Annotated in this window: 43 protein-coding genes (1 of these 43 running past the window's edge); 38 read left to right on the top strand and 5 right to left on the bottom strand. The window is 27.4% G+C overall.

Going from position 1 to position 40,558, the window contains the following annotated elements; genetic code table 11:
* Window positions 1–330 precede the first annotated feature (330 nt).
* Together ABDZ60_RS07495 and ABDZ60_RS07490 are read left to right on the top strand one after the other, a co-directional pair.
* Window positions 331–1,383, top strand: a complete 1,053-nt coding sequence (locus tag ABDZ60_RS07495) for an inorganic phosphate transporter (protein WP_047002238.1) — start codon at window positions 331–333, stop codon at window positions 1,381–1,383.
* Between the two features lie 113 nt (window positions 1,384–1,496).
* Window positions 1,497–2,120 carry a DUF47 domain-containing protein gene (locus ABDZ60_RS07490; RefSeq protein ID WP_016208944.1) on the top strand — a complete coding sequence of 208 codons (624 nt, stop codon included), beginning with the start codon at window positions 1,497–1,499 and terminating at the stop codon, window positions 2,118–2,120.
* A 138-nt stretch (window positions 2,121–2,258) separates the two neighbouring features.
* On the opposite strand, the gene ABDZ60_RS07485 is transcribed toward ABDZ60_RS07490, so the two are convergent.
* Window positions 2,259–3,203 carry a hypothetical protein gene (locus ABDZ60_RS07485; protein ID WP_343777253.1) on the bottom strand — a complete coding sequence of 315 codons (945 nt, stop codon included), beginning with the start codon at window positions 3,201–3,203 and terminating at the stop codon, window positions 2,259–2,261.
* 234 nt (window positions 3,204–3,437) lie between these two features.
* On the opposite strand from ABDZ60_RS07485, the gene ABDZ60_RS07480 reads away from it, so the two are divergent.
* Window positions 3,438–3,641 (top strand): heavy-metal-associated domain-containing protein, encoded by a 204-nt coding sequence (locus ABDZ60_RS07480; RefSeq protein ID WP_016208943.1) that lies wholly within the window; start codon window positions 3,438–3,440, stop codon window positions 3,639–3,641.
* A 75-nt stretch (window positions 3,642–3,716) separates the two neighbouring features.
* On the opposite strand, the gene ABDZ60_RS07475 is transcribed toward ABDZ60_RS07480, so the two are convergent.
* On the bottom strand, window positions 3,717–4,592 hold the full coding sequence (locus ABDZ60_RS07475) for a LysR family transcriptional regulator (protein WP_343777251.1): 876 nt from the start codon (window positions 4,590–4,592) through the stop codon (window positions 3,717–3,719).
* A gap of 217 nt (window positions 4,593–4,809) precedes the next feature.
* Between ABDZ60_RS07475 and ABDZ60_RS07470 the strand changes: the two genes are divergently transcribed.
* From ABDZ60_RS07470 to rpsD, 4 genes are all read left to right on the top strand, one after another.
* Window positions 4,810–5,631, top strand: coding sequence for a nitroreductase family protein (locus ABDZ60_RS07470; RefSeq protein ID WP_016208941.1), 822 nt, complete (start codon window positions 4,810–4,812; stop codon window positions 5,629–5,631).
* 56 nt (window positions 5,632–5,687) lie between these two features.
* Window positions 5,688–6,374: a DsbA family oxidoreductase gene (locus ABDZ60_RS07465; protein WP_343777248.1), complete on the top strand. Its 687-nt coding sequence runs from the start codon at window positions 5,688–5,690 to the stop codon at window positions 6,372–6,374.
* Window positions 6,375–6,495: 121 nt separating this feature from the next.
* Window positions 6,496–7,479 carry a hypothetical protein gene (locus ABDZ60_RS07460; RefSeq protein ID WP_343777246.1) on the top strand — a complete coding sequence of 328 codons (984 nt, stop codon included), beginning with the start codon at window positions 6,496–6,498 and terminating at the stop codon, window positions 7,477–7,479.
* A 220-nt stretch (window positions 7,480–7,699) separates the two neighbouring features.
* Window positions 7,700–8,293, top strand: coding sequence for a 30S ribosomal protein S4 (rpsD, locus tag ABDZ60_RS07455; RefSeq protein WP_343777244.1), 594 nt, complete (start codon window positions 7,700–7,702; stop codon window positions 8,291–8,293).
* A 124-nt stretch (window positions 8,294–8,417) separates the two neighbouring features.
* On the opposite strand, the gene ABDZ60_RS07450 is transcribed toward rpsD, so the two are convergent.
* Window positions 8,418–8,966 carry a 50S ribosomal protein L25 gene (locus ABDZ60_RS07450; RefSeq protein ID WP_016208937.1) on the bottom strand — a complete coding sequence of 183 codons (549 nt, stop codon included), beginning with the start codon at window positions 8,964–8,966 and terminating at the stop codon, window positions 8,418–8,420.
* 517 nt (window positions 8,967–9,483) lie between these two features.
* On the opposite strand from ABDZ60_RS07450, the gene ABDZ60_RS07445 reads away from it, so the two are divergent.
* The 3 genes from ABDZ60_RS07445 to ABDZ60_RS07435 all read left to right on the top strand — a co-directional run bounded on the left by ABDZ60_RS07445 (window position 9,484) and on the right by ABDZ60_RS07435 (window position 11,398).
* Window positions 9,484–10,335: a DegV family protein gene (locus ABDZ60_RS07445; protein ID WP_016208936.1), complete on the top strand. Its 852-nt coding sequence runs from the start codon at window positions 9,484–9,486 to the stop codon at window positions 10,333–10,335.
* Window positions 10,336–10,356: 21 nt separating this feature from the next.
* On the top strand, window positions 10,357–10,893 hold the full coding sequence (locus ABDZ60_RS07440) for a DUF1836 domain-containing protein (protein ID WP_016208935.1): 537 nt from the start codon (window positions 10,357–10,359) through the stop codon (window positions 10,891–10,893).
* 124 nt (window positions 10,894–11,017) lie between these two features.
* Entirely contained in the window at window positions 11,018–11,398 is a 381-nt protein-coding gene (locus ABDZ60_RS07435; RefSeq protein ID WP_016208934.1) for an SHOCT domain-containing protein, read from the top strand.
* A gap of 233 nt (window positions 11,399–11,631) precedes the next feature.
* Here the strand turns inward: ABDZ60_RS07435 and ABDZ60_RS07430 are convergent, their stop codons facing one another.
* Window positions 11,632–12,144: a ferritin gene (locus ABDZ60_RS07430; protein ID WP_343777240.1), complete on the bottom strand. Its 513-nt coding sequence runs from the start codon at window positions 12,142–12,144 to the stop codon at window positions 11,632–11,634.
* Window positions 12,145–12,362: 218 nt separating this feature from the next.
* On the opposite strand from ABDZ60_RS07430, the gene ABDZ60_RS07425 reads away from it, so the two are divergent.
* From ABDZ60_RS07425 to ABDZ60_RS07395, 7 genes are all read left to right on the top strand, one after another.
* The gene (locus tag ABDZ60_RS07425) at window positions 12,363–12,857 is read left to right on the top strand and encodes a DUF6323 family protein (RefSeq protein ID WP_343777238.1); all 495 of its coding nucleotides are present in this window, start codon (window positions 12,363–12,365) and stop codon (window positions 12,855–12,857) included.
* The gene (locus ABDZ60_RS07420) at window positions 12,857–14,203 is read left to right on the top strand and encodes a DUF6179 domain-containing protein (RefSeq protein WP_343777236.1); all 1,347 of its coding nucleotides are present in this window, start codon (window positions 12,857–12,859) and stop codon (window positions 14,201–14,203) included. The genes ABDZ60_RS07425 and ABDZ60_RS07420 overlap by 1 nt, the downstream gene beginning before the upstream one ends.
* A gap of 162 nt (window positions 14,204–14,365) precedes the next feature.
* Window positions 14,366–15,076: a gamma-glutamyl-gamma-aminobutyrate hydrolase family protein gene (locus ABDZ60_RS07415; RefSeq protein WP_047002234.1), complete on the top strand. Its 711-nt coding sequence runs from the start codon at window positions 14,366–14,368 to the stop codon at window positions 15,074–15,076.
* 253 nt (window positions 15,077–15,329) lie between these two features.
* Complete coding sequence (locus ABDZ60_RS07410) at window positions 15,330–15,836, top strand: GNAT family N-acetyltransferase (RefSeq protein ID WP_016208928.1); 507 nt, start codon at window positions 15,330–15,332, stop codon at window positions 15,834–15,836.
* 200 nt (window positions 15,837–16,036) lie between these two features.
* Entirely contained in the window at window positions 16,037–16,576 is a 540-nt protein-coding gene (locus tag ABDZ60_RS07405) for a bifunctional transcriptional activator/DNA repair enzyme AdaA (RefSeq protein WP_016208927.1), read from the top strand.
* Between the two features lie 39 nt (window positions 16,577–16,615).
* Window positions 16,616–17,089 (top strand): methylated-DNA--[protein]-cysteine S-methyltransferase, encoded by a 474-nt coding sequence (locus ABDZ60_RS07400; protein ID WP_016208926.1) that lies wholly within the window; start codon window positions 16,616–16,618, stop codon window positions 17,087–17,089.
* 53 nt (window positions 17,090–17,142) lie between these two features.
* Entirely contained in the window at window positions 17,143–17,829 is a 687-nt protein-coding gene (locus ABDZ60_RS07395; RefSeq protein WP_047002285.1) for a DNA alkylation repair protein, read from the top strand.
* A gap of 34 nt (window positions 17,830–17,863) precedes the next feature.
* Here the strand turns inward: ABDZ60_RS07395 and ABDZ60_RS07390 are convergent, their stop codons facing one another.
* Entirely contained in the window at window positions 17,864–18,664 is an 801-nt protein-coding gene (locus tag ABDZ60_RS07390) for a phosphotransferase (RefSeq protein ID WP_343777232.1), read from the bottom strand.
* A gap of 427 nt (window positions 18,665–19,091) precedes the next feature.
* On the opposite strand from ABDZ60_RS07390, the gene ABDZ60_RS07385 reads away from it, so the two are divergent.
* The 21 genes from ABDZ60_RS07385 to ABDZ60_RS07285 form a co-directional block, all read left to right on the top strand.
* Window positions 19,092–19,829 carry a GntR family transcriptional regulator gene (locus ABDZ60_RS07385; protein WP_016208389.1) on the top strand — a complete coding sequence of 246 codons (738 nt, stop codon included), beginning with the start codon at window positions 19,092–19,094 and terminating at the stop codon, window positions 19,827–19,829.
* Window positions 19,830–19,861: 32 nt separating this feature from the next.
* A complete protein-coding gene (locus ABDZ60_RS07380) occupies window positions 19,862–21,049 on the top strand; it encodes a glycoside hydrolase family 88 protein (protein ID WP_343777229.1) in 1,188 nt (395 codons plus the stop codon).
* A gap of 27 nt (window positions 21,050–21,076) precedes the next feature.
* Window positions 21,077–21,580 (top strand): PTS sugar transporter subunit IIB, encoded by a 504-nt coding sequence (locus ABDZ60_RS07375; protein WP_047002231.1) that lies wholly within the window; start codon window positions 21,077–21,079, stop codon window positions 21,578–21,580.
* A 19-nt stretch (window positions 21,581–21,599) separates the two neighbouring features.
* Window positions 21,600–22,406 (top strand): PTS mannose/fructose/sorbose/N-acetylgalactosamine transporter subunit IIC, encoded by an 807-nt coding sequence (locus ABDZ60_RS07370; RefSeq protein WP_343777226.1) that lies wholly within the window; start codon window positions 21,600–21,602, stop codon window positions 22,404–22,406.
* Window positions 22,396–23,220 (top strand): PTS system mannose/fructose/sorbose family transporter subunit IID, encoded by an 825-nt coding sequence (locus ABDZ60_RS07365; RefSeq protein ID WP_047002229.1) that lies wholly within the window; start codon window positions 22,396–22,398, stop codon window positions 23,218–23,220. Before ABDZ60_RS07370 ends, ABDZ60_RS07365 begins: the two co-directional genes overlap by 11 nt.
* 11 nt (window positions 23,221–23,231) lie before the next feature.
* Entirely contained in the window at window positions 23,232–23,645 is a 414-nt protein-coding gene (locus ABDZ60_RS07360; RefSeq protein ID WP_016208386.1) for a PTS sugar transporter subunit IIA, read from the top strand.
* Window positions 23,645–23,920, top strand: a complete 276-nt coding sequence (locus tag ABDZ60_RS07355; protein WP_016208385.1) for a preprotein translocase subunit YajC — start codon at window positions 23,645–23,647, stop codon at window positions 23,918–23,920. The genes ABDZ60_RS07360 and ABDZ60_RS07355 overlap by 1 nt, the downstream gene beginning before the upstream one ends.
* A gap of 12 nt (window positions 23,921–23,932) precedes the next feature.
* On the top strand, window positions 23,933–25,921 hold the full coding sequence (locus ABDZ60_RS07350; protein ID WP_343777222.1) for a heparinase II/III family protein: 1,989 nt from the start codon (window positions 23,933–23,935) through the stop codon (window positions 25,919–25,921).
* A 112-nt stretch (window positions 25,922–26,033) separates the two neighbouring features.
* Complete coding sequence (locus tag ABDZ60_RS07345; RefSeq protein WP_016208383.1) at window positions 26,034–26,672, top strand: bifunctional 4-hydroxy-2-oxoglutarate aldolase/2-dehydro-3-deoxy-phosphogluconate aldolase; 639 nt, start codon at window positions 26,034–26,036, stop codon at window positions 26,670–26,672.
* A 53-nt stretch (window positions 26,673–26,725) separates the two neighbouring features.
* Complete coding sequence (locus ABDZ60_RS07340; protein ID WP_047002225.1) at window positions 26,726–27,667, top strand: sugar kinase; 942 nt, start codon at window positions 26,726–26,728, stop codon at window positions 27,665–27,667.
* 226 nt (window positions 27,668–27,893) lie between these two features.
* Window positions 27,894–28,355, top strand: coding sequence for a YdeI/OmpD-associated family protein (locus tag ABDZ60_RS07335; protein ID WP_016208381.1), 462 nt, complete (start codon window positions 27,894–27,896; stop codon window positions 28,353–28,355).
* 66 nt (window positions 28,356–28,421) lie between these two features.
* Window positions 28,422–29,183 carry a MurR/RpiR family transcriptional regulator gene (locus ABDZ60_RS07330; protein ID WP_016208380.1) on the top strand — a complete coding sequence of 254 codons (762 nt, stop codon included), beginning with the start codon at window positions 28,422–28,424 and terminating at the stop codon, window positions 29,181–29,183.
* A 120-nt stretch (window positions 29,184–29,303) separates the two neighbouring features.
* The gene (locus ABDZ60_RS07325) at window positions 29,304–30,902 is read left to right on the top strand and encodes a PTS transporter subunit EIIC (protein ID WP_343777217.1); all 1,599 of its coding nucleotides are present in this window, start codon (window positions 29,304–29,306) and stop codon (window positions 30,900–30,902) included.
* 88 nt (window positions 30,903–30,990) lie between these two features.
* Entirely contained in the window at window positions 30,991–31,611 is a 621-nt protein-coding gene (locus tag ABDZ60_RS07320) for an orotidine 5'-phosphate decarboxylase / HUMPS family protein (RefSeq protein ID WP_016208378.1), read from the top strand.
* Window positions 31,608–32,150 carry a 6-phospho-3-hexuloisomerase gene (gene hxlB / locus ABDZ60_RS07315; RefSeq protein ID WP_016208377.1) on the top strand — a complete coding sequence of 181 codons (543 nt, stop codon included), beginning with the start codon at window positions 31,608–31,610 and terminating at the stop codon, window positions 32,148–32,150. Before ABDZ60_RS07320 ends, hxlB begins: the two co-directional genes overlap by 4 nt.
* Before the next feature lie 192 nt (window positions 32,151–32,342).
* Window positions 32,343–33,677 (top strand): 6-phospho-alpha-glucosidase, encoded by a 1,335-nt coding sequence (locus ABDZ60_RS07310; protein ID WP_047002223.1) that lies wholly within the window; start codon window positions 32,343–32,345, stop codon window positions 33,675–33,677.
* Between the two features lie 93 nt (window positions 33,678–33,770).
* Window positions 33,771–35,486 (top strand): dihydroxy-acid dehydratase, encoded by a 1,716-nt coding sequence (gene ilvD / locus ABDZ60_RS07305; RefSeq protein ID WP_047002222.1) that lies wholly within the window; start codon window positions 33,771–33,773, stop codon window positions 35,484–35,486.
* Window positions 35,487–35,580: 94 nt separating this feature from the next.
* Window positions 35,581–36,228, top strand: a complete 648-nt coding sequence (locus tag ABDZ60_RS07300) for a bifunctional 2-keto-4-hydroxyglutarate aldolase/2-keto-3-deoxy-6-phosphogluconate aldolase (protein WP_016208374.1) — start codon at window positions 35,581–35,583, stop codon at window positions 36,226–36,228.
* Window position 36,229: 1 nt separating this feature from the next.
* Window positions 36,230–37,234, top strand: coding sequence for a sugar kinase (locus ABDZ60_RS07295; RefSeq protein WP_343777211.1), 1,005 nt, complete (start codon window positions 36,230–36,232; stop codon window positions 37,232–37,234).
* 227 nt (window positions 37,235–37,461) lie between these two features.
* Entirely contained in the window at window positions 37,462–37,965 is a 504-nt protein-coding gene (locus ABDZ60_RS07290; RefSeq protein ID WP_047002220.1) for a GNAT family N-acetyltransferase, read from the top strand.
* Between the two features lie 224 nt (window positions 37,966–38,189).
* A protein-coding gene (locus ABDZ60_RS07285; RefSeq protein WP_343777208.1) for a sigma 54-interacting transcriptional regulator crosses the window boundary here: on the top strand, window positions 38,190–40,558 show its 5' portion. Its footprint extends 547 nt past the window's final position; the window shows 2,369 of its 2,916 coding nt (coding positions 1–2,369); it begins with the start codon at window positions 38,190–38,192; its stop codon lies off the right edge, out of view.

The following is a 40,558-nucleotide window of genomic DNA, read 5'->3' as shown; positions in this document are numbered from 1 at the left end:
TAACATAAAAAGTGCATAAATTCCTACATTTTGATGTTGGAACTTTTATGCACTTTCATATTAACATTTACAAAAAATAAGCATAATAAATATAGTATTTCAATTTGGTTAAAATAAATTTAACTTGTATTTAACAATAATTTAACAGAGGATTTTGGGAATAAAATGGAAATTCAACTTGTATTTTTAATATAGAATATTATATAATCACATTGTTAATTTGAGAAGATTTTATTACAATTCATATAATATAATTACATATTTATTATATTATAAATAAAAGTTTTCTATATTATAAATAATGGTTAATGTATTGGAAGGAGATATTTAATGACTATTTCTTTTTTTGAATTTTTAAGACAAGTAGTAGAAAATCCGGCATTATTAATAACTGTAATTTTAACTTTAGGAGTTATTTTAGTAAATGGATGGACAGATGCGCCAAATGCTATAGCTACATGTGTATCGACTCGTGCAATAGGACCTCGTTCTGCAATTTTAATGGCAGCTATTTTTAATTTCCTTGGGGTTTTTGTAATGACTATGATAAATGCTAATGTAGCAATGACAATATATAATATGGTAGACTTCGGAGGTGATTCTGGAAACGCCTTAGTTGCTTTATGTGCTTCATTGTTTGCAATTGTAGTATGGGCAACAGCAGCATGGTATTTTGGAATTCCAACAAGTGAAAGTCATGCTTTAATAGCTGGTATATCAGGAGCTGCAATTGCCCTTCAAGGTGGATTTAGCGGTATCAATGGAGGGGAATGGATAAAGGTAGTTTATGGATTAGTACTTTCTACTGGATTAGGATTTGCTATGGGATGGCTTACTGTGAAATTAATAGAAATTATATTCCGTGGAGTTGATCGTAAAAAAACTAGTAGCTTCTTTAAAGGTTCACAAATTGCTGGAGGTGCAGCAATGGCATTTATGCATGGTGCACAGGATGGACAAAAGTTTATGGGAGTATTTATGCTTGGAATATTTTTAGCTAATGGTCAAGGTAGCGTTGAAAATTTTGTTATTCCAATTTGGCTAATGATACTTTGTTCTTTGGTTATGGGATTAGGAACATCTATTGGTGGATATAAGATAATAAAAGCAGTAGGTATGGATATGGTTAAATTAGAGCAATACCAGGGATTTTCAGCTGATTTAGCAGCTGCTGGATGTCTTTTGGTTTCATCAGTAACAGGAATACCTGTAAGTACTACTCATACTAAAACCACTTCTATAATGGGAGTTGGAGCAGCGAAAAGATTAAGCTCAGTAAATTGGGGAGTAGTTAAGGAAATGCTTTGGACGTGGATTCTTACCTTCCCAGGTTGTGGTCTTATTGGATTTTTAATGGCAAAATTATTTATTGGAATTTTTTAGTGTATAAGTTTTAATGGCAATTAATATTATATTATGTTAATTGTTTAAAAGATTGATTAAAACATACATATAAATATAAAAAAATTTTTACACCTAAAGGAGTAGAGTTAAAAATGGCAAATAAAAAGGGAAATAATTATTTCGAAATGTTAGCAGAATTAGTTGATTATTCTTGTAGCGCAGCTAGTCTGCTTAATGAAACTTTGTCTAATTTTGATATAAATATAATAAAGAACAAAATAGATGAAATGCATGAAATTGAACATACAGCAGATATAAAAAAACATGAAATGATGAATAAATTAGCTAAAGAATTTATTACTCCAATTGAAAGAGGAGATATAATAGAATTAGCTCATGAAATTGATAATGTAACAGATGCTATAGAAGATATATTAGCTAGAATTTATATGTTTAATATAATTAGTTTAAGAGAAGAAGCTTTAGAATTTTCTAATGTAATCATAAAAAATTGTGATGCATTAAAAGGATTAATGAAAGAATTTTATAATTATAAAAAGTCTACGTCAATAAATAAGTTAATAATAAATATTAATGATTTAGAAGAAGAAGGAGATAAATTATATACTAGTTGTATAAGAAATTTATATACTAGTTCAAAGGATCCTATTGAATTAATGACTTGGACTGATACATTTAAGTACTTTGAAAGATGTTGTGATGCTTGTGAAAGTGCGGCGAATCTAGTTGAAAGCGTAATAATGAAAAATTCATAATAAATACATAAGAATATAATATAAGGCTGTTGATTTTCAACAGCCTTATTTATTCCTTCAGTTGGTAAATGCTAATATGTAAGTTTACGTTAACTTTGAGTGAAACCAGAGAATAACAAAACTTACATATAAAATTTTTTACAACTCTAATTCTTCAGCTTCTATTTTATAGTTAAATTCTTTATAAGACTTTTTAATATATGATGCTGAACCTATAAATGTTAAAAGATAACCAATAAATAAGTTTTTCATAAACTCACTTCTAATTGAAGGTTCTGATAGAAAATCTGGGACAGATCTTAATGCATCAAAGAATGTTATTTCGTAAAAACTTTTAAATTCAGAGTATATGTCTATGGCTAGTGAAATATGATTTGCTACATAAACCATTATAATAGTGATTATAGAAGTAATAATAACACCTGTTATATTTAGCTTTCCACCAAGTAATTGATAGCCCTTAATGCAACATATGGCAATAGCTAGTCCAGCAATTGCGGCTATATAATTCATTTGATATATTAATATCCAAACTATTGAACCAAGTAGAGCACCTATAAATCCACCAACGATTCCACCGATAATATTGTTACCCTTATTTCGAACGCTATTTTGATTTTCACTAATAGTATTTTTAATTTCAAATTGACAGTTCTTACAACAAGGAATGATATTAGCACCTAGTAAAAATGGTGAAACTTCTATGTTTTCTCCACAAGAGCTACAAGAAGTAACTAAGTTGTTCATAACAGAAAAATCTATGAGTTTATTTAATATAGATAATATTATTTCTGGATTTCTATATTTTTTATAGCCTGGATTATATTGAAGTTGAATGCTGTAAGGTTTATAAGAAGCATAATTAAGCTTTTTAAATTCCTTTTTTAAACCATTAAGAAAAGAATTAATATTATCTACTTCAGATTCATTAGTAAGCTTTATAGGAAAATCAATATAATATATATAATTAATTGAGTTAATTGAAACATTATAATCTCTATATAATCCAAATAAGGCTTCTTTCTTATTGATAGGAGTTAACTGTGTTAATTCAGCAAGTCCTAAAAGTAGTTTATCTTTCATATTAAATCCCCCTTTCATATAAAATCTTAAAACAATGATGATTATACCAGGAATTGGATTAATTATCAATTAATAAATGTAATATTATAATAAATTTCATTAAAATCATAAAAATATTATACAATTTGAATAATACTAAGTAAGAATAAAAGATTAATTGTTAAGAGCTATAGAATATATATGAATGTATTTTGAACATACTATATTTGTATCAATTTTGAAAGGAGATATAGAATGGAAAGATTACATTGTAAGGTAAATGGAATAGCTAATGAAAATATGAAAACACAGTTAAAAAACTCATTAGAAAAGGTTGAAGGTGTTAATCAAGTTTGTGTTGATATGTCAAGAGGCTCTGTAGAAGTTATTTATAATAAACCAGCTACACAGCAAAGTATAAAAAGCTGTATAGAGAATACAGGTCATACAATTGAATAATTATTAGAAGAAAAAGTAGTATATAATAATGTTATATACTACTTTAGTTATATCTAAAGCCACATATATACTATTTTAAAGAGTTGAAATTACGAATTCCTTAAATATTTTTGCTATAGGTGACATATAAGCATTTTTAAGCCATCCCATATAAATCGTTTTATCTTTAATCTTCTCTTCTATTTTTAATATAGAAACAACGTTTGTGTTTATAATAGGTGTATTAGGAACTATAGATATTCCCGCACCTGCCGCTACTAATCCCTCCAACATACTTGCTTCACTAGGTCTTATTGATATTTTAGGAATATAACCTAAGAACTCAGAGTATGAAATCATCTTATCTTTATTATCTATGCAAAAGGCAACAAAAGATTCATTGGCTAATTCTTTTAAGGATATTTTAGATTTATTTGAAAGATGATGATTTTTGGGAACTATTAATACATATTCTTCTTTTCTTATGGGGATTGATTCAATTTCAGAAGGTATAATGATATTTTCTATACATTCATAAAATCCTAAGTCTATTTTTCTAGATTTTAAATCGCATATTATATTTTGTACTGATTCATGATTAAATTGAAATTTAGTATTAGGATTTTTATTCAAGAAATCACTTATTATAAAAGGCATAAAATATGTTCCTATGCTAGAGGTAGATGAAATAGAAATACTGCCTGTATTAGGATTTGTTATTTCCTTTAATTCTTTTATACCTTTATTTATTTCAAGTAAAGCTGCATTTGTATGAAGTAAAAACATTTTTCCGAATCGTGTAAGCTTAATGTTACGACCATTCTTTTCAAATAAAGGAACTTCTAATTCTTCTTCAAGTTTTGAAATTGCTTTACTTAAGGCAGGTTGACTTACTGATAACAAATTAGATGCAGTTGTAAAGTTTTCGGTTTGTGCTATTGTTTTAAAGTACTCTAATTGTTGTAGATTCATTTTATTCTCCTTAATTAAATAACATAGGCATTTTTCAAGTTATATTGATAGTATAATAACTATAACTATTAGTTATGATTTTATGAAAAATATCAATTAGACATATGTAACTTTTGGATGATATAATCACAATATAAGCTTTTGAATTAAACTAATAATATAAAATAATTATAAAATTAATTTATAGTTATGTCAAAATAAAGTGGGGGAATATATTATGATGAAAGTAGATAAAGAAAAATGTATTGGATGTAGTTTATGTGTTAATGATTGTATTGTAAGAGATATAAATCTAGTTAATGGAAAAGCAAATATAAATAATATAACGTGCATTAAATGCGGACACTGTATAGCGGTTTGTCCTAGGAATGCAGTTTCAACAAATGAATATAAAATGGAAGATGTGAAAGAATACAATAAAGAAGAGTTTGAAGTTAATGAAGAAAATTTACTTAATTTCATTAAGTTTAGACGAAGTATAAGAAATTTTAAAGATAAAGATGTAGAAAATGAAAAACTTCAAAAAATAATAGAAGCTGGTAGATTTACTCAAACAGGAAGTAATAGTCAAGATGTTTCTTATGTGGTTATAAAAAATGGAATTGATAAACTAAGAGAAATGATCTTGGAAAGTTTAAGTCAAATGGGACAAGAATTACTAAATAACTTAAATGAAGAAACTATAAAATTTAAAACTTATGCAGAAATGTGGGTAAAAATGTATGAAGATTATAAAGTAAATCCTAAAAAGGGAGACAGAGTATTCTTTAATGCACCAGCAGTAGTACTTGTGATATCTAACTCTCAAGTAAATGGTGCACTTGCATCTTCAAATATGGAACTTATGACTAATGCTTTGGGACTTGGAACGTTCTTTAGTGGATTCTTTATAAGGGCAGCACAAGGGAATAAAAAGATAATGGATTATTTAGGATTAGATGAAAGTAAACAAATCGTAACTTGTATGGTTATTGGATATCCTAATATAAAATATTTAAGAACAACACCAAGAAAAATTGCGGAAATAAGTTGGATGTAATTAATAATAAATTTATTAAAGTAGTAAATTATTTTGCATAGTAAGGAGGAATAAAAATGAAAGTTGAAATTTGGTCAGATATATTTTGTCCATTTTGTTATATAGGAAAACGTAAATTTGAAGCAGCTTTGGAAAGCTTTGATAAAAAGGAAGAGGTAGAAGTTATATATCGTAGTTTTGAACTAAACCCTAATGCATCAAAACATAATGATAAAAATATACATGAACTTATTTCTAGTAAGTATGGAATTACCTATGAAGAAGCTAAGTTAAATAATGATAATATAGTAAGTCAAGCAAAAGAGCTGGGATTAGAATATAATTTTGATACCTTAATACCAACAAATTCTTTTGATGCTCATAGAATGATCCATTTTGCTAAAGAGCATGGAAAAATGGAAGAAATGACAGAAGCTTTATTCAAAGCATATTTTACAGACTCTAGAAATGTAAGTGATTTTAATACTTTAGCTGAAATAGCAAAAAGTATTGGCTTAAATAAAGAAGAAGCTATAAGTATATTAAATACTAATAAATATAGTGATTGCGTAAGAAGTGACGAAAAGTTAGCAGGACGTTATGGAATAAATGCAGTACCATTCTTTATACTTAATGAAAAATTTACAGTATCAGGAGCTCAACCTACTGAATTATTTATAAGAGCTTTAAATAAAGTGATGGAAGATGAGAAAGCTTTTATTGATTTGAACAAGAAAAGTAATGTTGAAAATAAAAGTAATTAGATTAAAAAGCTATGATTACAGTGGTAGTCATAGTTTTTTTCATAGATTAAGTAATTTTAATATATTAATAGAATAAACATAATAATATATTTAGTAAGTATATTAAATGGAGAGTATGTTAATGATAATTTATATTAAGAAGAGAAAAAGTTATTTTTTATTATTTTTATTAGTTTTATTATGTTTTGGGCTTATATTTTATAAATACGTAATACTAAATAATAAAAGGGATTTTATTGTTGGAGCATTTCTCATAAATGAAAAGCTAGAAGAACAACATGAAAAGGAAGTAGTGAATGTATTGGATAATGAAAAATACTTTAGACCATCAAAACTTCCTGTATTAAATAACAACGAAGAAATTAATGAACTTATTAATAATTATTATGATAATAAATTCAATGATATATCAATACCAATGAAATTCATAAATAGTCCAGAGAATACAATTTTAAATTACTTTTCTTTATTAAGAGAAGCAGCTAATCCTGTGAATGGTAAATATATAGGCTGCGGTTCATTAGGGGATGGGGATAAGCCTTATAAAATAGCTTATAACCTTTTTGATGATGAATATAAAGCGAAGGTAAGTTTCAAAAAATACAAAGATTCATTTTCTAATATATTTCATATAAGCTTAATAAAATTTAGAGAAGTACCAAGTGATAATGATGATATTAAATACTTTTATGAAATAGAAGCAATACAAGCTTTAGAAAATAATGTTGCCAGTTTTACTTATTATTATGGATTTATAGAGTTGAGTAAAATAAAAAATGAATATAAGATATCTAATATAAACATAACACCCGAAAATTATCTTTGTGCGCCATATCACGGATGGGTATATGATGCAGAATCAAAAGTTCAAATAGAATACGGAGATTGGTGCAAGTTTATTAAAGAGATTAACAAAACAGAAGTGAATGGATATATCAAGAATTTATATTTCCTTGGAAATGATAATAAAAACTATAAAATACAATTTTATACTTTAACTAATGACTATGATGTAGAAGTAGCTCAATATATTCAAGATAGTAATGGAAAATGGAAAAGAGTAAAGTTAAATCCTGAAGATTGTTTAAAAAATAAAAATGATTAAATATAATAAGTTATTAACATGATAGTAGTGATAAAATAAAGATTTAAGGATTACTAAATTAAATGAAATAATTGATAAATATTATCAATTAGCGAGTAAATACAAGAAAAATAAAAATAAATTAATATAATCGTCTTAGAATCAAATGATAATTATTTTCAATTATTAAAGAAGTGTGATATTATTATCCCATAATTTAATTTTAAAGAGGAGGAAAACCATGGCTAGAGAAAGAGGCCCAAGATTTAAACAGTGTAGAAGACTTGGCTTAAATGTTTCAGGACATCCAAAAGCTATGAATAGATCTGTTAAGGGAACAAGTAGAGCAGATAAAAAATTATCTGAATATGGAGTTAGACTATTAGAAAAGCAAAGATTAAGAGCTTACTATGGGGTTTTAGAAAAACAATTTAGAAAATATGTTGAAGATGCTTTTAAAACTAAAGAAGGCACAACAGGAGAAGCTTTATTAATAAGATTGGAATCAAGACTAGATAATCTTGTATACAGAATGGGTTTTGCTAATTCTATTAGGGCAGCAAGACAAATGGTCAATCATGGACATATCTTAGTTAATGGAAACAAAGTTGATATTCCATCATATAAGGTAGAACCAGGAACAAATATCTCATTAACAGAAAAAGCACGAAAATCTCCAAACTATATTGAAACCATAAAAGCTCATGTAAATACTTTACCTTATATTGAATCTAACTTAGATGAATTTAAGGCTGTTTATACTAGATATCCACAAAGAAATGAATTACCAATAATGATCAATGAAAATCTAATAGTTGAGTTTTATTCTAGATAGTCATTTTGTTAATTATTCTAGCAATATTGTACGGTTCATACTTCTTAAAATTAAAGTATATTTTGCCATGGAAAAAGCTATACAGTGCAGTGTATAGCTTTTTTTTTATAAATAAACTATAGAATTAAACAATTTGGCTACTTACAACAGCCAATAAAGTTTTAGAATCAGTTAAAATTGTTATTTCCTGTGGAATAACAATATCTTCAATAAATACTTTATCATCAGCTTTCATATCAGCAACATTAATTTCGATTGATTCAGGAATTTTTTCAACATTTCCTTGTAAATCTATAAACAAATTATGAGTTTCCAATGTCAATCTCTTAGATTCTAAATTTTCTTGTCCAATAATTTTAATAGGAATTCTCATTTTTATAACTTCATTTGGTTTAATATATTGAAAATCTACATGTAATATTTCATGTAGATTATTTTTCTGAACATCTTTAACCACGCAATTAAATTTTTTATTATCTAATTCAATTTCTATAATAGATCCACTATTGTTTTTTCTAAGCATTCTTCTAAGTTCTGCATTACACATTTTTATAGGAATAGTATTATCAAGGAACTCTCCATATATTATCCCTGGAATTTGACCAGTTTTTCTTAATTTACTTTGATTTGTCTTTACATTTCTTTCATATACTTTAAATGCTAAATTTGACATAATAAATACCTCTTTCATTAACTTTATATTTGATAATAATCATTAAGCTCTATAAAGTTAAGGTGATTGTACTTATAAATATGAGATATTTATGCAACCACACCTAGAGCTTAATTTCAAAGCCCCACATATGCATCATCCTCCTTTGGTTTATTACAATGAGTTTACTTAATAAGCAAAATAAAATCAAAATGTGAAAAGTAATGATTTGGTAATAAAATATAGATTTAATATCGAAGTATTAAAGAAAAATATAGAATATTATGACAAATTGATAAAAGTTAGTATTTATTATTAAACTGGGAAAGTTGATACAATTTCTATATTAGACTAAATAAGTTTTTAATAATTGATTTTATTTTCATCAATTAAATTAAGATAAATAGTATAGTTTAGAAGGAATTATTAAAATGTTTACATAATTATCATTGACATCAATAACTTAGTATGTTAATCTGAAACATATAGTTTTAAAAACTATATATATTAGATTAATATACGAAATTGGAGATAAAATATGATTAAAATTGTATCAGATTCATCAACTCTTTATTCTATCAAAGAAGGACAAGCTAATAAAATCGATATTGCACCACTTACAGTTAGCATTAATAATAAAACATATAGAGAATATGAAGACATTAATACAGAAGACTTTATTGATATAATAAACCAAGGACATATTCCTAAGTCATCTCAACCATCTATTGGAGAAGTTCTAGATATATATAGTAAATATCCAGATGATGAAATAATAAATATTTCTATGGCAGATGGTCTGTCAGGTACATATAATTCAGCATGCATGGCAAAAAATATGGATAACAATCCAGACCGTATAGAGGTTATAAATTCTAAAACTTTATGTGGACCACATAGATATTTGGTAGATTTAGCAGTAAAGCTTTCAGAAGCTAGTTATACAAAAGATGAAATAGTAAAAGAATTAAAAGAAATTATCGAAACATCAAAATCATTTTTAATTCCGCACGATTTTGACTTTTTAGTAAGAGGGGGCAGGATATCATCTATAGTTGGTAAAATTGGTAGTGCAATAAAATTAGTACCGGTTATGACTTTAGCAGAAGATTGTAAATCTCTTATAAAATTTGCTACTAAACGTACATATAAAAAAGCTATGAAAAAGATAAGTGAAGCTTTTTTAGAATGGAATATTGATTCTAGTTATAAAATCTATATTTCTCATGCCTGCAAAGAAGATTTAGCACATGAAGCTAAGGAAATTATATTAGAAGCAATTAAAAATATAGAAATAGAAATTAAGTTGCTAAGTCCTGTATTTACAACACAAGGAGGTCCAGGTTGTGTTGCTATACAAGTAATAAAAAAGCATGATTTATTAAAATAATTGATTCATAGGAGAAGAAATATGAATAAAGGGAAAAGTGAGAATCTAATGAGGAATATTTTAGAATTCCATTGTCCAAGATACAATGAACTCCCTAAAGTTCCACTATATAAGGAGCAAGTTATTGAATATATAGAAAATGTATTAAAAGGAATTAATGTAAGACATAGTGAAAGGCTAATTACTCCGACAATGCTTAATAATTATGTTAAGCAAAAGGTAGTTTCTCCTCCAAAAGATAAAAAATATAATGAAAAGCATCTAGCATATTTAATTATAGTTTGTATATTAAAGCAGGTTTTTACTATACAAGAAATATGTAATTTAATAAGAGGGCAAATAAATACTTGCCCTATAGAAGAAGCGTATGACTTTTTTTGTGTAGAACTAGAAAAGTCTCTAAAGGCTGTTTTTGATACAAGAAATTTTTCTGAACCTAGTTCTGCAAGAAGAGTTACTAGAGAATCAGAAGTTGTTAGATCTACAGTAATGTCTTTTTCTCATAAGATATATATATACGAATATATTTTTGATGAAGTAATAAAAAAAGGTTTCTAATATTAGGGTATTTAATAAATACTTAATATATATGGATAGAGTAGATTTTATATTAAAAGCTTATGATAAAATCCTTTTAAAATGCTATAATGTAATAGAATAATATAAGGGTAAGGTATAAGTTATGAGAAAAAATATTAAAATTAAGCCTAGTAGGCAAGCTTCTATTCCAGGGTTTATAGGTGGAATAATATTTGTTTTAATAGGTATATTTATAGTAATACCTCAATTTGGACTATTCGGATTTTTTTGGACATCCATGGCAGTTGGAATAACTATAACTAATGGTATAAATGTATTTAGTGAAAAAGGAATACCAAGTGAAGAAATTTATATAGAATCAGATGGATACCATGATAGAAATTTTGAAAATAATATAAATCAAGAAAAAGAATTAGACTTTGAAGAGAAATTAAGAAAATTAAAATCGCTAAGAGATGATGGAATTATAAGCGAGATTGAATATGAAGCTAAAAGAATTGAAATATTAAATAAAATAAAGTAGGCTAAGAGAGTAAGTTTATTCATGGTCTGCTTTCACTTCAAGTCAATATAAACTTAATATTGCCACTTGAAAAGTGAAGGTAGGAAAGTATAAAGTGAAACTGTTTTTATACATTGAAATGATAAAGTCGTGGTATAAAGAAATTACCTAAATTTCAAAAACCTTTATACTTTCTTATATTTAAATAGGAGCGTCCTAAAAGGAGCGCTCCTATTTTTTTTATAGATATTTTATTAAATAGTAGTTGTTGGTTGTGTGTAGACTCTTTTAGAAAGCTCTTCATCAATCATATATATAGCAGCAGGATTATCTTCAGCTCTTCTTAGCTTTTTTAATAAAGTATTAAAATTATTTTCTTCTTCGACTTGCTCATCAATAAACCATTTAAGTAGACTAATAGTTGCGTGTTCCTTTTCTTCAAAAGCCATATCAGCTAATTCATAAATTTTGCTAGTTACTAATTGCTCATGTTTATATCCTCTTTCAAATAAATCAATTAAACTATTAAAATCTGATTGAGGTTTAATAATTTCTTTTAATTTAACAACACCATTTTTTTGAAATATGTAATCATAAATTTTCATTGCATGATCTAATTCTTCTTTTGCTTGAATTCTAAAGAAATTTGCAAATCCACTTAGATCTATAGATTCAGCATAAGATGCCATAGCTAAATAAGTATAAGATGAATAAAATTCAAAATTAACTTGTTCATTAAGATTGTTTAAAATCGTATTACTTAACATTTGTACCCTCCTTTATATAAAAGTAAAAAACATACATATAAATGATATAAGATTAGAAAAGTTAACTATAGAAATTAAAAAAAAGTATATAAAAAATATCATTGACTATTTTGAAAGACAATGATAAAATTAGGTATTATAAAAATGTGTATTAATTTAATCATACCACATTTAAAGAAATAAGTCAAGGGGAAAATAAAATTTTTGGAGGTTAATTTATGGAAAATAATATTGTGTCTATTTCAGATTTATTTGTAAGTAAAGAAACTTTTTTAGAAGTTCAAAAATGTAATGAAAAAACTTTAGAATATGGTTTGAAGCTTTCAGCAGAAGATATAAATATAATTTTACAGACAAGAAAAGAATCACTTATAAAAACAGGCCGAATAGAATTAGGCGGAGAGCTAATTCAAAAGATTATATTAACCTTTTGTGATTCACCTTATATTTCTCAATATAACTATATTGAGACTATAGATGATATAATAGAAACTTTTTATTATTATAAAAACGAAACAATGGATGAAATAGGTGATGAGGATTTAATAAATTTAATGAAAAATTATTTTGATAATGAGTGCCAAGGTTCCTTAGATCTTCTTAAGTATAAATATCTAGATAATATTGCACACAATATAAAGTATGGAGTTACAGACTATTTAAATATGAATGAAGACAAAGATGAATATGAAGATGGGGATGATAATAAATAATGAACAAAGTTATTATAAATAATCCAGATAGAATAGAAGAATTATTAAATCAAGAGTATTATTTTCAGTCTTTACTACAATATGCTTATTCAAATAATTTATTAAATAAAGAGCAATTTGAAAATATACAAATTCAAATTATAGGCATTTTAAAAGAATTAGTTGGTTATTATACAATGGGAGAAAGCACTTCAGTTAGAGTAGAAGTAGCAGAAAGTTTACTTTTATCTATATATTATACAATAAGTTTATTCTTGAAAAACAACTTTAAAGCTATTGAGAGTATAGATTTAATTAAAAAGAATAATATCAAAGAGATATTTAATAAAGGGCAAAAGCTTTTAAAAGTTAAACTTAATGAATGCACTACTTTGCTAGAATATATAACAAAGACTAAAATACTAATAAAAAATTATGCTTATATAGATACTATGGAATACGGAATTCCCTTGTTTTTTAAGGAATATAATTTTAGATATGAAAGTCATGAAGTTCCCGGATCTATAGATTATCCGTTAGCTAATTATGAAATAAATTTAGCTGGAGTAGAATATATTGAGAGATATTTGAAAAATTTATATCTAGAAAATTTATTCTGTTCTAATTTTAATTTCAAAGATATAGATGAATTACTAAATGGATATGATAAAAAATCGTATCACCTATTAATAAATGTTTTTAAAATTGTATTAACAAACTCTATAGGATCTATTTTATTAAATAGAAGTGCTAAGAACTTATTAATAACCTCTTCTGATAAAATATATATTGAGTATAAACTTAAAGATTTATCAGAAGCTCAACTTAAAGATAATATATTAATGGCTATAGAAAAAATTTGTAGCGAGTTTTCTATAGATAATCAAGAATTAATAAATTATTTAAATAATATTTCTGTAGAAATTAGTCATGAAATTAATATAAATAAAATAGACAAAATATTTATTACTCCAAATAATGAAAAAGAAAATATTATAAAATATAAAGACAGAAAAAGTATTAAAAATAATTTATTTAGATATGTAACTGAAGAAATTAGAACTTGTAATACTGTAGAAGATAAAATAAAAATAATTAAAGAAGATATTCATAGCTTAAGGGATTTAGTAGATGTATTAGGAGCAGATTGTATTTTTGAACATGAATTTTATAAAGTTTTTAATTCATTAGAGGATATTGAAATAGCGTTATTAATAAAATATTTACCAAGTAATAAGGATTTAGATAGCGATTATGGGACTGAAAGTGAAAAAGAATGGCATGAAAAGCTAAAAGAATATTTAGATTACATTGATGATTATAGAAAAAAGAATATTATGTCATTATCAAATAAAATTGAGATATAAAAAGTATCTAGATGAATTGAATACTTATGGAATTTAGTGTAAAGATAACTGAATTTAGTGAAGAAGCTAATGCAAGGAATTTATTGGCAGTGTTTCATTTATCAATTGAAAGACATATAATATAAACAATAAAGTAACGTATGATAGAAAGGAGAGGATACTATGACTAAACCTATTATTGGAGTTACAGCACTTTTTGATGATGATAGAGACAGTATTTGGATGTTACCCTCTTATTTAAATGTGATTACAGATTTAGGTGGAATTCCTGTTATATTGCCAATTATAGATAATGAAAATGACATTAGAAGAATAGTTAGTAAATTTGATGGATTTGTAATAACTGGAGGACAAGATGTAAATCCTGCTATATATAATGAAAAAAGAGCAGAGTATTGTGGAAATATAAATAATGGCAGAGACACTACTGAGCAGATATTAATAGATGAAGTCCTAAACCTTGATAAACCATTACTTGCCATATGTAGGGGCTTCCAACTTTTAAATGTATATTTAGGGGGAACGTTATATCAAGATATAAAAATAGAAAAAAATAATAATATTGAAAGTGTTCATAAACAAGATAAACCTTATTATGTACCAAGCCATAAAGTAAAAATAAAGGAAAACTCATTATTATTTAATATTACAGGTAAAGAAGAAATATTAGTAAACAGTATGCATCATCAAGCTATAAAGAATTTATCAACACATTTAAAAGTAGCAGCAATAAGTGAAGATGAAATAATAGAAAGTGCTTATATGGATAATAAAAAATTTGTTCTAGGTGTACAATGGCATCCAGAATTATTATATAAAAATTATGAAGAACAAAAAAATATTTTTAAAAAATTTATGCAAAACACTTTATAAAGCATAATTATATTACCAAAAAAATACTTTTAATAACTTTAAATGGAATTTAAATACTATTTATGGAAAAAATAAACATTGTGGCAAAGTGATAGAAAAGTGAGAAAAGAATAAGAAAGCCAAGTTAAACTTGAGCAACAGAGAATACTGCTTTTTACTTATATTAATAATAATAGTAAGATATGATTGTTACTAGTAATTATTAATTCATAAAGTTTGCAAACTATATAATAGAGCTAAGGAGTTGTACTTTGTGGAAGTAAACAGTATTAATCTTAGTCAAGAAGTGTATAGATCTGATGCAGAGAAAATATGCAATTGGCTTAGTGATGAGGAAATAATAAGTTATTTAAATGAAGATACTAATGTAAAAAGAAATTTAATCAACGTTATAAATAGGGTAAACATGCCGATATTAACTCATCTTTTTAATAATAATTGTAGATTTTTTACTATAAAAAATATATATGGAACAATAGGCTTCTTAAGATTAGTTCCTAAAAGTGAATTCGTAGAAGTCGTTATCGCAGTAGGTGAAAAAGATCTATGGGGTAAAGGGATAGGACATAATGCAGTGCTAGAAGCTTTAAAAGTAGCTTTTTTTGATATGAGAGCTGAGTATGTCGTAGCCAAAATTAAAAAGAGTAATAAAAGATCTCAGAATCTTTTTAAAGGGGTAGGTTTTAAACAAGCTAAAGAACTTGAAAAAGAGATTGAATACCATATAAATATGAAATCTTTTATTAAAGTAGCTGCATAGATTTATTTGACTTAACTAATATAAAATAGTAATTATCGTTAAAGTTAAATATTGAGTATAGACACTTAAAATATATTGAATAATTCTGCTTAAAGTATTGATTTTTGTTAATCAATACTTTTTTTATGTTAAAATTAGAAGATAAAAATCCGTAAGAAGTTTTTAAAACAATATGTTAAATTATTGTTGGAGGTAGATATATGAAAAAGGAGGAAAAATGGAAGGCTGTTATAGAGTATGATTCAACATATGATGGAAAGTTTTTTTATGGAGTAAAGACTACGAAAATATTTTGCCGACCATCTTGTAAATCAAAGAATCCAGTTAAGGAAAATGTAATATTCTTCTCTACAGCACAAGGAGCAATTGAAGGTGGATTTAGACCTTGTAAGAGGTGCCGACCTGATTTAATAGAATATAATCCTAGTATTAATATTGCTAATAATATTAAGGATATTTATGATAAATATTACTATGATGAAGAATTAATTAATTCTAAGATAGAAGAATTACATATAGCAAAAAGTCATTTACTAAGAATTTTTAATAAAGTTTTTAATTTAACACCTAGAGTATATATCTCAAAACTTAGGGTAAAAAAAGCAAAAGAACTTTTAAAAACTACTAATAAATCAATTATTGAAATTTCTTATGAATGTGGTTTTAAAAGTTTATCAACATTTTATGACAATTTTAAGAAAGTTGAAGGTATAAATCCTAGAAGTTATCGTATAAAATGATTAATAGTTTATTTGTGAAATAAACTTGAAAGGAGTTATATGAAAAGTATTTTTTACTATAAAACTATAATTGGAGAAATTGGGATTGCTGAAAATGGAAGGGGTATTACAAATATTTATACAAAAGAAAAGCTAAAACTTGAAGATGATGTAGAGATAAGAGAAACTAAACTAATCAAAGAGGCATTAAATCAACTTAATGAGTATTTATCTGGAAGTAGAATGAATTTTAGTATTCCATTAGAGTTAGAAGGAACAGAATTTCAAAGTAAGGTGTGGAATGAACTTATTAATATACCTTATGGGCAAAAGGTAACTTATAAAGAAATAGCAGAAAAAATAGGAAATCCAAAGGCAGCTCGAGCTGTAGGGATGGCTAATAATAAAAATCCAATATTAATAATAATACCATGCCATAGAGTTATAGGGAAAAGTGGGAAATTAGTTGGATATGCAGGAGGTTTAAAAATGAAAGAAAAATTGTTAGAGATAGAAGGTAAAAATCATTTATAGAATTAATATATGTCATAGGAGGGGATAGTTTGGAGGTTAATCTTAGTGAAGATATTAATTTAAAGATTAGGCAAGAGCTAGTAAATTTATCTGAAGAGAATTATAGAGAGTTTTCTTCGAAGCTTTTACCAGGAGTTAAAAATATTCTTGGAGTTAGACTGCCAAATTTAAGAAGGATGGCAAAAGAAATAGCAAAGGATGATTGGAGAAGCTACTTAAATAGTCCAAGAGATTATTACTTTGAAGAGATTATGCTACAAGGTATGGTAGTTGGATACATTAAGGATGTGGATATAGACGAAATTTTAGAAGTTATAAGAAAATATGTAGCAAAGATTAATAACTGGTCTGTTTGCGATAGTTTTTGTAATGGATTAAAATTCACTAATAATAACAAAGAAAAAGTGTGGGAATTTATACAAAAATATATTTTGTCTAAAAATGAATTTGAAGTAAGATTTGCAATCGTTATGTTACTTAATTATTACATAGAAGAAGATTATATTAAATTAGTTTTAAGTAAATTAGATAAGATTAAACATGAGGGATATTATGTTAAAATGGCTGTTGCTTGGGCAATATCAGTTTGCTATGTGAAATATGATGAATTAACAATAAAATATTTAAGGAAAAATAGTTTAGATAATTTTACATATAATAAAACATTACAAAAGATTTGTGAGTCATTAAAGGTCTCTAAAGAAAATAAGGTTATTATCAAAAGTATGAAAAGAAAATAAATAATTATATATAGATAAAGATAGTTAGACGATTTTATAAGGATATTATTAAATCGTCTAATATCATATTACCCCCAAGTTTATAGTCATAGTGAGAATTATTATTCATGGATTTTATAAAACTCCATGTTGCATTCCAAAACTTAACTACAAAAAGGTAGTTTTCTAATTTTTCTTTTAGATATGAAGAGTAGTTTCCAAAATAATTTTTAATCAATTCATTTCTCATTTCATCATTTAAAAACCAAGATAAAGTAGCTAAGTCAAAAAAAATATCTCCCATTCCAGAAAATTCAAAGTCAATAAGATATACAGAATCCTTACTATATAAAATATTAGATATATTTAAATCATTATGACATAATCCGTAATGGATGTTTTGTGTTAAAGTATATTCTAATAAGTTTAGCTTTTTCATTAATATATTTATGTCATGATTAAAGTTAAAATTTGAATTAAGTAAAAAATTAATATTTTCATTAATTATCTTAAAAGGATTAAAGTAATTAGTACATTTTAAGCCATGTAGTTTTTTTAATATAGAAATCAAGTCATTAATGAAAATAGGTGAATTATAAAATTCTAGATTGATTTTAATAGACTTCTTAAATTCACTTAATAAGACTCCAGTATCTTTATTGTGGTAAAGAATATCAGGAGAAATGTTAAGTGGATTAACTATATTTAAAATATCATGTTCATCTGAAAAATTATTAGTATTATTTTTACTTGGAATTCTTAAGACATATTTTGAATTTTGTATTTCCAATAGATAATTTGAATTATTTAGACCACCCAGTTTTTTTAGTAAAATATTTTTAGTTAATGTATTCATAAAATCTCCTAAAAGGCTAGTTTATAGATATATTTTAACATATATTTTTTAGTATTTTAATGAATTTATAAAAATTTGAAAGCATTATCCATAGGGATAATGCTTTTATATTTAAAAAAATTTCAACAAAAATTTTTTTAATATCTTGACAACGGTTTCTAGCTATAATATTATTACATTAACAGGTTAACATGTTAAGTTGTAATTAGGTTAAGTACTAAACCAAAAAAATGACTTTTAAATTTATATAATTAATTATAAAATTCTAAGATTCATAATTACTAAAATGAATTAAAAATCTACTTAGTAGATAATTTAAGAATTTGATATTAATTATTAAATGGAAACTATAACTTGAAGGCCTTAATGATATAACATATAATAAACTTAACATATTAACATGTCATATTATTAAGGAGGAATAGAAATGGTTTCTAAATATCAAATTATAAAACAAGACATTATTCAAATGATTGAAGATAAAAAATTCAAACCCGGAGATAAGATATATTCAGAAGGAGAATTGAAAAAAATTTATAATGTTAGTAGTACAACAGTTGTAAAAGCTCTTCAAGATTTAGTTTTAAGTGGATACCTTATTCGAAAACAAGGTGAAGGTACATTTGTAAGAAAAAACTTTAAGCATAGACGTGCATTTATAGATGAAGGTAGTCCAATAACTCAGGAGTTTAAAGAGCAATATAAAATTGTTGAAAGTAAAAAATTAATTTATGTAAAAGAAATAGAAAATCCAGAAATAGCAAAGAAACTGAATGTTAGATCAAACGATATTTTAGTAGAGTTCTGTCGTGTTGGTTATGTAAATGATAGACCTTGGCATGTACAAAATAGTTATATTCCTAAAAAATATTTAAAAAACTTTCCATATAATGAGCTGAAAGAAAGTAATAGGCTTTCAGATGAATTAAGGAAAATGTTTGGAATAAATTTAATGACATTGCCAATGAAGAAAAAAATAGAAATAGAGTTTCCAATTGTAGAGGATAAGGTATGTGAGATTTTGAAAATAGATAGAAATATACCTGTTTATAAATCAGAAGGAATAACATACTATCCAGAAAAGCAGCCTTTTGAATTTGTTAGAAACTACATACATTATAAATTTTACTCAATTGAAATTCAAACTGAAGATAATGTCGAGTGATGAATAGAAAAAGACATTAAGGAGTTAAAAAAATGCGAGTAATTAAAAAAGAATCATTAGTTGGTAGTGAGCGTTACTTAAATGGAGGATTTTTAACCAAAAAAGAAATTAAAGATGCTTTAGATGATTGTATTAGGAAAATCGATAGAAATATTGAAGTTTTTGGAGAAAAATTTCCAACTCCAGCAACTAAGAATAATACTTATGAAGTGATGGATAATACTGAGTGGACTAATGGTTTTTGGACTGGTATATTGTGGCTAGCATATGAGTACACAAAAGATGAGAAATATAGAAGAATAGCTGAAAAGCATGTAGAATCCTTCCATAATAGAATTATAAATAATATTGAAGTTGAGCATCATGATTTAGGATTTTTATATACCCCATCTTGTGTCAGTTCATATAAATTAACAGAAAATAAATTAGCATATGATGCTGCAGTTATGGCAGCAGATAAATTAATTGGTCGCTATCAAGAAGTTGGTGGATTTATACAAGCATGGGGAGAGCTTGGTGCTCGTGATAACTATAGACTAATTGTAGATTGTCTTTTAAATATCCCATTATTGTATTGGGCTAGTAGCGTAACTGGAGATAGTAAGTATAAGGAAATTGCAGATAGACATTTTGGTACTACTATTTCAAATGCTATTAGAGAAAATGCATCTGCATACCACACTTTTTACTTTGATCCTGAAACAGGAGATCCGATAGGGGGAAAAACAAGGCAAGGTTATTCAGATGACTCTAGCTGGGCTCGTGGACAAGCGTGGTTAATTTACGGAATAGCATTAAATTATTATTATAACCCTCAAAAGGAAAGTTTAGAAAACTTTGAGGCAGTAGCAAATTATTTTATAAATCGTTTACCAGAAGACTTTGTATGCTATTGGGATTTGATTTTTAATGATAATTCAGGACAATCTAGAGATTCATCTTCAGCAGCGATTGCTGTTTGTGGCTTCAATTTAATGGATAAGTTCTTGCCAGAAAGTAATGAAATGAAAAATGTCTACAGACATATAGAGCACATAATTTTAAGAAGTTTGATTAACAATTATACAAAAGAATTAACTGAAGGAGCAACCGCATTATTGAACCATGGAGTTTATTCATGGCATTCAGGCAAAGGCGTTGATGAAGGAAATATATGGGGTGACTATTATTATATGGAGGCATTAATTCGCTTTTATAGTAATTGGAATATGTACTGGTAATTCTATTAATGTAATGGAGGAATAGTTATGGAAAATAAGCCAAATATAAAAAAAATACGTATAGATGAGCGTTTAATTCATGGGCAAGGTACATTATGGGTTAAAAGTTTAGGCGTTAATTTAGTTATAGTAGCAAATGATAAGGTATCGACAGATCCAATTCAACAAACGCTAATGAAAACAGTTATTCCAAAAGAAGTTAATATGCGTTTTTGGACAATTGATAGAACCAATGAGGTTATTTGGAAAGCTGCACCAAACCAAACTATTTTTGTTGTTGTAAAAGATTGTAAGGACGCATTAAGATTAGCTGAAGGCGGATTTCCTATGATGGAAGAATTAAATGTAGGTAATGTGCATGCAGCTGAAGGTAAAGAAAAGGTTTCTCAATTTATTTATTTAGGTGAAGAAGATAAGGAAGCTTTACGTAAATTAAGAGATAAATATAATATTAAATTTGATACTAAAACATCACCAGTATCAAATGATGGTGTTCAAACAATAGAAGCTTTAAATAAGGCGATATTATAGAATAGAGGAGGATTACATTATGGAAATTACATTAGTTCAAGCACTTTTAATTGGACTAGTAACTGCATTTTGTTATGCAGGACAATTATTAGGTATTTATACTAACCGTTCAATTGTTATGGCATTCTTTGTTGGATTAATCTTAGGGGATATCCCAACGGCTCTAACATTTGGGGCATTAGCAGAATTAGCATTCATGGGATTTGGTGTTGGTGCAGGTGGTACAGTTCCTCCAAACCAATTAGGACCTGGAATCGTTGGAACAATAATGGCTATAACTTTAAAAAATCAAGGAGTTACTCCTGAATCAGCCTTATCACTATCATTCCCGTTTGCGGTATTATTCCAATTGCTTACTACTAGTTTATATACTGCTTTCTCTGGAACAACAAGTAATGCTAAAAATTTAATAAAAGAAGGTAAGTATAGTAAATTCAATGTGGTTGCTAATCTTACATTTATAGGCTTCTTAGTTGTTGGATTTATAGTAGGTCTAGCATCAGCAGTAAGTTTACCTGCTTTACAAGCATTTGTTGATGTTCTACCACAATGGTTAGTTAAAGGATTCTCAGTTGCTGGTGGACTTGTACCTGCAATAGGATTTGCAATGATTATGTCAGTTATGTTAAAGAAAGAATACATTCCATATGTGTTATTAGGATATATATGTGTTTCATATTTAGGATTACCAACTATGGCTACTGCACTAGTCGGAGCAGTATTTGCAATAATTATGTATAACTTAAATACAGAAAAAGCACAAGTTGTAGTAGCTAGCACTTCAAATGTTGCTGTAGAAGAGGAGGATTTTTCAAATGGCATCTAGAAAACCGGTATTAACATCAAAAGATTATTTAAATACTTCTTTAAGAGCTTATTATCTACAAAATGGATTTAACTATAATTCATATCAAGGAACAGGATATTTATTTGCAATATTACCAGCGTTAAAGAAAATTTTTAAAAATGAACCAGATAAGCTAAAAGAAATAGCTGGTGGAAATATTGAATTTTATAACACAAGCCCTCATATGGTACCTTTTATAACAAGCTTACAATTAGCAATGCTTGATCATGGTGAAGATGTAGAAGATGCTCGTAGCATTAAAATGGCTTTGATGGGCCCTTTAGCAGGTATTGGTGATTCTCTTGCACAATTTGGTGTAGCTCCATTATTTTCAACAATTTTTGCTGGATTAGCAATGGATGGATTAAGCTTTGCACCTATGGCTTTCTTTATAACTATAAATGTTACATTGTTTATTGTTAAATTGTTAATGGGACATTTAGGATATAAACTTGGAACTAGTGTAATTGCTACTTTAAGTGAAAAAATTGGACAAATATCTCATGCAGCAAATATTGTTGGTGTTACTGTAATTTCTGCATTAGCAGTTTCGTTTGTAAAGGCGAAGATAGGTATTCAATACGCTACTACCCTTGCAGCAGGAGCTGATACAAAAGAACAAGTAGTTTCTCTTCAAGGAATTTTAGATAAGATACTTCCAAATATGTTACCTGCTGTTATTACTATAATAGTATTTGTATTAGTAAAAAAATATAAATGGTCAACATATAAGTTACTAGCTTTATTATTTGCATTAGGTATAGTACTTTCATACTTTGGTATCCTGGTTTAGGAGGTATTGAAATGCAAAAGATAATTATAGTAGGACATGGAAATTTTCCAAGTGGAATTTTATCAGCAGTATCTCTACTAGTAGGAGAAAATGAAAATATTATAGGTCTAAATTTAAATGGTGAATTAACACATGAGCAATTTGAAGAACAATTAAAATCTATTTTAGATCAGAACGATCATGCTATAGTACTAGCAGATTTAACTGGAGGAGCTCCTCATCAAATCTCAGCTCGTTTAGTATTAGAATCTGGTAATAAAAATCAATATGTTATTTCCGGGGTTAATCTGGCATTAATTGTTGATATAGTAATGAAAAGTCTTTTTGGTGAAGTTTCAGATGATGAACTGCAAGATACATTACTTAAGTCTATTGATGAATGTAAAGAAACAACTACTCTATTAAGTGCTAGGATGATGGGATAATGAGTAAAAATAATATAACTTTTATAATAATAATTATTATAACATCTTTAGCATTTTTTATACTATCGTCAATTATTCAATATAAAAGAGTAAAGAAGAATAGTGAAGAACATTCAAGTTTTCTTGAAGGGCTTAAAATTGGTGAAAAAATTGTATTGAGTTCAGGAGTTTTGGGCGTGATATTGCATAAGAATAAAGATAGTTATTCTATAGAAATAGCTAAAGATGTTATAATAGAAGTTTTACCATCTAGTATTATAGGAAGAAGAAAATGAGGATATTAAATTATGATAACTTTTGATTTAGTGAACAGGTATAGTAGTGAATTTTTAAAAGGAACTTGGGAAGAAAAAGTTAAAAGTAATTGTAGTAAGGAAATAAAAAGAGCAAGATTTCAAGGTAATTTATTATGTGAAAATATAATTATTTATAATGATCCTATGGATATGGAATCAACCTCTATCCCATATATATTTGATGGAGTTAATTGGAATAAATCTCTTAATGGAGATCCAGAATGGATTTTTATGTTAAGCAGACATGGATTTATGATTGACTTAGCTGTAGCCTATAGGCTTACTAAAGATAGAAGATATTTATTAAAATGGAAAGATTATTTGTTTAGTTTTATAACTCATAATGGAATTCCATCAGAAAACAACAAAGATTCTTGGCGTAATATTGATACTGGAATAAGATTATCAAATTGGATGAGAAGCCTTATATATTTAGGTCGTGATCTAGTTTTATCAACAGAAGAGTTAAAACTTTTTGAGGAGTCTTTAAAAGTACACTTAAACTATCTTTATGAAGAGTATAAACCAAAGCAGCTCTTAAGTAACTGGGGGGTACTATTAGTAACGGGAATATTATCGGTATCGATATTATTTCCTGAACTAGTAGATGAAGATCATAAAAATTGGGCGTGGAATTTATTGAGTGATCAAATTGAAATACAATTTTATAAGGATGGAATTCAATGGGAACAAAGCCCTCTTTATCATCATGAAGTTGTTTTGAGTATTGCTTATGTAATAATGCATGCAGAATATACAAAGCAAGAAATGAAGGTAAATATTCGTGAGAAGTTAAAACCGTTAATTTATGCATCACAATATTATGTTAAACATAATAATAAATTATTATCACTACATGATAGTGACGGTGTCGATTTTTCTTACGTATATAGTATATATAGATGTTTAGGGTTAACGTCTGAAAAAGTATATAATAATGAAAAAGGAATTTTATTTGTTGGTAAGAAATATGATAAAATGTCTAATTTCAATTATGAAGAAAATGAAAATATTAATGGGTGTTTTAAGCAAAAAGATAGTGGTTTTTTAGCATATAAAGATAAAAAACATTTGATAACAATGTTTAATGGACGTCATGGTAGTGGACATGGTCATGCATCACTTGGAAGTGTAACAATAAGTTTGAATAAAGAAGATTTAATAGGAGATCCAGGTAGATTTACATATCAACAGGATTCTGTTATTAGAAGCAGTTTAAAAAGGCAATGGATGCATAACACAGTGGATGTTGATAATAAAGAGGGATTTATTATTAATGGAGCTTGGTCTTATGACGAAATACAAGATCCTATATCTAATAATTATGTTCAAGATGGTAATTATATAGTATTAGAAAGTTCTTGGGTTGGAAAATCAATAAATAAGCTAAAAAATAAAAAAGATATCCAAGGGGAAGAACTATATATAATTAAAAGAACTGTTTTTATACAGTCAGAAATGAATATTGTTATTATATTTACCAATATTGAATATCCAGGCAAACATAAATGGCGTTCAATTTATAATATTGAGCCAACAGCAAAATGCATTAATGGTGAAAAATATATAATGAAGACAAATAAAAGAAATTTTGCAGCGGATGTTTTATATGGTGAGAAATTTAAACACAGTAAGAGTATATTTTCTAATAAATATAATCAATTATGTAATAATGATAAATTGATATCAGAAGAATTTTTTACAGACAGAGGCAATAAAGTAGAAGCATTTTATGAGTATGATTTATTAAGTGTTAGGAAAGTAAATGTTCATCAAAATGGGAGCAATTCATCAGCAGATAAAGATAAAATAATAGGCTTTGAAATTAAAATTAACGATACAAATAAGAAATTTTCTGTTTATTATTGTGCTTATGATACTTTTAAAGGCGATAAGCTTTATATAAGTGAAAACAACCATAGCATATATGGAAAATTAACTGTATTTGATGAAAAAAATAGAAGAATAAAGTTATTATAGGATTTAAGAAAAATAATAATACATTAAGGTGGGTTGGATTTGAAGGATGGAATAATCATTTAAATTCAACCCAATTTTTATAATAAATAAATTTCATGATAGGAGAGCTTATATGAATAAACAAGAAGTAAAAATGATAATGAAGAAAAAGTTAATAGCAGTGATTAGAGGAAATAATTTAGAGGAAGCAGAACTTATATGTAAAACTCTTGTAGAATCAGGAATAACAACTTTAGAAATTACATTTAGTTTGCCTAGAGCAGAAAAATTAATCAAAAATTTAAAGAAGAATTTACCTAATGCTCTTATTGGAGCTGGAACTGTTTTATCTAGAGAACAGGCAGCCTTAGCAATATCAAATGGAGCAGATTTTATTGTATCACCATGTATAGTAGAAGAAGTAGGTCAGTTCTGTAAAGAAAAAGATGTTTTTTGTTCGATGGGAGCTGCAACACCAACAGAAATATATAACTCTTATTTAGCAGGAAGCGATGTGGTCAAGCTATTTCCTGGAGATTGTATATCTATGAATATGATTAAAGGGATAAAAGCACCAATGCCTTTTATAGATATTATGCCAACCGGTGGAGTTGATGATAAAAATATTAATGATTGGTTTGATAATGGGGCTTATGCAGCAGGATTTGGAGGTTATTTAACAAAAGGAATAAATTCATCTAACCTTAACTTACTAAAGGAACGCTGTGAAAAACTAATCAAGGCTGTTAAAGCAGAGGATATAGATATATAAAGAAAAATAGTTTTTTACCAGTTACAACTAGATTATACAAGGAGGATTAATAAGTGAGTGACGTTATATTATTTGGAGAGCCTATGGCTTTATTTATAGCAAAAGATGAAGGAAATATAGACGAAGTAAAGAATTTTAAAAGATCATTAGCAGGGGCAGAGGTAAATGTGTGCATAGGTCTTACAAGATTACAGCATAAAGTTTCGTATATAACAAGATTAGGAGAAGATCCTCTTGGAAAGTATATAAAAAGGTATTTAGAGGAAGAAAGAATTAGTACAGAGTTTGTTACTTTTGATAAATTAAATAAAACAGGAATTATGTTAAAAAGTAAAGTCTTAGTTGGTGATCCTGAAACAGCTTATTATAGAAAAGACTCTGCTTTTTCAAAAATGAAAGCAGAAGATATTGAAGCTATAGATTTAGAAGGTGTGAGATTACTTCATATTACTGGAATTCCACCAGCATTATCACAAGGCTGTAGAGAAGCAACTTATAGATTAATGGATAGGGCAAAGGAAAAAGGAATATTTATTACTTTTGATCCAAATTTACGTCCAGTATTATGGGAAAGTAAAGAAGTTATGATTGAAGTTATAAATGGTTTAGCTAGAAAATGTGATTTAATTTTACCTGGAATTGAAGAAGGACTAATATTAACGGGAAGTAGTAGTCCAGAGAAAATAGCTGATTTTTATAATGAATTAGGAGTTAATGAAATAGTTGTAAAGTGTGGGGGTAAAGGGGCTTATGTAAGAAATAACAATGAAAGTTATTTCCAAAGGGGATTTAAAGTTGATAAAGTAATTGATACGGTTGGGGCTGGAGATGGTTTTGCGGTAGGAATAATAAGCGGAAAGCTAGAAAGTTTAAATCTTAAAGAATCTGTAATAAGAGCTAATGCTATAGGGGCAATACAAGTTACATTTGAAAGTGATAATGAAGGACTGCCAACAAGAGAAAAACTAATTAAATATATGGAAAGTAATGTTTAAGTTAAAAAACGTGATGCTTTAAGCAAAATCTAATATATTATTTAATTTATATAATTAATTGATTATACTTTTAATATATAAATTGATAATATATTAGTTTTTTTTATTATAAATTTAATATATTCTCTAATATTATGTTAAAATTAAAATACTTTTAGGAATTAATAAAATATAATTAATAATTATAAGAATATTTAAATATAAAACTTGATATTGGAGGAAAAAGATGAAAGTGTACACATTCAAAGCTGAAATAAAGAAAATAGAAAATAAAGATGCATCATATATAGAAGTTCCAATAGATATTGAAAAGGAATTTGGAGCCAAAAGAATTAAGGTTAAAGCTAAATTCAATAACGTAGAATATATAGGATCAGTAGTAAAAATGGGATTACCATGTTACATAATTGGTATAACAAAAGAGATAAGAAATAAGATTAATAAAACTTATGGAGATATTATAAGTGTGGAATTAGAAGAAGATAAAGAAGAAAGAATTATAGAGTTGCCTGAGGAATTTAAAGAAAAACTTGAAGCGAATAAAAAAGCATATAAATTTTATGAAGCTTTATCTTATTCTCAAAAAAGAAAATATTTTCAAATGATAACTTCAGCTAAAAAAGAGGAAACTAAAATAAAGAGAATGAATGAAGCTATAGAAAAATTAGAAAATAATATAAAAATATAAAACTTAATAAGAGTATAGTATTAAAGATTCAATATTATAGGAATATAAATTGAGATGGAGGAAAGAATGGATTTATCTAAACTTATTGAAAATAAGGGACTTACTGAAATTGAAATAAAAGTTTTAAATTATATATTAGACAATATAGATCAAGTTAATAAATTAGGCGTCAGAGGTATTGCTAAAAATAATTTTACTTCAACATCAACTATCATGAGACTTTCTAAAAAGCTTGGCTATTCTGGATTCTTAGAAATGCAATATAATTTAGCTGCATTAACAAAAAATGAATTTGAAGATACCTTAAATGAAAGAGGTTTTTTAGATAGTTTAAATATGGAGAGTTTACTTGAAGGAAATAGTAAAGAAGCAATTAATGAATTTGTAGATATATTATTTGATGATAGTAACAAATTCATATTTATTTATGCGAATGGATTTTCAGGAATTGTAGCAGACTATATAAATAAGAAACTATTAGTAATGGGCAAAAGATGTATATTATCAAATGGAACAGATTCAATAGGTGTTTTTGAAAATAATTTAGATTTTATAAGTGCAATTATAGTCATATCAAAATCAGGAGAAACACCTATGGTTTTGAATAAGGTAAAAACAGGAAAAGAACATGGTATAAAAGTTATATCTTTTACAAATGAAATTGAAAATAGTATAAGCAAACTTGCTGATGTAAGTTTAAAGATAGATGATGCCAATAAGTTAGACGACAGAAATCTAATGCCTAATACATTCTTTCCAAAGGTATTGGTATTAGTAGAACTATTGATATACGAATACTATAAGAGAAAAAATAGCAATTCTAAGTAACGTGTTATCTAATTGGGTAACACGTTTTTTTGAGGACAAAATCTATATACAGATAATAGAACACTTATTATAATGAAAAATGTAAATGGTTTCTAGAAAAAATATATGGAGGTAAAGAAAATGAAAGAAAAGATAATGAATCAACTACAAAACTTTTCTAAAGGAATGTTTGTACCTGTTTTAATATTACCAATAGCAGGTATAATAATTGCAATAGGTAATATTCTAACTAATGCTAAATTAGCGGAGTACTTACCATTTCTAAAGAATAATCTTGTATTTGGATTAGGAAAAATGTTGTCAGGCTCATTAGTTTCTGTATTAACAAATTTAGGTATTATATTTTGTGTAGGCTTGGCAGTAGGACTTGCTAAAAAGAAAAAAGCAGAAGCAGGTTTCACATCATTATTAGTATTTTTAGTATTTATAAATGCAATGAATATATTTTTAAATTTAAACGGAAAACTAGCACCAGCTGATGCATTAAGAGGAAGCGGTCAAACAACTGTATTAGGTGTACAAATACTTGATATGGGAGTTTTCTTAGGAATTATATTAGGTATAGTTGTAGCATATTTTCATAATAAATTTAGCGAAAAAGAATTTGATGGAGCATTTCAAATATATGGAGGCTCAAGACTAGTATTTATTATATTAATACCAGTAACTGTTCTTTTAGCAATAGTATGTAGTTATATATGGCCAGTAGTACAAGGTGGAATAAATAACCTTGGAGAATTTATAAAAAATTCAGGAAACTTTGGTATATTCACATATGGTACATTAGAAAGATTATTAATTCCAACAGGTTTACATCACTTAGTTTATACTCCATTCTTGTATAGTTCATTAGGAGGAGTTGCTGAAGTTGGTGGTCAAGTTTTTGAAGGAGCTAGAAACATATACTTTGCAGAAATGGCTGATCCAACAATAGCTAAACTTTCAGCATCAGTAATTTGGGATGCTAGAGGACTTTCAAAGATGTTTGGTTTAATAGGTGCATGTTTAGCAATGTATCATACAGCATTACCACAAAACAAAACTAAGATCAAAGCAATTTTAATTCCAGCAGCAGTTACATCTATTTTAGCAGGAGTTACGGAACCAATTGAATTTTCATTCATGTTCGTAGCACCAGTATTGTTTGGAATTCATGCTGTATTAAGTGGACTTGGAATGGTAATATTAAATCTTTTAGGAGTTACAGCAATAGGTCCAAATGGATTAATAGATTTCTTATTATATAACCTTCCACTTGGAATAGAAAAAACAGGTTGGCCAATGTATATATTAGTTGGTATAGGTCAATTCATAGTATATTATTTAATATTTAGATTTGTAATAACTAAGTTTAAACTTAAAACTCCAGGAAGAGAAGAAGAAGGCGAAACTAAGCTTTATACAAAGAGTGATTATAAGGCAAAGGCTACATCAAACAAAGAGTCAGTAGATACTAAAGCATCAGGAGAAGCAAATTTAGCACCAGTTATAGTTGAAGGACTTGGTGGTGTAGATAATATAGTAAAAGTAGATAATTGCTTCACTAGATTAAGATTAATAGTAAAAGATTCTTCATTAGTAAAAGAAGCTTTATTAAAAAACGAAACAGCAGCAAATGGTGTTGTAATTAAAGGTGAGAATGTTCAGGTTATCTATGGATTGAGAGTTACAGGTGTAAGAAAAAGCGTAGATGAATATCTTGGAATAGAATCAAACTAAAATATAATATAAGGAGTGGCTGAATTAGTCACTCCTATTTGAATATATATAAATTGAATATATTTATTTTGTAAGAAGGAAAGAAAAAATGAGATTACAAGTAGCAATTGATAGAGTGACTATTGAAGAAGCTTTAAAGTTAGTAAATGAATTTGATGGATTGGCAGATATTATTGAAATAGGAACTTCTTTAATAAAAGATTATGGACTTTTAATTTTAAGTAAAATAAATCTAAATAAAAATAAATCGTTAATTTTAGGTGATATAAAGACAATTGATGAAGGTGCTTATGAATTTGAAATGGGCTATAAGTGTGGATTTGATATTTTAACAGTAATGGGAAACTCATCATTAGAAACTATAGAAAAGTGTTATGAGGTTTCTAAAAAATATAACAAAGGTATTATGATTGATTTGTTGGAGTGTTCCGAATATAAAATAAGAGAAATATCTAATTTCAAAGATGCCATTTATTGCATACATACATCTACTGATAAGAAAAATAAGGGAAGTTTTATAAATGAGTTAGAAAAATTCAATAAGGAATTTCCACATATTAAACATATTGCAGTATCAGGTGGAGTTAAATTAGAAAGTATTGAGGTATTTAAAAATTATAATATTGATATAGTAGTTGTAGGATCAGCAATTACATCAAAAGAAAATCCAAGGGATGAAATAAAGAAGTTTAAGGGAGAATTTATATGAGTATAATAAAAGAAATATTAAAAGAAGTTAATGATGTTGTTTTAAAAGTTAATGAAGACGAAATATATAAAATAATAAATACTTTAAAAAGGGATAACTCTATATTTGTAGATGGAGAAGGAAGAAGTGGTTTTCAGGCGAAAGGTTTTGCAATGAGATTAATGCATATAGGATATAAGTCGTATGTTTTAGGGGAAACCATTACTCCTGTCTTAAAAGAAGATAATATATATATTGCTATATCTGGATCTGGAACTACAAAAAACACATTGAGTAATGCAAGAGCAGCAAAAGAGTTAGGCCTTAAGGTGATTGTGGTTACAAGTAAAAGGAAATCTCCTTTAGCTGAAATTGCAGACGTTATTTTAGAGGTACCAGGAAAGGTTAAATCGGATGGAGACCAAGGGTCTATTCAGTTATTAAGCTCATTATTTGATCAAGCTACTCATATAGTTTTAGATTGGATATGTCTTTTATTAAGTAAAAGAGATAATTTATCAAATATTGAAGTGTTAAATAATCATGTAAATATAGAGTAGAGAGTTAAGAATATTCAAATATTTTGAGAACATGTTACAACCTAAGGTAACATGTTTCTTTGAGTATAGAAACTGTTTACCATAAGTATTTACTGGTCTATAATGTGCTTGTAAGTAACAAAAACAAAATAAAATTTAAATAAATATAATAATTGAATTTTATAAACTGTAATAGGAAAGGTGGCTAATTTTATGGATAAGAATAAAAAGTTTTCTGTAGTGATAGCAGGAGGAGGAAGTACATTTACACCAGGTATTGTAATGATGCTTCTAGATAATGTAGATCGTTTTCCATTACGTAAATTAAAATTATATGATAATGATAAAGAACGTCAAGAAGTAATAGGTGAAGCATTAGAAATATTATTAAAGGAAAATGCACCTGATATAGAATTTTCATATACAACAGATCCAGAAGAAGCATTTACAGATGTAGATTTTTGTATGGCACATATTCGTGTTGGAAAATATGAAATGCGTGAAAAAGATGAAAAAATTCCTCTAAAATATGGGGTTGTAGGTCAAGAAACATGTGGGCCAGGAGGAATAGCTTATGGAATGCGCTCTATAGGTGGAATGATGGAATTAATAGATCTTATGGAAAAATACTCTCCAGATTGTTGGATGCTAAATTATTCTAACCCAGCAGCAATAGTTGCAGAAGCTTGCCGTGTATTAAAACCAAAATCAAAGGTATTAAATATTTGTGATATGCCAGTCGGAACATTACGACGTATGTCTCAAATAGTTGGATTAACTCCAGCAGATTTAGAAGTCAGTTATTTTGGGCTAAATCACTTTGGATGGTGGACTAGTGTTAGAGATAAAGAAGGAAACGATTTAATGCCTAAATTAAGAGATTATGTTTCAGAAAATGGATATTTAAATCAAGTTGAAGTAGATACTCAACATACAGAACCAAGCTGGCAAGAAACTCATAAGAAAGCAAAAGATTTAATAGCATTAGATCCAAACTTCTTACCAAATACTTATTTAAAATATTATTTATATCCAGATTATGTTGTAGAACATTCTAATAAAGAATTTACAAGAGCTAATGAAGTAATGAATGGAAGAGAAAAGAATGTATTTGAGGCAGCAAGAGAAATAACAAAAGCTGGAACTGCAAAGGGTGGAGAATTCCATATAGATGCCCATGCTTCATTTATAGTTGATTTGGCAAGAGCAATTGCATATAACACACACGAAAGAATGTTATTAATAGTTGAAAATAAAGGAGCAATAGAAAACTTTGATCCAACAGCTATGGTTGAAGTTCCATGTATAGTTGGAAGTAATGGTCCAGAAGCTTTAGTTCAAGGAACTATTCCAAGATTCCAAAAGGGATTAATGGAACAACAAGTTGCAGTAGAAAAATTAGTTGTTGAAGGCTGGATAGAAGGAAGTTATCAGAAGTTATGGCAGGCCCTTACTTTATCTAAGACTATACCAAGCGCAAAAGTAGCAAAAGAAATCTTAGATGATTTAATTGAAGCAAATAAAGGCTATTGGCCAGAACTTAAATAATAGAGTATAAAGTGAATTTTATAGGCTCGGATGATGGATATTCCATTATCCGAGCTATGTTTAAATAATAGAACATAAAATAGGGAGGATATTATGATTAGTCAAGATATTAGAAAGATTGCGCCAGAAATGGATCCGCTTCGTAGAGGAATGGGATATACGTCAGAGGAATTATCTAAACCACAAATAATAATTGAAAGTACATTTGGAGATAGTCATCCAGGAAGTGTGCATTTGCTTAAATTTGCTAATAATGCAGCTATGGGAGTGGCAGATAAGGGGGGAAGGGCATCAAGATTTTTTGCAACAGATATATGTGATGGAATGGCACAAGGTCATGATGGAATAAATTATTCATTAGCATCCAGAGATACGATAGCATCACTTATAGAGATTCATGCTAATGCAACACCTTTTGATGGAGGGGTATTTATAACTAGTTGTGATAAGGGTGTACCAGCACATTTAATGGCAATAGGAAGAATAAATATACCATCAATTGTCGTTACTGGCGGGGTAATGAAAGCAGGTCCTAATCTTTTAACATTAGAGCAAATAGGAACTTATAGTGCTATGCAAAGGCGTGGAGAAATTACTGAAGATGAATTAACTTATTATAAAAATAACGCGTGTCCATCAGCTGGATCATGTTCTTTTATGGGAACTGCTGCAACAATGCAAATAATGGCAGAAGCATTAGGGTTAATGCTACCTGGAAGTGCAGTTATGCCGGCAACATGCGAAGATTTAGAAAACGTAGCAATAGAAGCAGGAAAGCAAATTATTGAATTAGCCAAGAGAAATTTGAAGGCAAGAGATATAGTTACACTTAAATCTTTTGAAAATGCAATAATAATACATGCAGCTATTTCGGGATCAACTAATTCATTACTTCATATTCCAGCTATAGCTCATGAATTTGGAATAGATATAGATGCAGAAAGCTTTGATAGGATACATAGATATGCACCATATTTATTAAATATTCGTCCAACAGGTAAGTGGCCAGCAGAGTACTTCTATTATGCAGGTGGAGTTCCAGCGGTTATGGAAGAAGTTAAAGACTTATTACATTTAGATGTAATGACAGTTACAGGAAAAACTTTAGGTGAGAACTTAGAAGATTTAAAGAAAAATGGATTCTATGAAAAATGTAATGAATATTTAAAAGGAACTGGTTTAAGTAAAGAAGACATTATTAAACCATATAAAAATCCAATAGGCAAAAATGGAGCTATTGCTATATTAAAAGGTAATATAGCACCAGAAGGAGCTGTTGTTAAACATTCAGCTGTACCAAAGGAAATGCATAAAGCAATTTTAAAAGCAAGGCCATTTGATAGTGAAGAAGAAGCAATTGAGGCAGTATTATCTAAAAAAATTAAACCAGGTGATGCTGTATTTATAAGATATGAAGGACCAAAGGGAAGCGGGATGCCAGAAATGTTCTATACAACAGAGGCAATTTCATCAGATAAAGAATTATCTTCAAGTATTGCTCTTATAACAGATGGAAGATTCTCAGGAGCTTCAAGAGGGCCAGCTATAGGACATGTTTCACCAGAAGCAGCAGTAGGCGGTCCAATAGCTTTAGTTGAAGAAAATGATTTGATTGAAATTGATATAGAACAAAGAATTATACAAATTATAGGTATTAATGGTAAAAAGTTAGATTTAGAAGAAATAGATAAAATACTAATTGAGCGTAGAAAAGAATGGAAACCAAGGCAAAATAAATATAAATCAGGAATACTAAAGATATTTTCAGAGAAAGCTGTTTCACCAATGAAAGGTGGATATATGGAATAATTAATTTCCTTAAGCTTACAATTATTAAGTATTAATGTAAAAACATAAAAGTTATTTGTGAAAATAGTATATAAAATTTATAGGAGAATGTAGTATGTTTAGATTAAGAGTTTTAGAAGCTTTAAAAAGTTGTGGAGTAGTGGCTGTAGTTAGAGGTACCACAAAAGAAATTGGAGTTAAAATATCAGAAAGTTGTATTAATGGAAGTGTAAAAGCAATAGAAGTAACCTATACAAATAAATTTGCTAATGAAATAATAAGGGAACTTTCAGAAAAGTATTCTAAAGATGCCGATGTTGTAATTGGAGCTGGAACAGTCTTAGATGCAGAAACTGCAAGAATGGCAATATTAGCGGGAGCACAATATATAGTTTCTCCATCCTTTAATAAAGATACTGCAACGCTTTGTAATAGATACAATATTCCTTATATACCAGGAGTAATGACAATAAATGAAATAGTAACAGCTTATGAAAGTGGAGTAGATGTTATTAAATTATTCCCAGGAAATGCTTTTGGACAAGGATATATAAGTTCAGTAAAGGCACCACTTCCATATGCAAACATAATGGTAACAGGTGGAGTGAATTTAGAAAATATAGATAAATGGGTAAAAGCCGGAGCTGCAATAGTAGGGATTGGTGGAGAATTAAATAAGCTTGGTGAAGCAGGAAAATTTGATGAAATAGAATTGATTTGTAAACAATATATAGAAAAATTTAATAAAGCAAGAGGTATTTAATATGAAAGTTGCTGGATTAGGAGAGATATTACTAAGATTAGCTACTAAAAAAGGAGTATTAATATCAAATTCAAATGAATTTAATGTAAACTACGGTGGTGGAGAAGCTAATGTATTAATTTCGTTAGCAAATTTTAAGGTAGATACGAGGTTAATTACAAAAATTTCAAGTGATAGCTTAGGAGAAGCAATGCTTATATACTTAAAATCAAAAAATGTGGATACAAGATTTATAAGTAGGGAAAATAAGAGAACACCTATATATTTTTTAGAAGCAGGTAGTGGTAACCGAAGTTCAAAAGTTATATATGATAGACTTGATTCGGCCTTCAGCTATATTTCAGAAGATGATTTTTCAATTGAAGAAGCATTAAAAGATGTTGATATATTCCACTTTTCAGGAATAACCCTAGCTATTGCTGAAAAAACAAGAAAATTAACTTTTAAGATATTAGAATACTGTAGAGAAAATAATATTTTAGTTAGTTATGATTCAAATTATAGGGCAAAAATGTGGAGTCTAGAGGAAGCAAGTCAAGTTACTGAAAAAGTATTACCATATGTTAATATTTTTTCTGGTGGGATCTTAGATGCAGAAAATATTTTAAATATGGAATGTAATTTAGAAGATAAATATGAAAAGCTAAAGTATTATTATGATGAGATTTCTAAAAAATATCCTAATATAAAGCATATTTTTTCATCCTTTAGAGATATAAAATCATCATCGGTAAATACATTACAATGCAATTATTATACTAATAAAACTTTATTTTCATCAAGTATTCAAACAATTGATGATATAGTTGACAGAGTAGGTGGAGGAGATGCATTAACAGCTGGAGTAATTTATGGTATATTAAACAAAAAGACTCCAGAATATATCTGTGAATTTGCAGTTTCAGCTTCTGTATTAAAACATACAATTTATGGAGATGCAAATTTAGTAAGTATAGAAGAAGTGGAAAATTTAGTAGACTATGGCGTGGGGAAAATATCTAGATAATATTTTGTTCAATTAACAATTAGGTAATAAATTAAAGTAATATTATAAAGATTGAAGAAAGAGCTATATCTTATTTTAAGAGTAAGATATAGTCTTTTTTATTAATTTAATAAATTCTTGAAATTTACTTTATTAATAATTACAGAAAGGATAATCTACTGTATAATACTAGTTAATAAATTTTGTATATAAGTTATAATATATGTATTTTTAGAAAGGATAAAAAAATGGAGTTAAGAAAGTCAAGAAAAGATGATTTAAAGTACATAATAGAAATAATAAACGAAGCTAAGGAATTCTTAAGGGAAAGTAAAATTGATCAGTGGCAGCAGGGATATCCTAATGAGGAAGTCATACTAAGGGATATAGAAAATAAACATAGTTATGTATTAGAAGATAATAATAAAATTATAGGTACTGTTGCGCTAGCTTTTGATAAAGAAAAAACATACGATTTAATTTATGATGGAAAATGGATATCTAATAATGAATATGCTGTTATTCATAGAATAGCGACATCTAGAAGATATAATATAAAAGGAACAGGAACAGAAATAATAAAAAGTATAGAAAAAATTTGTAAAGATAAAGGTATAAAAAGTATAAAAATAGATACACACGAAGAAAACTTAGTAATGCAAAAACTATTAAATAAAAATGATTTTAAATATTGTGGAGTTATTTATCTAGAAGATAAAGCAAAAAGAGTTGCATTTGAAAAAGTGATTTAATTAAAGTTAAAATGAGGAGTTTATCTTTTTAGATTAGACTTCTCTTTTCACATTGTATTAATAATGTTGATATTGTAAACACTATTTTTATAACGAAAGAAACACGTGAAAGCTATTAATTATACAAGTATTTCTTATAAAAGTTACTTAGAGTTTCAAGTATTTTAAAAATTAATAAATAGAGAGTTTTAAATAATTCTTAAATTAAGATGGGGGATAGTAATATGGATATAGGAAAAATGATAAAAGATATATTGCAATTAGAAGATAAGAAAAATCCTTTAACTGATGAGGAAATAGCAAATGAATTAAATTTACTAAGGGAAGTTATAACTGAGTATAGAAAGAAAAATAATATAGGAAATTCAAGAAGTAGGAGATTAGAGTATATAAAAAATGATGCAATAGATATTTTAAAGAATAATAAAAATATTTCTGATAGAGCCTTAGCAGAAGCATTAAAAGAAAAAGGATATAAAATAGAAAGATATGCAGCAGCAAACATAAAGAAAGAAATATTATCTAATTTAGATAAAAAGCAGTTTAATGAAATACCAAATAATAAAATAAATAAAGTTTCTGAAGAGGAGATGAAAAATAACATAGAAGAAAATAATTTCTTTAAAAAAGTAGTAGGATATGATGGAAGTCTTAAGTTGCAAATTGAACAAGCAAAGGCTGCAGTTAGCTATCCACCTCATGGATTGCATGTTCTAATTTTAGGACCTTCTGGAGTTGGTAAAAGTTATTTAGCTGATGCCATGTATGAATTTGCAAAGAGTACCAGTAACTTTTCAGAAGAAGCTAAATATATAGTTTTTAACTGTGCAGATTATGCGGACAATCCTCAGCTTTTATTATCGCAATTGTTTGGTAGTGTTAAAGGAGCTTACACAGGAGCTACAGATAATAAGATAGGTATAGTTGAAGCTTGTGATGGAGGAATCTTATTTTTAGATGAAATTCACCGATTACCTTCTGAAGGACAAGAAATATTATTCAGCATATTAGATAGAGGAACATTTAGAAGATTGGGTGAGAGCGAAACAATAAGAAGAAGTAATGTAATGATAATTGCTGCTACTACTGAAAATGTGGAAAGTTCTCTTTTATTAACATTTAGAAGAAGAATACCTATGGTTATTGAAATTCCAGCAATTAAAGATAGACCATTTGAAGAAAGGTTTGAATTAATTAATCAAGCATTTTTCGAAGAAAGCTATAGGATTAAAAAAGATATGTTAGTATCTAAAAAAGTAATAGAGGAACTTATGAAATATGAATGTCAAGGCAATATTGGGCAATTAAAAAGTGATATTCAAGTTGCTTGTGCAATAAGTTTTTTAGAACATAAAATAAAACATGATAAGAGACTTTACATAAATGAAAGACATTTACCTGATTATATAAAAGAACAAAGTAGAAGAGTTAAAATTAATAATTCAGATATAGAAAAGTTTGTAGTGGAAGATATTTATATATCTGAAAAAGGAATAAAGGGTGCTAGAGAGGAAAAAATCGAAAGTAATAAAAATACAAACATATATAAATTTATAGAGAAAAGACAATCGGAACTTAAATTTATTGGATATAGTGATGAAGAAATATCGAAGATATTAAGCCAACAAGTTGAGCTTGAACTTATTAGAGGAGCAAAGGCTATTAATTATACAGTTGTTAATACTGATGAATTAATGAATCTAGTAGGTGTTAAAAGTCTTGAAACTGTAAAGACTATGGTGAAACTTGCAAAGAAAGAGCTCCCTGGGTTGCAAGCAGATATAATATATCCTTTAGCAGTTCATTTAAATTCTACTTATGAAAGAATACGTAACGGTAAAGAAATAATAAATCCAAAGATTGAAATTATAAAGAAAAAATATGATATAGAATTTAATGTAGCTAGGAAAATGTGTCAAATAGTAAAGGAAAGATTAGATATAGATATACCTGAAGACGAAATTGGATTTATTACGATGTATTTAAAAAACTATAGAAGAGAATCGAAAAGTGAAGAAGGTAAAGTGGCTGTTATAGTAATGACTCATGGAAGAGTTGCATCGGCGATGGCAGAGGTTGCAAATAAGTTTCTAGGAGTTGAACATGCAGTAGGATTAGATATGGATTTTAGGGATTCTCCAGATATCATGCTTGATAAAGCTATAAAAGTAGTTAAAGAAAGTAATCAAGGAAAGGGATGTATAATCTTAGTAGATATGGGATCTTTAGTTACCTTTGGAGATATAATTACGGCAAGAACAGGTATTGAGACTAGAGTAATGGGTAGAGTAGACACATTAATGGTTTTAGAAGCGGTAAGAAAATCAGCTTTGACCGATCAATCTTTAGAAGAAATAGTACATGATTTAGAAAATGATTCTAAAGGATATGGAATTAGTCAATATAATACAGAAGATAACAATTTATCAAGAGTAATAATTACATTATGTATAACAGGAAGAGGATCTGCTTTAAAGATAAAGGAATATGTAAAAAATAAAATACATTCAGAAAGAAAGGATATTGAAATAATATCAATAGGATTTATGGATGAAGATATAAATATAGCTTTATCTAAAATAGCAAAAAATAA

Source organism: Clostridium sartagoforme, from assembly GCF_039521405.1.
GTDB lineage: Bacteria > Bacillota > Clostridia > Clostridiales > Clostridiaceae > Clostridium > Clostridium sartagoforme.
Note: the sequence above shows the minus strand (reverse complement) of the source record. Positions and strands in the feature narration are given on the sequence as shown.

Bases quoted from the DNA above. Each gene is read 5' to 3' on its own strand.
- ABDZ60_RS07360 (WP_016208386.1), top strand. From the start codon at position 23,232: ATGCAAAAGATAATTATAGTAGGACATGGAAATTTTCCAAGTGGAATT.
- ABDZ60_RS07350 (WP_343777222.1), top strand. From the start codon at position 23,933: ATGATAACTTTTGATTTAGTGAACAGGTATAGTAGTGAATTTTTAAAA.
- ABDZ60_RS07320 (WP_016208378.1), top strand. From the start codon at position 30,991: ATGAGATTACAAGTAGCAATTGATAGAGTGACTATTGAAGAAGCTTTA.
- ABDZ60_RS07335 (WP_016208381.1), top strand. From the start codon at position 27,894: ATGAAAGTGTACACATTCAAAGCTGAAATAAAGAAAATAGAAAATAAA.
- ABDZ60_RS07370 (WP_343777226.1), top strand. From the start codon at position 21,600: ATGGAAATTACATTAGTTCAAGCACTTTTAATTGGACTAGTAACTGCA.
- ABDZ60_RS07480 (WP_016208943.1), top strand. From the start codon at position 3,438: ATGGAAAGATTACATTGTAAGGTAAATGGAATAGCTAATGAAAATATG.
- ABDZ60_RS07385 (WP_016208389.1), top strand. From the start codon at position 19,092: ATGGTTTCTAAATATCAAATTATAAAACAAGACATTATTCAAATGATT.
- ABDZ60_RS07445 (WP_016208936.1), top strand. From the start codon at position 9,484: ATGATTAAAATTGTATCAGATTCATCAACTCTTTATTCTATCAAAGAA.
- ABDZ60_RS07430 (WP_343777240.1), bottom strand. From the start codon at position 12,144: ATGTTAAGTAATACGATTTTAAACAATCTTAATGAACAAGTTAATTTT.
- ABDZ60_RS07375 (WP_047002231.1), top strand. From the start codon at position 21,077: ATGGAAAATAAGCCAAATATAAAAAAAATACGTATAGATGAGCGTTTA.
- ABDZ60_RS07300 (WP_016208374.1), top strand. From the start codon at position 35,581: ATGTTTAGATTAAGAGTTTTAGAAGCTTTAAAAAGTTGTGGAGTAGTG.
- ABDZ60_RS07345 (WP_016208383.1), top strand. From the start codon at position 26,034: ATGAATAAACAAGAAGTAAAAATGATAATGAAGAAAAAGTTAATAGCA.
- rpsD (WP_343777244.1), top strand. From the start codon at position 7,700: ATGGCTAGAGAAAGAGGCCCAAGATTTAAACAGTGTAGAAGACTTGGC.
- ABDZ60_RS07490 (WP_016208944.1), top strand. From the start codon at position 1,497: ATGGCAAATAAAAAGGGAAATAATTATTTCGAAATGTTAGCAGAATTA.
- ABDZ60_RS07425 (WP_343777238.1), top strand. From the start codon at position 12,363: ATGGAAAATAATATTGTGTCTATTTCAGATTTATTTGTAAGTAAAGAA.
- ABDZ60_RS07470 (WP_016208941.1), top strand. From the start codon at position 4,810: ATGATGAAAGTAGATAAAGAAAAATGTATTGGATGTAGTTTATGTGTT.
- ABDZ60_RS07420 (WP_343777236.1), top strand. From the start codon at position 12,857: ATGAACAAAGTTATTATAAATAATCCAGATAGAATAGAAGAATTATTA.
- ABDZ60_RS07310 (WP_047002223.1), top strand. From the start codon at position 32,343: ATGGATAAGAATAAAAAGTTTTCTGTAGTGATAGCAGGAGGAGGAAGT.
- ABDZ60_RS07495 (WP_047002238.1), top strand. From the start codon at position 331: ATGACTATTTCTTTTTTTGAATTTTTAAGACAAGTAGTAGAAAATCCG.
- hxlB (WP_016208377.1), top strand. From the start codon at position 31,608: ATGAGTATAATAAAAGAAATATTAAAAGAAGTTAATGATGTTGTTTTA.
- ABDZ60_RS07435 (WP_016208934.1), top strand. From the start codon at position 11,018: ATGAGAAAAAATATTAAAATTAAGCCTAGTAGGCAAGCTTCTATTCCA.
- ABDZ60_RS07450 (WP_016208937.1), bottom strand. From the start codon at position 8,966: ATGTCAAATTTAGCATTTAAAGTATATGAAAGAAATGTAAAGACAAAT.
- ABDZ60_RS07475 (WP_343777251.1), bottom strand. From the start codon at position 4,592: ATGAATCTACAACAATTAGAGTACTTTAAAACAATAGCACAAACCGAA.
- ABDZ60_RS07380 (WP_343777229.1), top strand. From the start codon at position 19,862: ATGCGAGTAATTAAAAAAGAATCATTAGTTGGTAGTGAGCGTTACTTA.
- ABDZ60_RS07325 (WP_343777217.1), top strand. From the start codon at position 29,304: ATGAAAGAAAAGATAATGAATCAACTACAAAACTTTTCTAAAGGAATG.
- ABDZ60_RS07465 (WP_343777248.1), top strand. From the start codon at position 5,688: ATGAAAGTTGAAATTTGGTCAGATATATTTTGTCCATTTTGTTATATA.
- ABDZ60_RS07440 (WP_016208935.1), top strand. From the start codon at position 10,357: ATGAATAAAGGGAAAAGTGAGAATCTAATGAGGAATATTTTAGAATTC.
- ABDZ60_RS07400 (WP_016208926.1), top strand. From the start codon at position 16,616: ATGAAAAGTATTTTTTACTATAAAACTATAATTGGAGAAATTGGGATT.
- ABDZ60_RS07295 (WP_343777211.1), top strand. From the start codon at position 36,230: ATGAAAGTTGCTGGATTAGGAGAGATATTACTAAGATTAGCTACTAAA.
- ABDZ60_RS07355 (WP_016208385.1), top strand. From the start codon at position 23,645: ATGAGTAAAAATAATATAACTTTTATAATAATAATTATTATAACATCT.
- ABDZ60_RS07415 (WP_047002234.1), top strand. From the start codon at position 14,366: ATGACTAAACCTATTATTGGAGTTACAGCACTTTTTGATGATGATAGA.
- ABDZ60_RS07290 (WP_047002220.1), top strand. From the start codon at position 37,462: ATGGAGTTAAGAAAGTCAAGAAAAGATGATTTAAAGTACATAATAGAA.
- ABDZ60_RS07390 (WP_343777232.1), bottom strand. From the start codon at position 18,664: ATGAATACATTAACTAAAAATATTTTACTAAAAAAACTGGGTGGTCTA.
- ABDZ60_RS07460 (WP_343777246.1), top strand. From the start codon at position 6,496: ATGATAATTTATATTAAGAAGAGAAAAAGTTATTTTTTATTATTTTTA.
- ABDZ60_RS07405 (WP_016208927.1), top strand. From the start codon at position 16,037: ATGAAAAAGGAGGAAAAATGGAAGGCTGTTATAGAGTATGATTCAACA.
- ABDZ60_RS07485 (WP_343777253.1), bottom strand. From the start codon at position 3,203: ATGAAAGATAAACTACTTTTAGGACTTGCTGAATTAACACAGTTAACT.
- ABDZ60_RS07365 (WP_047002229.1), top strand. From the start codon at position 22,396: ATGGCATCTAGAAAACCGGTATTAACATCAAAAGATTATTTAAATACT.
- ABDZ60_RS07330 (WP_016208380.1), top strand. From the start codon at position 28,422: ATGGATTTATCTAAACTTATTGAAAATAAGGGACTTACTGAAATTGAA.
- ilvD (WP_047002222.1), top strand. From the start codon at position 33,771: ATGATTAGTCAAGATATTAGAAAGATTGCGCCAGAAATGGATCCGCTT.